The organism is Streptomyces sp. NPDC019531, from assembly GCF_044903305.1.
In the GTDB taxonomy this organism is placed as follows: Bacteria; Actinomycetota; Actinomycetes; order Streptomycetales; family Streptomycetaceae; genus Streptomyces.
This window is the reverse complement of record NZ_JBJDQL010000010.1, coordinates 169,796-219,918: the sequence shown is the minus strand read 5'-3', so window position 1 is coordinate 219,918 and position 50,123 is coordinate 169,796. Positions and strand designations below refer to the sequence as shown.

The 50,123-nt window shown below is 71.8% G+C and carries 41 protein-coding genes (1 of these 41 cut by a window edge); 16 read left to right on the top strand and 25 right to left on the bottom strand.

Annotated elements, in window-relative coordinates:
- The first annotated feature begins 160 nt into the window (after positions 1 to 160).
- The 7 genes from ACI2L1_RS15660 to ACI2L1_RS15630 all read left to right on the top strand — a co-directional run bounded on the left by ACI2L1_RS15660 (position 161) and on the right by ACI2L1_RS15630 (position 9,145).
- On the top strand, positions 161 to 1,015 hold the full coding sequence (locus ACI2L1_RS15660) for a hypothetical protein (RefSeq protein ID WP_404739870.1): 855 nt from the start codon (positions 161 to 163) through the stop codon (positions 1,013 to 1,015).
- A gap of 141 nt (positions 1,016 to 1,156) precedes the next feature.
- Positions 1,157 to 1,735 carry a hypothetical protein gene (locus tag ACI2L1_RS15655; protein WP_404739864.1) on the top strand — a complete coding sequence of 193 codons (579 nt, stop codon included), beginning with the start codon at positions 1,157 to 1,159 and terminating at the stop codon, positions 1,733 to 1,735.
- 29 nt (positions 1,736 to 1,764) lie between these two features.
- The gene (gene pabB / locus ACI2L1_RS15650; RefSeq protein WP_404739863.1) at positions 1,765 to 3,978 is read left to right on the top strand and encodes an aminodeoxychorismate synthase component I; all 2,214 of its coding nucleotides are present in this window, start codon (positions 1,765 to 1,767) and stop codon (positions 3,976 to 3,978) included.
- Entirely contained in the window at positions 3,975 to 5,516 is a 1,542-nt protein-coding gene (locus ACI2L1_RS15645; RefSeq protein WP_404739862.1) for a benzoate-CoA ligase family protein, read from the top strand. Before pabB ends, ACI2L1_RS15645 begins: the two co-directional genes overlap by 4 nt.
- A gap of 89 nt (positions 5,517 to 5,605) precedes the next feature.
- On the top strand, positions 5,606 to 7,168 hold the full coding sequence (locus ACI2L1_RS15640; protein WP_404739861.1) for a class I adenylate-forming enzyme family protein: 1,563 nt from the start codon (positions 5,606 to 5,608) through the stop codon (positions 7,166 to 7,168).
- Positions 7,165 to 8,334: an FAD-dependent oxidoreductase gene (locus tag ACI2L1_RS15635; RefSeq protein WP_404739860.1), complete on the top strand. Its 1,170-nt coding sequence runs from the start codon at positions 7,165 to 7,167 to the stop codon at positions 8,332 to 8,334. The genes ACI2L1_RS15640 and ACI2L1_RS15635 overlap by 4 nt, the downstream gene beginning before the upstream one ends.
- A gap of 13 nt (positions 8,335 to 8,347) precedes the next feature.
- Positions 8,348 to 9,145: an aminotransferase class IV gene (locus tag ACI2L1_RS15630; RefSeq protein ID WP_404739859.1), complete on the top strand. Its 798-nt coding sequence runs from the start codon at positions 8,348 to 8,350 to the stop codon at positions 9,143 to 9,145.
- 51 nt (positions 9,146 to 9,196) lie between these two features.
- Here ACI2L1_RS15630 and ACI2L1_RS15625 read toward each other — a convergent pair whose 3' ends face one another.
- Both ACI2L1_RS15625 and ACI2L1_RS15620 read right to left on the bottom strand, forming a co-directional pair.
- Positions 9,197 to 9,682 (bottom strand): carboxymuconolactone decarboxylase family protein, encoded by a 486-nt coding sequence (locus ACI2L1_RS15625; RefSeq protein WP_404739858.1) that lies wholly within the window; start codon positions 9,680 to 9,682, stop codon positions 9,197 to 9,199.
- A gap of 59 nt (positions 9,683 to 9,741) precedes the next feature.
- Positions 9,742 to 11,193, bottom strand: a complete 1,452-nt coding sequence (locus ACI2L1_RS15620) for a PLP-dependent aminotransferase family protein (RefSeq protein WP_404739857.1) — start codon at positions 11,191 to 11,193, stop codon at positions 9,742 to 9,744.
- 46 nt (positions 11,194 to 11,239) lie between these two features.
- Here ACI2L1_RS15620 and ACI2L1_RS15615 point away from each other — a divergent pair, with 46 nt between their 5' ends.
- From ACI2L1_RS15615 to ACI2L1_RS15605, 3 genes are read left to right on the top strand one after another with little or no spacing between them, the layout of a single operon-like run.
- Entirely contained in the window at positions 11,240 to 11,737 is a 498-nt protein-coding gene (locus tag ACI2L1_RS15615; protein ID WP_404739856.1) for a carboxymuconolactone decarboxylase family protein, read from the top strand.
- The gene (locus ACI2L1_RS15610; RefSeq protein WP_404739855.1) at positions 11,734 to 12,177 is read left to right on the top strand and encodes a carboxymuconolactone decarboxylase family protein; all 444 of its coding nucleotides are present in this window, start codon (positions 11,734 to 11,736) and stop codon (positions 12,175 to 12,177) included. The genes ACI2L1_RS15615 and ACI2L1_RS15610 overlap by 4 nt, the downstream gene beginning before the upstream one ends.
- A complete protein-coding gene (locus tag ACI2L1_RS15605; protein WP_404739854.1) occupies positions 12,174 to 12,896 on the top strand; it encodes an isocitrate lyase/phosphoenolpyruvate mutase family protein in 723 nt (240 codons plus the stop codon). Before ACI2L1_RS15610 ends, ACI2L1_RS15605 begins: the two co-directional genes overlap by 4 nt.
- 6 nt (positions 12,897 to 12,902) lie before the next feature.
- Here the strand turns inward: ACI2L1_RS15605 and ACI2L1_RS15600 are convergent, their stop codons facing one another.
- The 8 genes from ACI2L1_RS15600 to ACI2L1_RS15565 all read right to left on the bottom strand — a co-directional run bounded on the left by ACI2L1_RS15600 (position 12,903) and on the right by ACI2L1_RS15565 (position 23,686).
- Positions 12,903 to 13,850, bottom strand: a complete 948-nt coding sequence (locus ACI2L1_RS15600) for an ABC transporter substrate-binding protein (RefSeq protein ID WP_404739853.1) — start codon at positions 13,848 to 13,850, stop codon at positions 12,903 to 12,905.
- Position 13,851: 1 nt separating this feature from the next.
- On the bottom strand, positions 13,852 to 15,789 hold the full coding sequence (locus tag ACI2L1_RS15595; protein ID WP_404739852.1) for an ABC transporter permease: 1,938 nt from the start codon (positions 15,787 to 15,789) through the stop codon (positions 13,852 to 13,854).
- Entirely contained in the window at positions 15,789 to 16,883 is a 1,095-nt protein-coding gene (locus ACI2L1_RS15590) for a glycine betaine/L-proline ABC transporter ATP-binding protein (protein WP_404739851.1), read from the bottom strand. The genes ACI2L1_RS15595 and ACI2L1_RS15590 overlap by 1 nt, the downstream gene beginning before the upstream one ends.
- Entirely contained in the window at positions 16,883 to 18,412 is a 1,530-nt protein-coding gene (locus ACI2L1_RS15585) for a GMC family oxidoreductase (RefSeq protein WP_404739850.1), read from the bottom strand. The genes ACI2L1_RS15590 and ACI2L1_RS15585 overlap by 1 nt, the downstream gene beginning before the upstream one ends.
- 105 nt (positions 18,413 to 18,517) lie before the next feature.
- Positions 18,518 to 20,044 carry an aldehyde dehydrogenase family protein gene (locus ACI2L1_RS15580; protein ID WP_404739849.1) on the bottom strand — a complete coding sequence of 509 codons (1,527 nt, stop codon included), beginning with the start codon at positions 20,042 to 20,044 and terminating at the stop codon, positions 18,518 to 18,520.
- Between the two features lie 208 nt (positions 20,045 to 20,252).
- Entirely contained in the window at positions 20,253 to 21,542 is a 1,290-nt protein-coding gene (locus tag ACI2L1_RS15575; protein ID WP_404739848.1) for a hypothetical protein, read from the bottom strand.
- Between the two features lie 10 nt (positions 21,543 to 21,552).
- A complete protein-coding gene (locus ACI2L1_RS15570) occupies positions 21,553 to 21,909 on the bottom strand; it encodes a hypothetical protein (protein WP_404739847.1) in 357 nt (118 codons plus the stop codon).
- Complete coding sequence (locus ACI2L1_RS15565) at positions 21,896 to 23,686, bottom strand: hypothetical protein (RefSeq protein WP_404739846.1); 1,791 nt, start codon at positions 23,684 to 23,686, stop codon at positions 21,896 to 21,898. The genes ACI2L1_RS15570 and ACI2L1_RS15565 overlap by 14 nt, the downstream gene beginning before the upstream one ends.
- Positions 23,687 to 23,825: 139 nt before the next feature.
- Here ACI2L1_RS15565 and ACI2L1_RS15560 point away from each other — a divergent pair, with 139 nt between their 5' ends.
- Together ACI2L1_RS15560 and ACI2L1_RS15555 are read left to right on the top strand one after the other, a co-directional pair.
- Entirely contained in the window at positions 23,826 to 24,722 is an 897-nt protein-coding gene (locus tag ACI2L1_RS15560; protein ID WP_404739845.1) for a GNAT family N-acetyltransferase, read from the top strand.
- A gap of 326 nt (positions 24,723 to 25,048) precedes the next feature.
- The gene (locus ACI2L1_RS15555; RefSeq protein WP_404739844.1) at positions 25,049 to 25,738 is read left to right on the top strand and encodes a siderophore-interacting protein; all 690 of its coding nucleotides are present in this window, start codon (positions 25,049 to 25,051) and stop codon (positions 25,736 to 25,738) included.
- Between the two features lie 10 nt (positions 25,739 to 25,748).
- Here ACI2L1_RS15555 and ACI2L1_RS15550 read toward each other — a convergent pair whose 3' ends face one another.
- From ACI2L1_RS15550 to ACI2L1_RS15525, 6 genes are all read right to left on the bottom strand, one after another.
- Positions 25,749 to 26,603: a hypothetical protein gene (locus ACI2L1_RS15550; protein ID WP_404739843.1), complete on the bottom strand. Its 855-nt coding sequence runs from the start codon at positions 26,601 to 26,603 to the stop codon at positions 25,749 to 25,751.
- Between the two features lie 144 nt (positions 26,604 to 26,747).
- Positions 26,748 to 27,737, bottom strand: a complete 990-nt coding sequence (locus ACI2L1_RS15545; protein WP_404739842.1) for a malate dehydrogenase — start codon at positions 27,735 to 27,737, stop codon at positions 26,748 to 26,750.
- A gap of 390 nt (positions 27,738 to 28,127) precedes the next feature.
- Positions 28,128 to 29,288, bottom strand: coding sequence for a DUF2690 domain-containing protein (locus tag ACI2L1_RS15540; protein WP_404739841.1), 1,161 nt, complete (start codon positions 29,286 to 29,288; stop codon positions 28,128 to 28,130).
- 234 nt (positions 29,289 to 29,522) lie between these two features.
- Positions 29,523 to 29,987, bottom strand: coding sequence for a helix-turn-helix domain-containing protein (locus ACI2L1_RS15535; protein WP_404739840.1), 465 nt, complete (start codon positions 29,985 to 29,987; stop codon positions 29,523 to 29,525).
- A 239-nt stretch (positions 29,988 to 30,226) separates the two neighbouring features.
- Positions 30,227 to 30,823 carry a DUF3017 domain-containing protein gene (locus tag ACI2L1_RS15530; RefSeq protein ID WP_404739839.1) on the bottom strand — a complete coding sequence of 199 codons (597 nt, stop codon included), beginning with the start codon at positions 30,821 to 30,823 and terminating at the stop codon, positions 30,227 to 30,229.
- 550 nt (positions 30,824 to 31,373) lie between these two features.
- Complete coding sequence (locus tag ACI2L1_RS15525; RefSeq protein ID WP_404739838.1) at positions 31,374 to 32,228, bottom strand: bifunctional methylenetetrahydrofolate dehydrogenase/methenyltetrahydrofolate cyclohydrolase; 855 nt, start codon at positions 32,226 to 32,228, stop codon at positions 31,374 to 31,376.
- A gap of 240 nt (positions 32,229 to 32,468) precedes the next feature.
- Between ACI2L1_RS15525 and ACI2L1_RS15520 the strand changes: the two genes are divergently transcribed.
- Positions 32,469 to 33,116 (top strand): RDD family protein, encoded by a 648-nt coding sequence (locus tag ACI2L1_RS15520; protein ID WP_404739837.1) that lies wholly within the window; start codon positions 32,469 to 32,471, stop codon positions 33,114 to 33,116.
- A gap of 383 nt (positions 33,117 to 33,499) precedes the next feature.
- Positions 33,500 to 35,164, top strand: a complete 1,665-nt coding sequence (locus tag ACI2L1_RS15515; RefSeq protein ID WP_404739836.1) for a protein kinase — start codon at positions 33,500 to 33,502, stop codon at positions 35,162 to 35,164.
- Between the two features lie 21 nt (positions 35,165 to 35,185).
- On the opposite strand, the gene purH is transcribed toward ACI2L1_RS15515, so the two are convergent.
- Together purH and purN are read right to left on the bottom strand one after the other, a co-directional pair.
- A complete protein-coding gene (gene purH, locus ACI2L1_RS15510; protein WP_404739835.1) occupies positions 35,186 to 36,751 on the bottom strand; it encodes a bifunctional phosphoribosylaminoimidazolecarboxamide formyltransferase/IMP cyclohydrolase in 1,566 nt (521 codons plus the stop codon).
- Complete coding sequence (purN, locus tag ACI2L1_RS15505; protein ID WP_404739834.1) at positions 36,748 to 37,395, bottom strand: phosphoribosylglycinamide formyltransferase; 648 nt, start codon at positions 37,393 to 37,395, stop codon at positions 36,748 to 36,750. Before purN ends, purH begins: the two co-directional genes overlap by 4 nt.
- 284 nt (positions 37,396 to 37,679) lie before the next feature.
- Here purN and ACI2L1_RS15500 point away from each other — a divergent pair, with 284 nt between their 5' ends.
- Positions 37,680 to 38,474, top strand: coding sequence for a hypothetical protein (locus tag ACI2L1_RS15500; protein WP_404739833.1), 795 nt, complete (start codon positions 37,680 to 37,682; stop codon positions 38,472 to 38,474).
- 2 nt (positions 38,475 to 38,476) lie between these two features.
- Here the strand turns inward: ACI2L1_RS15500 and ACI2L1_RS15495 are convergent, their stop codons facing one another.
- The gene (locus ACI2L1_RS15495; RefSeq protein ID WP_404739832.1) at positions 38,477 to 40,081 is read right to left on the bottom strand and encodes a DUF6350 family protein; all 1,605 of its coding nucleotides are present in this window, start codon (positions 40,079 to 40,081) and stop codon (positions 38,477 to 38,479) included.
- Between the two features lie 96 nt (positions 40,082 to 40,177).
- Here ACI2L1_RS15495 and ACI2L1_RS15490 point away from each other — a divergent pair, with 96 nt between their 5' ends.
- Positions 40,178 to 41,197, top strand: a complete 1,020-nt coding sequence (locus ACI2L1_RS15490) for a helix-turn-helix domain-containing protein (protein WP_404739831.1) — start codon at positions 40,178 to 40,180, stop codon at positions 41,195 to 41,197.
- 166 nt (positions 41,198 to 41,363) lie between these two features.
- Here ACI2L1_RS15490 and sucD read toward each other — a convergent pair whose 3' ends face one another.
- From sucD to ACI2L1_RS15460, 6 genes are all read right to left on the bottom strand, one after another.
- Positions 41,364 to 42,248, bottom strand: a complete 885-nt coding sequence (gene sucD / locus ACI2L1_RS15485; RefSeq protein WP_404739830.1) for a succinate--CoA ligase subunit alpha — start codon at positions 42,246 to 42,248, stop codon at positions 41,364 to 41,366.
- Positions 42,249 to 42,269: 21 nt separating this feature from the next.
- A complete protein-coding gene (gene sucC, locus ACI2L1_RS15480) occupies positions 42,270 to 43,448 on the bottom strand; it encodes an ADP-forming succinate--CoA ligase subunit beta (RefSeq protein ID WP_404739829.1) in 1,179 nt (392 codons plus the stop codon).
- Positions 43,449 to 44,067: 619 nt separating this feature from the next.
- Complete coding sequence (locus tag ACI2L1_RS15475; protein ID WP_404739828.1) at positions 44,068 to 45,051, bottom strand: hypothetical protein; 984 nt, start codon at positions 45,049 to 45,051, stop codon at positions 44,068 to 44,070.
- A 213-nt stretch (positions 45,052 to 45,264) separates the two neighbouring features.
- A complete protein-coding gene (locus ACI2L1_RS15470; protein WP_404739869.1) occupies positions 45,265 to 46,395 on the bottom strand; it encodes a VWA domain-containing protein in 1,131 nt (376 codons plus the stop codon).
- Between the two features lie 466 nt (positions 46,396 to 46,861).
- Positions 46,862 to 49,336, bottom strand: coding sequence for a DUF5682 family protein (locus ACI2L1_RS15465; protein WP_404739868.1), 2,475 nt, complete (start codon positions 49,334 to 49,336; stop codon positions 46,862 to 46,864).
- Positions 49,337 to 49,872: 536 nt separating this feature from the next.
- On the bottom strand, positions 49,873 to 50,123 hold the end of the coding sequence (locus tag ACI2L1_RS15460; protein WP_404739827.1) for an AAA family ATPase. 880 nt of this gene lie beyond the right edge of the window; the window shows 251 of its 1,131 coding nt (coding positions 881–1,131); its start codon lies beyond the right edge, outside the window — the gene reads right to left on this strand; it ends in the stop codon at positions 49,873 to 49,875.

The following is a 50,123-nucleotide window of genomic DNA, read 5'->3' as shown; positions in this document are numbered from 1 at the left end:
ACCAGAAAGAACAACCTCCACCGACTCATCAGCCCCAAACCGAGAGGCGCGACAATACGACTCAAAGTGCCATACCTCAGATGAAAACGACCTCTAAGAGCTCGTCCGAAACCAGCCCGCCCCGCATCCTCTCCCCTAAGGTCACTTCGTGCTCTTTGGAATGGTGTGTGCCCTCGGTGCCTCGGTCTGTTTCGGAACGGCCACCGTGCTGCAGGCGATGGCGGCGCGGGCGGCGGACACGGGTGGGGGCGACGGCGAGGGGTCGGCGTTCGCGGTGACGCTGTTCCTGCGGGCGGTGCGGCAATGGCGGTATCTGGCGGGGCTGGCGCTGGACGGGCTGGGGTTTCTGCTGCAGATCGCCGCGTTGCGGTCGGTCCCGATCTACGCGGTCGGCGCGGCGCTCGCGTCGAGTCTCGCGGTGACCGCGGTGGTCTCGGCGCGGCTGCTGCGGGTTCGGCTGAGCGGGAGCGAATGGGGGGCGGTCGGGGTGGTGTGTGCGGGCATGGCGCTGCTGGGGATCGCGTCCGGGACGGAGGGCGACCGCGACGGGCCGGCGGGCCTGGCGTACGCGATGCTCGGGACGGCGCTGGCCGTGCTGGCGCTGGCGCTGCTGGGCGGGCGACTGCCGGAGCGGGGGCGGGCGTTGGCGCTCGGGCTGGGGGCCGGGTTCGGGTTCGGGGTGGTCGAGGTGGCGGTGCGGCTGATCGACTCGTTGGCTCCGTCGGACCTGTTGGCCAATCCGGCGGCCTACGCGCTCGTGCTCGGCGGAGGCGCGGCCTTTCTGTCGCTGACGTCGGCACTGCAGCGGGGGTCGGTGACCACGGCGACCGCCGGGATGGTGATCGGGGAGACGATCGGGCCCGCGCTGGTGGGGGTGGTGTGGCTCGGGGACCGCACCCGGGAGGGGTTGGCGTGGGTGGCGGTGCTGGGTTTCGTCGTGGCCGTCGCGGGGGCGTTGGCGCTGGCCCGCTTCGGCGAGGCGCCGGCAAATACCGCTTCACGATCAGTTCACTGAATTTCGTAAAGTTACCGCCGGTGCAGCTCGACAGAATGAGTCATGCTCGCCGAAAGCCCGATAAAGAGTCACGATCCGGACAGTCCAAAAAACATCGTTGAATATTTGAACGTGATGTGAAGGCATTGCGTACTGGGTGGCGTGAGCAGCAATCCCGTCACCGTCACCGTGGCCTATCACGTGGTGCCGGGCCGTGAGGCCGACTTCCACTCGTGGGGGTGGGCCATGCTGGCCGCGAGTTCGCGGCAGCCGGGCTTTCTGGGGGGTGGCGTCCTTGCCGACCAAGAGGCGGAGTGGCATGTGGTCTATCGCTTCGCCAGCGAGGGAACGGCCCGGGCCTGGGAGGATTCGTCCGCCCGGACACAGTGGGACGTCCAGGCGGTGGGCTTCGCCCGGCAGACGGACCGCAGGAGCGTGCGGGGCTCCAAGGTGTGGTTCGACTCCCAGACCTCGACACCCAAGGCGCCCGCCCCACCGGCGAAATGGAAACTGTGGTTCGTGAACATGAGCGCGGTATTTCCGCCGGTGCTCCTGTTCAATCTGATCGTTCTTCCTTATCTCGGCGGACTCAATCCGCTCATCCGCACGCTGCTGTTGTGCCTGTGTGTGACGGCTCTCGTCACCTGGATTCTCATGCCCCGGCTTCAGCGTTTCTTCAAGAAATGGCTGTATCCGCCGCTCCAGGCCCTCCGCGGACGGCACAAAAGACGGACCGCATAGGTCCGGAACGAACCGAGGGAGGTGGGCGGGTGAAGACCCTGCTCATCGACAATTACGACTCGTACACGTACAACCTGTTCCAGTTGATCGCCGAGGTCAACGGCGAGGAACCGGTCGTGGTCCTCAATGACGCGGTCGACGCGATTCCCGATCTCGGGGAATACCTTGCGGAGTTCGACAATGTCGTGGTGTCGCCCGGGCCCGGGCACCCGGCCGAACAGCGCGACTTCGGACTGAGTGCCGCCGTGCTCACCGAGTCACCGGTCCCCGTGCTCGGTGTCTGCCTGGGGCACCAGGGCATGGCGCTCGGCGAGGGAGGCCTGGTGGGGCCCGCCCCGGAACCGCGGCACGGGCATCTGTCGACGGTCCGGCACGACGGACGGGACCTGTTCCGGGGTCTGCCGCAGGACTTCACCGCGGTCCGCTACCACTCGCTGGCCGTGTCCGAGCCGCTTCCGGAGACGCTGGAGGCGACGGCCTGGGCCGAGGACGGCGTGCTGATGGGGCTCAGACACCGCGGTCGGCCGCTGTGGGGCGTGCAGTTCCATCCGGAGTCCGTACTCACCGACTACGGCCACCGCATGCTCGTCAACTTCCGCAATCTCACGGCGGAACGGGCCCGCAAGCAGCGTACGAAGAACACCGCCGTGCCCCCGCACGAGGCGCCGGCCCCCCGGTCCGCACCGGTCGTTCCGCGTCCCCGGCGGGCCGGTCCCGCCTACCGTCTGCACACCCGGCGTATCGCCGGCGCGGTCGACACGGAGGCCGCGTTCACCCGGATGTACGCGGCGTCGCGGCGGGCCTTCTGGCTGGACAGCGCACTGGTCGAGGAGGGGCGGTCGCGGTTCTCGTTCTTCGGCGACGACAGTGGGCCGCTGGCGGAGTTCGTCCGGTACGACGTCAAGAGCGGCAGGTGCGAGATCGAGCGGGCCGGGCGGCCGCCGCGGAAGGTCGCGGCGAGCGTCTTCGACTACCTGGGAAGGCAGTTGACGAGCCGCCGGGTGGACGGCGGGGGGCTGCCCTTCGACTTCACCGGGGGCTATGTCGGCTACTTCGGCTACGAAGCGAAGGCCGACTGCGGCTCACCGAACCGGCACACCTCCGAAGTCCCGGACGCCTGCTGGCTGTTCGCCGACCGCCTGATCGCCGTGGACCACCTCAAGAGGTTCACCTACGCGGTCTGTCTGGCCGAGGACACCCCGCAGGCCGCGCGGGAGGCCGAGGACTGGCTGGAGGGCGCGATGGCCCAGCTGACCTTCGTCGCCACCGAGCCCGATCCGACAACGGCCCCTGAACCGGCGGCGCGGGCCGAGCCCGGCCTGGGCGCGGCCGAGCCGTGGCTGGTGCGGGACCGGGAGGCGTATCTCGCCGACATCGAGTCCTGCGCGCGGGAGCTGCGGGCGGGTACGAGCTACGAGGTCTGTCTGACGAACGCGGCCCGGTTACCCGCGCCGCCGGACGCCTACGAGTTCTACCGGGTGCTGCGGCGGGTCAACCCGGCGCCCTACGCGGCGTTTCTGAGGTTCGGGGACGTCGACGTGGCCGGGTCCTCGCCCGAGAGGTTCCTGCGGATCACCCGGGACGGGGTCGCCGAGGCCCGTCCCATCAAGGGCACGGCGCCGCGCGGAGCCGGTCCGGAGGAGGACGCCCGGCTGCGGGACGCACTGGCCGCGGACGCGAAGACGCGCGCTGAGAACCTGATGATCGTCGACCTGCTCCGCAACGACCTGGGGCGGGTGTGCCGGACCGGGTCGGTACGGGTGACCCAGCTGATGGCGACGGAGACGTACGCGACCGTGCACCAGCTCGTGTCCACCGTGGAGGGGCGGCTGCGGGAGGGCACCCGGGCTGTGGACTGTGTGCGGGCCTGCTTTCCCGGCGGCTCGATGACCGGGGCGCCGAAGCTGCGCACGATGGAGATCATCGACTCCCTGGAGACCGAGGCCCGCGGTGTGTACTCCGGCGCCCTCGGATATCTGGGGTGCAGTGGGGGCGCGGATCTCAACATCGTGATCCGGACCGCCGTGTTCGCCGACGGGCTGATTCATCTCGGCGCCGGGGGCGCGATCGTCCTCGACTCCGACCCGGTCGCCGAGTACGACGAGATGCTGCTGAAGACGGCGGCCCAGATGAAGGCCCTGCATCTGCACACCGCGGAGCGAATAGCGGAGCAGCGGCGGCACACGGCGGTACGCGCCGACGCCCGCGGGGGACACACGGCCACCGAGGAGCCGGTCCGATGACGACTGCGCAGAGCATGCGGGCCCCGGTCGACGTCGACACCCCCGGGAACCTCGCCGCCCAGCTCGCCGATCTCGCCGAGCGGCGCGGTTGGGCCGGTCGGCCCGCCTTCCATCAGGGACACCGGTCCTGGACTCACGGTGAGGTGCACGCGCTCGCCGCCCGGGCGGCCACCGTGCTCGCCGGGCACGGGACGAAGGCGGGGGACCGGGTGGTGCTGGCCTTGCCGGACGGGATCGCCTGGGTGACGGCGTTCCTCGCCGTCGCGCGGCTCGGGGCGGTCGCCGTCCTCGTCAACCCCGAACTCCCCGCGGCGGACCACGCGTTCATGGCTGCGGACACCCGGGCCGTGCTGTGTGTGACGGGGCCGGGTCTGGAGGACCGGTTCGCCGACCGGGCCCGGCTCGGTGCGGACCAACTGCTCGCGCTCACCGCCTCCGCCGGGCCGGCGCCCGCTCATCCGGTCGACGCGCATGCGCCGTTGTACATCCAGTACACGTCGGGCACCACGGGCCGCCCCAAGGGGGTCGTGCACACGCACGGCGATCCGAAGGCGTACCACGACCTGATCGGCCGGCGGCTGCTGCGGATCACCGGGGACGACGTGACCCTGTCGGTGTCGAAGCTGTACTTCGCCTACGGCTTCGGGAACGCGTTCGTCTTCCCGCTGTTCTCGGGCTCCTCCGCGGTCCTGGTGGACCGGCGTCCGACCCCGGCGGCCGTGGACGAGCTGGTGGTCCGGCACCGGGTGACGCTGCTCTACTCGGTGCCGTCGGCGTACGCGGCGTTGGTGGCCGACCGGGGCAGCGGGCACGAGGGGTGTTTCGCCTCGGTGCGGGCCGCGGTGTCGGCTGGTGAGGGGCTGCCGGAGGCGGTGGGGCGGCGGGTCACGGAGTTGCTCGGCGCGCCGGTGCTGGAGCAGATCGGCTCCACAGAGGCCGGTCACGCCTTCTGCGCCAACGGTTTCGACCACAACACCCCGGGCACCGTCGGCCGCCCCGTGCCCGGCTTCGAGGTGGAGCTGCGCGACCGTGCGGGCCGGCCGGTCCAGGACGGTGCGGAGGGTGAACTGTGGGTGCGTGGGCCGACGGTGACCCCCGGCTATCTGAACCGGCCCGAGGAGACCGAGCGCACCCTGGTCCGCGGCTGGCTGGCCACCCACGACCGGGCGGTCCGTGAACCCGACGGCTCCTACCGGCATCTGGGCCGCGCCGACGACATGGAAATGGTCGGCGGCATCACCGTCTCCCCGCTGGAGGTGGAGGCCGTACTGCGGACTCATCCGGCGGTGAGGGAGGTCGCAGTCGTCGCCGTCACCGACGGGACCGGCGTCGGCCGACTGCGCGCCTTCGTCGTACCCACCGCCCCGGAGGGCACCGGCAGCGCCGGTCGCCAGGGGCTCCAGGAAGACCTCCTCCGGCTGGCCCGCGAACATCTGGCCCCCTTCAAGGTGCCCAGAAGCGTGAGCCTCGTCCCGTCCCTCCCTCGCACCCCGACCGGCAAGCTCCGCCGCCACCTGGTCCGCCAGGGCGCCTGGTGACACCACCGAAGCACCACCGATGCAGCGCAGAAGAAGCGCCAGAACAAGCGCAGAAGCACCCCAGAGGCACCGCAGAGAGGAACGGCCACATGCGAGAGCAGCAACCCCCGTTCACCGACCGGGGGTTCTACCTGGGCCCGGTGTTCCGCCGGGCTGCCGAGCGGCACGGCGCCGTCTTCGTCACCCTGGACCGGCGCCTGGACACCCACCCCGCCCTGGGTGTCGACCTCACCTACGCGGTGCTGGCGGATGTCGTCGAGGAGTTGTCGGGGCGGCTGTGGGAGGCGGGGGTACGGCCCTCGGAGCAGGTGGTCGTGCACAAGACGGACAACGTCGACATCGTGCTGCTGACCTGCGCGGTCTCCCATATCGGCGCCGTGCCGGTGCTGCTCTCCCCCGGCCTGGCCGGTGAGGTGGTCGGGGAGCTGATCGAGCGGCTCAGGCAGCCGTGGCTGGTGACCGACCGGGCCAAGATGGAGGGGCCGCTCAAGGGGGTCGGGCTTCGGGTGCGGCAGGTCCTCTCCGTGGACGACGCTCCAGGGGCCGAGCCCCTGGGGAAGTACGCGGGCGCCGAGCCCCCGGCCGCCGTCCGCCTCCACCCTCGCGAACCGGCGCTGATCACTCACAGTTCGGGCACCACCGGCCTCCCCAAGCTGGCCGTGCACTGCGCGAACACCATGTGGAACCGGCTCGTCCCGCAGAAGGCGATGGGCTGGCCCACGCGTGGGGAGACGGCTGCGCTGCACATGTCGTTCGTGCACTCGCGCTTCTACCATCTGCTCGGTGTCCTGCTGCACTTCGGCAGCCCGCTGGTGCTGATCACCGACCCGGACCCGGCCGCCGTGGGACCGCTTCTCACCAGGCACCGGCCCGGCATCGTGGAGACGCACCCCAACACCTTCGTGCTGTGGGAGGAGTTGGCCGACGCGCCCGGTGCTCCGCTGTCGCGCGTGCGGTCGTACGGCTCGACGTTCGACGCGATCCATCCGCGCACGGTAAGGCGGCTGCTCGATGCCTCGAAGCGCCGTGCGCCCTGGCTGATCCAGCTGTACGGGCAGAGCGAGACGGGACCGGTCGCCTTCCAGTGGTTCACGCGGCGCAGCGCGGCCCGCGCGGACGGGCGGCGGGTCGGGATCGGGATACCGGGCTTCACACGGGTGCGGGTCACCGGTCCGGACGGGCGGCCCGTCGCGCCGGGGCGGTCCGGGCGGATAGAGGCCCGGACCCGGGGCCGCATCCTCACCTATCTCGGCATGCAGGACCGCTACGACCGTCAACTCAACGACGGCTGGTGGGAGATGGGCGACATGGGCTACCGCGGCCGACTGGGCGGCCTGCACCTGATCGACCGGGAGATCGACCAGATCGACTCCGTGCACAGCAATCTGGAGGTCGAGGACACCCTGATGGAGCGTCTGGAGGAGCTGCGTGAGGTGGTCATCGTGCCCGGGGCGGACCGGGAGCCGGTGCCGGTGGTGTGCGTGCGCGGGGAGCAGCCCCTGGATCCCGAGCGCTGGCGGGAGGCGACGGCCGATCTGCCGGCCATGGCCGAGCCGCGGCAGTGGCGGTTCGAGGAGCTGCCGATGACCGCGACCTGGAAGGTGAAGCGGGTCGAGATCACCCGGATGCTCGCGGCGGGTGCGCGCGCGTGACACCCGTCGTGGTGGTCGGTGCCGGGCCCGTGGGCCTGTCGGCGGCGCTCGCGCTGCGGGCGCGCGGACTGCCGGTCGTGCTCCTGGAGGCGGACCCGAAGGACCGTGAACACCCCGGCAGCCGGGCCCTGTTCGTGCATCGCGAGACCCTCGCGCTGCTCGACGGGATGCAACCGGGACTGGCCAGGGAGATCACCTCGTACGGGCGGACCTGGCATACCCGGCGGACCCTGTACCGGGGCCGCGAGGTCTACTCCCGCACCTATCCGCCGCGACCGGGCCCGCCGCCCTTCACCAGTCTGCGCCAGATGGACACCGAGGGTTTTCTGCGGGCCGCGTGCGAGCGGGCGGGCGTGGAGTTCGTGTGGGACGCGCGGGTGCTGGACGTCCGCACGACGGCGACCGGCGTCTGGCTGAGCTGCGGGGACGGCCGGGAGTGGAGCTGCGAGTACGCCGTGGCCGCCGACGGCGCCCGGTCCGCGGTCCGGGGCGCCCTGGGCATCGCGATGGACGGCGAGCGGGGCGAGGGCTTCCATGTGGTCGTCGACGTGGCCGACCTCCCCGGTGCCGAGCTGCCGCTGGAGCGGGTCTTCCACTACGAGCATCCGGGTGTCGACGGCCGCAGTGTGATGCGGGTGCCGTTCACCGGGGGCTTCCAGGTGGACCTGCAGTGCCGGGACGACGACCCGGAGGAGGAGTTCGGGACCGAGGAGGCGGTACGGCGATGGCTGCCGGCGGTCGTGGGCGAGGGGTACGGCGAGCGGGTCCTGTGGGTGTCGACGTACCGTTTCCTGCGCAAGGTGGCCGCCTCGTTCACCGACCCGCACGGGCGGGTGCTGCTCGTCGGGGAGGCGGCGCATCTCTTCCCGCCGTTCGGGGCGCGGGGCATGAACAGCGGGATCGCGGACGCGGCGGCCGCGGCGGAGGCGATCGCGGGCGGGACAGTCGAGGCGTTCGCAGCGGCACGACGGTCCGCGGGGCTGTTCAACAGTGCCGCCGCCGGTGCCGCGCTGGACCATCTGCGGCCCCGGCGCCTGATCGTGCGGGTCAGGCAGCGGGCTGCGGCAGCGCTGGCGCCGGTGCTGCCGTGGTGCGGGTCGTGGCTGGAGCACGCGCCGTACGGGCCGCGGCACGGAGCGCCGGTGAACGTCGGCGGCAAGTACTGAGGAAGGAGCGGCTGTGACGCAACCGGTCATCGCAGAGGGGCTGTTGGCCTGGTCACCGGCTCGTGGGCTGACCCCGGCGACGGAACCGACGGCGGCGCCCCTTCTCGTCGCGGACTCCTGGCTGGTGCGGGACGGCGGGGTGCGTGGGCTCGAACGGCACCGGGAGCGGTTCCTGCGGGCCTGCGGCGAGGTCGGCGGGCCGCCGCTGCGCAGGCTGCTGGAGTTCTGGCGGGACATGACCGACGTGCTGCCCCGCACGGGTGAGTGGTTCCCCCGGGTCGAACTGGCCCCCGGGTCCCTGGAGTTGCGGCTGTTGCTGCGGCACGCGCCCCCGCTCGGGACCGGCGTACGGGTGTGGGCGGCCGGTCAGTCCGATCCGCGGACCGTGCCCCGCCGCAAGGGTCCCGACCTGGACACTCTGGCCCGGCTCCGCGCGCGGGCGTCAGGTGAGGGCGCGCAGGAGGCGGTGCTGGTGGCTCCTTCCGGCAGTGTGCTGGAGGCGGCCACGGCCAGCGTGCTGTGGTGGGAGGGCGACACCCTGTGCCTGCCCCCGCCCCGGCTGCCGGTGCTGCCCGGGGTGACCGTGACGCTGCTTCAGGAGCGGGCCCGGCACGAGGGCATCCAAGTCGCCCACCGCGAGCGGACCGTGGCCGAACTGGACGGCCATGAGGTGTGGCTGGTGAACGCACTGCATGGAATCCGGCCGGTGACGCAGTGGACGGGCGGGTCGCTGAAAGCGGCGCCGGCGGACCGCGCACCGGAATGGCGGGCATGGCTGGACGGCATTATGGAGCCACTGCCGGAGAAATAGAACGAAGAAAGGTCGGGTATCGGCGCGGATTTCCGATACCCGTATTCGACGTTATTTCTTGGCCGGTTGATAGCCCCCCGGGACCATCCGCGTGGCGATGGCGATCCGGTTGTACGCGTTGATGACGGTGGCCGCCCAGATCAGCGCCGCGATCTGCTGCTCGTCGAAGACCTCCGCGGCCTCGGCGTAGACCGCGTCCGGCACATGTCCGTCGTGGACCAGGGTCACGGCCTCGGCCAACGCCAGTGCGGCGCGCTCGCGTCCGGTGAAGAAGGGGGTCTCCCGCCAGGCGTTCAGGGCGTAGACACGCTGCTCGGTCTCGCCGGTCGCGCGGGCGTCCTTGGTGTGCATGTCGATGCAGAACGCACAGCCGTTGATCTGCGAGGCGCGGATCCGGATCAGTTCCAAGAGTTCCGGTTCGACCTTGGCGTCCTGGGCCGCGGAAACGGCGGCGGCGTGCAGGGAGCCCATGGCCGCGGACACGTCGGGGGTGATTTTCTTCAGGGCCACACGGGATATGGATTCACTGTTGCTCATGGGGCGACTCTATCCGCGGGACCGTATTCGGGAATGGTGAACAGCCCAAACAGGCCGCGTTATTCGGGCAACACCGCGCAGAGCGCCTCCAGCGCTCCCGACCAGGCGTGGTCCGGCGGGGTCCCGTAGCCCACGACGAGCGCGTCGCGCCGTTCGACCGTCGCTTCCGGGTGCTGGTAGCGGTTCAGTGCGTGCACCGCGAGACTCTGCCAGGCCGCCGCCCGCAGTGCCGGCCGCTCGGTGCCGGGCGGGAGCCGCAGCACCACATGCAGGCCCGCCGCGATCCCGGTGGCGTGGACCTGCGGGGCCCGCCGGGCGAGTTCAACCATCAGGGCGTCGCGGCGGCGCCGGTAGCGCAGTCGGGCGGCGCGCACATGACGGTCGTAGGCGCCGGAGGTGAGGAACTCGGCGAGGGTCAGCTGGTCCAGGGCCCCGCAGCTGTCGATGCCGCCCTTGGCGCCGAGCACCTCCCGCATCAGGTCCGGTGGCAGCACCAGCCAGGCCAGCCGGAGGCCGGGGGCGAGGGACTTGCTGGCCGTGCCCGCGTAGACGACGTGGTCGGGGTCCAGTCCCTGGAGGGCGCCGACGGGCTGGCGGTCGTAGCGGAACTCGCCGTCGTAGTCGTCCTCGACGACCAGTCCGCCGGTGCGGCGGGCCCACTCGACTACGGCCGCGCGCCGGTCGCGGTGCAGGGTGCCGCCCATCGGGAACTGGTGGGCGGGGGTGAGCAGGACCGCGTCCTGGTCGGTCAACTCCCCCGGATCCGTGCCGCGTTCGTCGAACGGCAACGGCACGGTGCGCAGGCCGGCGTCCGCGAGCAGGTTCCAGTGCACGTCGAGGCCGTACGACTCCACGGCGACCGTGCGCGCACCGCGTGCCCGCAGCACCGCGCCGAGGATGCGCAGTCCCTGCGAGAACCCGGCGCAGACCAGGACGCGTTCGGGGTCGGCGCGCACGCCGCGGGCGCGGGAGAGATAGCCGGCGAGGGCGGTGCGCAGTTCGACGCGGCCGCGGGGGTCGCCGTAGTCGAAGGCCTGGTTGGGGGCGGTGGAGAGGGCTCGGCGGGCCGCCTTGAGCCACTGGGTGCGAGGGAAGGAGGCGAGGTCCGGGGTGCCGGGGATCAGGTTGTACGCGGGGCGGGGCGCGGGCGGGGGCGGAAGACCGAGGGCGCGGCGAGAGGCGGGGGTGGGGGCGGGTGGGAGACCGGACGTGTCGGGGCGGGCGGTGGAGCCCGGCGGTGATGTGACCGTCCGTTCGGCCACCCGTGTGCCCGAGCCCTGGCGGGCCATGAGCCAGCCCTCCGCGACCAGGTCGGCGTAGGCGTCGGCGACCGTGTTGCGGGCCACGCCCAGGTCGGCGGCGAGGGAGCGGGAGGAGGGCAGCCGGGTGCCGGGGGCCAGGCGGCCGGTGCGGGCGGCCTCGCGGAGGGCGTCGGTGAGGCCCCGGCGGATGCCGGGACCGGTGGGTTCCAGGTGCAGGTCGACGCCGAAAGTGGCCCAGGGTTTCGCCATGGAAGTGGACCATACTCTTGGGCTGCCTGGCTCCTAGGGTCGAGGCATGACCACGGAGGAGACCGTCCCGCACGCCCCTGAACACACGCCCCGCCTGGCCTGGGCCCAGCACGCCCCTGAGGTCTACAAGGCGATGCTCCGCCTCGACACGGCCGCCCGGCAGGGCCTCGACCCCCGGCTGCTGGAGCTCGTGAAGATCCGGGCTTCGCAGCTCAACCACTGCGCGTTCTGTCTGGACATGCACTCCAAGGACGCCCTCGCGGCCGGAGAGAGCGTCGAGCGGATCATCCAGCTCGGCGCGTGGGAGGAGTCGAGGCACTTCTACACGGAGCAGGAGATCGCGGCCCTCGAACTGACCGACGCGGTCACCGTCCTCACCGACGGCTTCGTGCCGGACGAGGTGTACGCGCACGCGGCCAAGCACTTCGAGGAGGCCGAGCTGGCCCGGCTGATCGCCGCGATCACGGTGATCAACGCCTGGAACCGGTTCGGTGTGACCTGCCGTATGGTCCCGGGTCACTACGAGGCGGGGAACCACCGGTGAGCCGTACGGACCAGCTCGACCGCGAGGTCGGCCAAGCCCTGTCCGCGCTCAGCGCCACCGCGAAACGGGGACTCGGCGACCCCGCTCTCGCCGAACTCGTCGTCATCCGGGCCTCGCAGCTCAACCACTGCGCGTTCTGCCTGGACATGCATCTCCGGATCGCCCGCGCGCACGGCGTGAGCGAGCGGCAACTGGATCTGCTCGCCGCCTGGGAGGAGGCCGAGGGCGTCTACGACGAGCGGGAGCGGGCCGCGCTCGCGCTGACGGAGGCGGTGACCGTCCTCACGGAGGGATTCGTGCCGGACGACGTGTACGCCACCGCCGCCAAGCACTTCGACGACAGTCGACTCGCCCATCTCATCGCCCTGATCGTCGCCATCAACAACTGGAACCGGGTGATGGTCAGCCGCCGGATCCCGCCGGGAGGTCACACGCCGTGAGAAAGGTGGACGTCTTCCGCGCCCTGCACCGCAACCGCCTCCCGGGCGACCCGCTCGTCCTGCCCGGTCCCTGGGACGCGATCAGTGCCCGGGTGTGCGAGGAGGCCGGCTTTCCCGCGCTCGCCACGCCGAGCGCGGGGATCGCCGCCTCGCTCGGCCACCGGGACGGAGCCACCCCGGCCGACGAGATGTTCGCCGCGGTGGCGCGCGTCTGCGGGGCCGTGGACGTGCCCGTGTCCGCCGACATCGAGGGCGGGTACGGGCTGACGCCGAAGGAGCTGGTGGAGCGGCTGCTGGCGGCGGGGGCCGTGGGCTGCAACCTGGAGGACTCCGAGGACGGGACCCTCAAGGACGCGCACCGGCACGCCGACTGGCTGGCCGAGGTGCGGTACGAGGCCGGTGACGAGCTCTTCGTCAACGCCCGGGTGGACACCTTCGCCTATGGCGACGGAGATCCCGAACGGGCCATCGAGCGGGCCGCGTTGTATGTCGCCGCGGGTGCCGAGTGCGTCTATCCGATCGGCGCCCCGGCGGACGTACTGCCCCTTCTGCGGTCCGGGATCCAGGGACCGATCAACCTGGGGGGCCGACTGGACGGCAAGGGCCCCTCGCCCACCACACTCGGTGAACTCGGGGCCACTCGCGTCACGTTCGGGCCGGGTCTGCAGCGCTGGGCGGCACTGGCGCTGCAGGGGATGGTCGGCGAACTGAAGCGCTGAACGTGATCAGGACAGCCACGCCTTCCAGGTGGACGCGTGGCTGCCGACCCACTTCTTCGCCGCCTCGTCCGGTGTCAGCTTCTGGTCGGCGATCATCAGGGAGACCTCGTTCTGGTCCTCGGTCGTCCACTTGAACTTCTTCAGGAAGGCCGCCGCCTTGCCGCCGGACTTGGCGAAGTCCGTGTTGAGGTACTTCTGGAGCGGGGTGTGCGGATAGGCGCAGGCGACCTTCGCCGGGTCCGCGTCACAGCCCTCCTTGTACGCGGGGAGCTTCACCTCGGTCATGGGGACCTTCTTGAAGAGCCACTGCGGGGCGTACCAGTACGTCAGGAAGGGCTTCTTCTCCTTGGCGAACTGCCTCAACTGGGTGATCTGGGCGGCCTCCGAACCGGCGAACACCACCTGGTAGTCCAGGCCGAGGTTCTGCACCAGCGCCTTGTCGTTGGTGACGTAGGACGGGGAGCCGTCCATCAGCTGGCCCTTGCCGCCGCTCTCCGCGGTGCGCAGCTGCGAGGCGTACTTGTTGAGGTTCTTCCAGTTGGTGACGTCCGGGTGCTGCTTGGCGAAGTACGTCGGGACGTACCAGCCGATGTGCCCGGTCACCCCGAGCCCGCCGCCCGGCGTGATCGTCTTCTTGTCCTTGACGTAGCGCTGTTCCTGATCGGGGTGGCCCCAGTCCTCCAGGATCGCGTCGACCCGGCCCTGGCTGAGCGCGTCCCAGGCGGGGACCTCGTCGACCTGCACGGTGTCGACGCGGTAGCCGAGCTTGTGCTCCAGGAGGTACTGGGCGACGGCCACGTTGGCCTGTGCGCCGACCCAGGACTGGACGGACAGGGTCACGCTCTTGGCACCCTGGGCGTTGGCGAAGGGCGAGGCCTGCTTGGTCATGTCGGCGGCACCGCAGCCGGTGAGCAGCAGCAGGGCGCCGACCCCGGCGATCATACGTACGCGCATGTCAGGCCCCCTTCCTCGTACGGCGTTCCGTGGGCTGGGTGACCCGGTCGAGCATCAGGCCGAGGCAGACGATGGCCGCGCCGGCGACCAGGCCGGTCGCCAGGTCGCCCTGGGCCAGGCCGAAGACGGTGTCGTAGCCGAGCGCGCCACCGCCGACCAGACCGCCGATGACGACGACGGCGAGGACGAGGACCACGCCCTGGTTGACGGCGAGCAGCAACGCGGGGCGGGCGAGCGGGAGTTGGACCTGCCGCAGCTGCTGCCAGCTGGTCGCGCCGAGCGACCTCGACGACTCCATGGCAGCCGGGTCGACCTGGCGCAGGCCCTGTGTGGTGATGCGGACGACCGCGGGCAGCGCGTAGACGACGGCCGCCGCTGCGGCGGGCGCGCGGCCCACGCCGAACAGCGCGACGACCGGGATCAGGTACACGAACTGCGGCATGGTCTGGAAGACGTCCAGGACGGGCCGGAGGAGCCGTTCCACGCGGTCGCTGCGGGCCGCCGCGACGGCGGTCGCAAAGCCCAGGACGAGCGTGACGGCGACGGCGGCGAGGACCTGCGACAGGGTGTCCAGCGCGGGTGTCCACACGCCGAGCACGCCGATCGCGGCCATGGCGAGGACCGCGGTGAGCGCGGTGCGCCAGGTGCCGATCAGCCAGGCCAGGGTGGCGACGACGAGCAGCACGGACCACCAGGGCAGCCCCTGGAGGCCGTCGCGGACCGGGTCGAGGACCCAGGTGGTGAAGTGGCCCGCCCAGTCGGCGGTGCCGCCGACGACGGGGACACCGGAGTAGAGGTGGTCCGTCATCCAGTCGACGGCCCGGTTGACGGGCTCGGCGATGTTCACGACCCAGGCGTCGGGCCAGTCGAGTCGGCCGACGAGGCGCCCGGCGACCGCCACGAGGACGGCCCCGGCAAGGGCGTACGCCCATCCCGCGCGCCCTTGTCCCTCGGTGCCGTCGCCCGCCGCACCCGTCACCCGGTCGAGGACCACGGCCAGCAGCACGATCGGGATGCCGGCCGCGAGGGCCGCGCCCACGTCGACCGAGGCCAGCGCCTGGTAGACGCGGTCACCGAGACCGGCGGCGCCGATCACGGACGCGATGACGGCCATCGACAGCGCCATCATGATCGTCTGGTTGAGACCGAGGAGGAGTTCCTTGCGGGCCAGCGGGATACGGGCGGTCAGCAGCCGTTGGCGGGCGGTGGTGCCGAGCGACTCGACCGCCTCCAGGACCTCCTTGTCCGCGCCCTGGAGACCGAGCGCGGTGAGGCGGGCCATGGGCGGTGCGGCGTAGACGACGGTCGCGAGGACCGCGGCGGGCACGCCCATGCCGAAGACCAGGACGACCGGCAGGAGGTAGGCGTAGGCGGGCATGACCTGCATGGTGTCCAGGACCGGGCGCAGGACCTTGTCCATACGGCGGGACAGCCCGGCGGCGAGACCCAGCAGGACACCGACGACGACCGAGGCGAGGACGGCGACGACCATCAGGGCGAGGGTCTGCATGGTGGGGACCCACATGCCGAGCAGTCCGCAGGCGAGGAACGCCACCGCCGTACCCACGGCGAGCCTGACGCCGGCGACCCGCCAGGCCACGAGGGCGCCGAGCGCGGTGACTCCGGCCCAGCCCGCGGCGAGCAGGACGAGGTACACGGCGCGTACGGAGATCACGACCGCGTTGCTGACGTAGCCGAAGCCGTAGAGGAACAGGGGGTGGCTGTCCCGGTTGTCGATGATCCAGTCGCTCGCGCTGGTGAGCGGGTTGGTGAGGTCGACGGTGAGGGCGTCAGGCCAACTGCCACTGGCCCAGCGGGCGTTGGCGAGCGGAACGAGGACCGCGGCGGCGAGGGCGATGAGCAGGAGTTTGTGGACCGCCCGGTGCCTGAGCAGTCCGGTGGGCAGTGTGCGTGGCGTGGACGCGGTGACGGTGGCCATCAGACGGTCTCCTCGCGGAGCTCCGTCCCGGCGGCTCCCTTGCCGAGCTCCGTCCCGGCGACGACGCCGAGCAGACGTTCGTGGTCGACGACGCCCAGGCACCGTCCGTTCTCCACGACGCAGGCCGGCCTGCCGCTGCCGGCGACGACCTTGATGGCCTCGGCGACCACGGCGTCGGGGGCCAGCGCGCCCGGGTGGCTCGAGCCCTCGCAGTCGCCCGGCTTCATGGCCCTGCGGACCGTCATGACCTGTTCGCGCGGCACGTCCCGGACGAACTCGCGGACGTAGCCGTCGGTCGGGGAGCCGACGATCTCCTCGGGGGTGCCCAGCTGGACCACCTTGCCGTCGCGCATCAGGGCGATGCGGTCGCCGAGCTTCAGCGCCTCGCTCAGGTCATGGGTGATGAAGACCATCGTGCGGCCCTCCTCGCGGTGCAGGCGGACGACCTCCTCCTGCATGTCCCGCCGGATCAGCGGGTCGAGGGCGCTGAACGGCTCGTCGAAGAGGAGGACCTGCGGGTCCACCGCCAACGCCCGTGCCAGGCCGACGCGTTGCTGCTGGCCGCCGGACAGCTGGGAGGGCTTGCGCTGTTCCATGCCCTCCAGGCCGACCTTGGCGACGACCTCGGCGGCCCGCGCCCGGCGCTCGGCCTTGCCGACGCCCTGGATCTCCAGGCCGTACGCCACGTTGTCGAGGACCGTGCGGTGCGGGAGCAGTCCGAAGTGCTGGAAGACCATCGCGGCGCGGTGGCGGCGCAGTTCGCGCAGCCGGGACTTGTCCATCGCGCGGACGTCCTCGCCGTCGATGCAGATCGTGCCCGCCGTCGGCTCGATGAGCCGGGTCAGACAGCGCACCAGCGTGGACTTTCCTGAGCCGGACAGGCCCATGACGACGAAGACCTCGCCCTTGCGGACGTCGAAGCCGACGTCCCGGACGGCCGCCGTGCAGCCCGTGCGGGCGCGCAGTTCGGCGGGGTCGAGGGCGGACAGTTCGGTGTCGGCGGGCACACGGTCCGCCTTGGGGCCGAAGACCTTCCACAGGCCGTCGACGGAGAAGACGGGGTTTTCCATGGTCGTACTCGTGACCGTACTCATCACGCACCACCTCCCAGCAGATCGACGGCTTTCTCACCGACCATGAGCACCCCGATCATGGGGTTCACGGCGGTCATGGTCGGGAACACGGAGGCGTCCGCGATGCGGATGCCGTCCAGGCCGCGGACCCGCAACTCGGGGTCGACGACGGCCAGTTCGTCCTCGGCGGCTCCCATACGGCAGGTGCCCGCCGGGTGGTACACGGTGTGCGCGACCTTACGGGCGTACTCACTGAGCTCCTCGTCGCCGATGACGTCGGGGCCCGGGCACACCTCCCGCTTCAGCCAGCCGGCGAGCGGTTCCGTCCGCGCGATCTCGCGGGCGATCCTGATCCCGTCGACGAGGGTGCGGCCGTCGTAGTCGTCCTCGTCGGTGAAGTACCGGAAGTCGAGGGCGGGCTTCACGGACGGGTCCGCGCTCGTGAGGTACAGGCGGCCGCGGCTCTTCGGCTTGGGGATGTTCGGGGTCATCGAGACGCCGTACGCCGGGCGTTCGTAACCGAGACGTTCCGGGTTGTCCGTGAAGGGCACCTGGTAGAAGTGGAACATCAGGTCCGGGCCCGCGTGTTCGGGGTCACGGCGCACGAACAGGCCCGCGTCGGAGTCCATCGCAGAGTTCTCGGGGATCGGCCCGTGCGTCTCCCAGACGATCACCGACTCGGGGTGGTCGAGGAGGTTCTCGCCGACGCCCGGGAGATCGTGCGCGACCGGGATGCCGAGCGCTTCGAGGTCCTCGCGGGGGCCGATGCCGGAGTGGAGCAGCAGGCGGGGCGAGTCGACGGCCCCGGCGCACAGGACGACCTCGCGGCGGGCCCTGATCAGGGTCTCCTCGCCGTCCTTCGACCGCACGTGCACGCCTTCCGCGCGCGTGCCGTTCAGCTCCAGTTTGTACGCCCACGTCTCCAGCAGGATGCGCAGGTTCGGCCGCTCGTCCATCACCGGGTGCAGATACGCCACCGACGCCGAGGAGCGCTTGTTGTTCTCCGGGTGGTAGGCCAGGTCGAAGAAGCCGACGCCGTCGTCGAACGGCTTCTCGTTGAAGCCCTCGACACGGGGGACCCGCAGCGCCTTCTGGGCGGCGTCGACGAAGTCGCGGGCGATCGCGTTCCGGTCCTTCTCGTCGACCGGGACGATGTTGTTCTTCAGCCGGGCGTAGTACGCCTCCATCGGCACCGCGCCCCAGCCCTTGGCGCCACCCCGCTCCCACTGGTCCCAGTCGGAGGGGAGCGGCTTGAAGGCGATCAGGGTGTTGTGGGAGGAGCAGCCGCCGAGGACGCGGGCGCGGCTGTGCCGGATGTGGGAGTTGCCGCGCGGCTGTTCGGTGGTGGGGTAGTCGTAGTCGAGCTCGCCGCCGAGCAGGCCCATCCAGCGGCGCAGGGTGAGGACGTCGTCTCTGCCGACGTCTGTGGGGCCGCCTTCGATGACGGCGACCGTGGTGTCGGGGTTCTCGGTGAGGCGGGAGGCTATGACGGAGCCGGCCGTTCCACCGCCGATGACGACGTAGTCGTATATGTGGGGGTTCTCGGACATGGGGGGACTCCAGGTGGTCTTTCGGGTGCGGGTCCGTGGGGCTGGTCGCGCCCGCGCGGCGGAGCCGCACATTGATGCAGTCCCGCGCCCCTGGGTGGGCTGCGGTCAGCCTTTGAACCAGCGGACCGGCGTCGGTGCCAGGTTCTGGTAGACGTGCTTCGTCTCTCGGTACTCGGCCAAGCCCGTCGGACCCAGCTCTCGGCCCACTCCGCTCTTTCCGAAGCCGCCCCACTCCGCCTGCGGGAGGTAGGGGTGGAAGTCGTTGATCCAGACGGTGCCGTGGCGCAGCCGTCCCGCGACTCGGCGGGCGCGGCCCGCGTCGGCGGTCCAGACGGCGCCGGCGAGGCCGTACTCGGTGTCGTTGGCGAGGGCGATCGCCTCGTCCTCGGTGCGGAAGGTCTCGACGGTGAGGACAGGGCCGAAGACCTCCTCCCGCACGACCCGCATCTCGCGGTGGCAGCGGTCGAGGACGGTCGGCTCGTAGAAGTAGCCCTCGGCGGGGCGCTCCGCCGACGGCTCCGGGCGCCGGCCGCCGGAGCGCAGCACCGCGCCCTCCGCGAGCGCGGAGGCGACGTACGACTCGACCTTGGTGCGCTGCTGCTCGGAGACCAGCGGCCCGCACTCGACGCCGTCCTCGGTGCCGCGGCCGAGGCGGATCTTGCCGGCCCGGCGAGCGAGTTCGGCGACGAAGCGGTCCCTGACGGACTCCTCGACGATGAGGCGGCCGCCCGCGGAGCAGACCTGGCCGCTGTGGATGAAGGCTGCGTTGAGGGCCTGGTCGACGGCGGTGTCGAAGCCCTCGGGGGTCGTGCAGGCGTCGGCGAAGACGACGTTGGGGTTCTTGCCGCCGAGTTCGAGGGCGACCTTCTTGACGGAGGGGGCGGCGGCCTGGGCCACCTTGGTGCCGCTGACCAGACCGCCGGTGAAGGAGACGAGGTCGACGTCGGGGTGCTCGGCGAGCCGGGCACCGACGGTGTGGCCGGGTCCGGTGACGATGTTGGCGACACCCTCGGGCAGACCGGCCTCGGCGAGCAGGTCGATGAGCGCGATCGTCGTCATCGGGGTGATCTCGCTCGGCTTGACCACGAAGGTGTTGCCCGCGGCGAGCGCCGGGGCGATCTTCCAACTGGCCTGCAGGAGCGGGTAGTTCCAGGGCGTGATCAGCGCGCAGACCCCGACGGGCTCGTGCACGACCACGCTGTGGATGTCGGGCGAGCCCGCGTCCACGACCCGGCCCGGGGCCTCGGCGGCGACCAGGTCGGCGAAGTAGCGGAAGGCGTCGGCGACACAGTCGATGTCGACCCGGCCCTCCTCGACGGTCTTGCCCGCGTCCCGGCTCTCCAGCAGACCGAGCTCCTCGCGGTCACGTACGAGGAGATCGGCCACGCGGCGCAGCAGTGCGGCACGTTCGGCGACGGGAGTGCGCGGCCAGACGCCCTGACCGCCGTCGAAGGCCTGGCGGGCGGCGGCGACCGCCAGGTCGGTGTCCTTCTCGTCGCCCTCCGCGACCGCGGTGAACGGCTTCCCGTCCGCGGGGTCGAGGATCTCTCGGGTGGCCCCGGAGACGGCTGCGCGCCATTCGCCGCCCGCGTGGATGGTCTGCGGCGCCTGCCGCGCCTGCTGTCCGGCCATGATCGGTGTTGCCTTCCGTTCCTGTTCAGTGCCCCTGCGTCACACGTGTGTCACTCACGGGGACCGGGACCGCCTGCCCCCGGGTCTCGATTGCATGCGCAATCGGTGGCCGAAAGTGGGCTGGGTCACTGAAGATGCGGGCAAACCGCGCAAAACGCACGCTGGATGTGCCCGCCATCACGGATGGCCATGGCCGACCACGGCTGGTTCAGTCGATCGACGCCGCGTCGCAGGCGTAGGGGGCGCAGAAGCCGGAGAGCGCGGTGGTCAGGAGTTCGAGTTCGTCCTCGCCGCCGCCCTTCTCCAGGCCGTACGCGGCTATCGCGTAGATGAAGCCGTCCTGGGCGACGAAACGCTCGTCGTAGACGTGCCAGGGACCGACGTCCGGCTCGCCGCTGAGGGTGTCGGCCACGTACTCCAGGCGTTCGCCGGTGAACCCGCCCTCCTCGACGGGCCGCAGGTCCAGCTTCTGGAAACCGTCCGGCTTGGCGGTGTCGTCGGACAGGTACAGCTCGAAGGACGCCTCCGGGGACTCCTCCGCGACCTGGTACACCTGGAGCCTGCGTTCGCCGTCCGCGCTGCGGTAGTTGACCACGTCGATGCCGTACTGCGAGCCCACGGTGCTGCGGGACCACCCCGCGGGGCGTGCGATACGGAAGCCCTCCTCGTCCTCGTACAGCTCGTACCCGGCGGGGAGTTCGGGCTCCGAGGCGAGCGGTGACGCGGTCTCCTCGGTTGGCGAAGGGGTCGTTGACGGGTACGGGTCGCTCTGCTGCGAGACGGTCCCCGTGGGCGTCGGGCTCGTGTCGACCGCCTTGTCGTCCTCGTCCCCGCCGCCGACGACCAGCGTCAGCACCAGAGTCGTGGCGACACCGACGGCGGCGGCACCGATGAGCACGGACCAGACGAGTCGGCGGTTCCTCCCCGCGGGAGGCGCGGGAACGGCGGTCTGCCCGGCGGACGACCAGGAGGTCCCCGACCACTCGGCCGACGGCACGGCAGCGCCACCGACCTGCTCGACCGAGGACCAGCCGTCACCGGGAGCATCGGCAGCGCCGGGCCCGTGCCAGGTACTGCCGGTACCGGCGCCGGGCCAGCCAGGGGGCGGAGGCGGCGAGGAGGTCGGTGCGTCCGGCCCCGGCCCGGACGGCGGCGCGCTCGGGCCCCGGTCAGCCGTGGACCAGGCCGACGTCGCACCGGCGTCCGCGGGGGCCGTGACAGAGCCGGGGTCCGCCCCGCCCGATCCGGCCGCCGGCGGCCACACCGGCGCGGGCGGATCCGCGGCAGGAGTCTTGCCCTCGGCCGTCGGCGCCTCGGTGTCCCCCACGCCCGACGACACACCGGCGGCCCCTGCGCCCGACACCCCCGGCGGCCATGTCGGTACGGCCCCCGGGCGGGCCGGCGGCGGCGGGGTGACCGGACCGGTGGCCGTCCGGCCCCCGTCCCCGTCCTCCCAGCGCTGGGTCTCCTCGTTCCAGTACCGCGCTCCCCCACTCATGCCGTCCCCCTCACAACCCCAGCAACCCGGCCACGGCCCCGGCCGAGGCGATCAGACCGACCAGTGCCTGCGAGTCGTCCAGCAACCCCCGCAGACGTTCCCGACGCGTCGGCCCCGCCTGACCGGTCGTGACGATCTCCTCCTCCGTCTCGGCCAACGCCGTGTCCAGCGCGGCCGTTTCGTCGGTGGCCCGGACTCGCGTGAGGTCGGCACGGAGTTCCCGTACCGCGGTCAGGAGCGCCTCCGCGGCCTCGTCGCGCCCCGGCGCCGTACCGTGGTGGCTCTCGGCGTGCGCGTGGCTGCCGATGGCGAAGGTGCTGCCGTGGACACCGCCGCTGATGTTGACGCCCGGCTCATCCGTTGCCATTGCTGCCGCTTCCCTTCTGCGACGCGGAACCCGCGCCCGCCGTACCCGTGGTGGAGGTGGCCGTGGCCTGCGAGCCCACGGCGAACGTGCTGCCGTGGATGCCGCCCTCGACGTTCACTCCGCCGCTGCTGATGTTGACGATCTTCTGGACGAACTCCCCGGTCTGGTAACCGGATTCGGCCAGCGCGGTCAGCACGCCGTGTGCGACCCGGTCCTGCACGCTCCTGAGATAGCGGTAGGCGTCCATCTCCTGGAAGAGGGACCCGTAGTCCATCGAGCCCAACTCCCGCACCGACAGCGCCGGACCGTCCGGCAGCGCGCCCGCGTAGCCGCCGGTGAGCAGCTTCCACGCGTACGCCACGCCCTTGCCGAGGGTGACGAGGGAGCGAGCCGCGGAGCCCGGCACCCTGGCCACCGCCCAGGCGGCCTTCCCGAGCACGTTGTTGTGCCGGTAGGTGTGCGCCGCGCGATCGGCGTCCTTGAAGTCCTCGCGCACCGGCATCAGCGCATGCGGGGCGATCTCCAGCATGAGCATGCGGCCCTGGGTGTGGACGCGCACGAAGACCGTGACGACCAGCTCCTCCTCCCAGCCGCCGACCCGGACGCGCAGGAAGTGCCGCCGCTTCTCGGCGCCCTCCTCCACGGCACGCGCCCGGTGGTCCTCGAAGGCCTGCGGGTGGTACGGCGCCTCCTCGCGCCGGCGCAGCCCCTCCGCGGGCAGGAACACGCACTCGTCGATCTCCAGCCACCGCAGCCGGTCGCGGACCGTGTGCCCGGCGAACTCGGAGGGCAGCCGCAGCTGTTCGAGCAGCGGGCGGATCTTCTCCAGGACCGCGCGGTTGTTCAGCGGCAGCTGTTCCTTCTTCGTCTCGTCGGGCCGCAGCTCGACGGCAAGCACCCAGGTCTCGTACGCGGCGCCGGCCCCGCAGAAGGGACGCTTCTCGTGGTACATGACCAGCGGCGCGTGCTGCTCGATCCGGATGCGTTCCTTCAGCCGCTGGAACCGCTGGCCCTCGGCCCGCTCGGCGGGGTCGCCGGCCGCGTCCGGGAAGCGCTCGGGGGACAGTTCGGCGCCCACCGCCCTGGCGAACTGTCCGCGCTGCGCCGCCACGCACCCCGCGATCAGCGCGAAGACGACGACCACCAGCCAGGCCTGCGCGGGCCCGACGAGCGCACCGACCCCGTCGAAGTCGGGGAAGAGCAGGTCGGACAGGTCGGTGGAGTCGCCGTAGGAGCCGTACGAATCGCCGTAGCCGTACGAGTCGCCGAAGGAGGACGAGCCACCGTAGGACGACGAGGAATCGTCGCCTCCGCCGAACGCGACGACGAGGGCGACGATCAGCAAGGTCGCGAAGGTGAGCCGTCCCCACCAGCGCAGGAGGAAGGCGGGCACCCGCCGGTACAGCGGCGGGTTCGGGCCCTTGCCGCGGATCCAGGAGGCGACCGCGAGCATCAGGCTGGGGCCGAGGAAGACGAACAGCAGCCCGCCGGTCAGCGGCACCCCGATCACCCACAGGCCCAGGATCAGCCCGGCCCACATCAGCTCCTGGCGGCGGGCCCGCAACGCGTGCGCGAGTACCCGGGCCGCGTCGAGGCCGAGTGAGGGCGCCACGATCCGCTGTTCGTTCAGGTGGAGCTGCTCGATGACCCGGTCACGGTATCCGGAATCCAGGTAGGTGCCCGCGCACAGCAGCCGGGTCGCCTCGCTGGCGTGCGGTGGTGTGATGGGCCCCGGTGGCGCGGACTGCGGTTGCCGAGGCACAGATGTAGTAGTCACGCGACTCCCCCGATGCGTGCAAAATCCTTGCTCAAGTCAGCTGTTGACAAACAATCAGCATAGAGGTGCGGGTGGGAACCGGAAACCGGAATCTCATTCCGATGGACGCCCCACATTCCTTTGACTACAGTCAAAGATTATGGATCCGGTGTCGGCAGAGCACGTGGCGGAGATCCGCCGGTTCAACCGCTACTTCACCCGCCGTATCGGCGCCCTGGACGACCACTACCTCGGCCAGGACCGCCCGCTCGGTGAGGCACGGCTGCTGTTCGAGATCGGCGAGGGTGTCTCGCTGCGCGAGCTCAGGACCCGGCTCGGCCTGGACGCCGGCTACCTCAGCCGGATGACGAAGACCCTCCAGTCACAGGGCCTGGTCCGGGTCAGCGTCCACCCGCACGACAGCCGGCTGCGCATGGTCGAGCCGACCCGCGCCGGACAAGTCGAGCTCAAGGAGCAGAACCGCCGGGCCGACGCCCTCGCGGCCGGACTCCTCGAAGGACTCACCGGGCCCCAGCGGGACCGGCTCACCGAGGCGATGGACACCGCCCGGCGCCTGCTGCGCCTGGCCGCCATCACCGTGGACCGGGTCGACGGCGCCGCCCCCGACGCCCGCGCCTGCCTCGACACCTACGCCGCCGACATCGACGCCCGCTTCCCGGAGGGCTTCGACAAGACCGACCTGGTGCGGCCCGAGGAGGTCTCCGGGGCGGCGGGCGCGTTCTTCGTGGCGTACGAGGAGGGCCGCCCGGTGGGCTGCGGGGCGCTGCGGCGGCTGGAGGCGGGCGTCGGCGAGATCCGCCATGTGTGGGTGCACCCGGACGCCCGCCGCCTCGGCCTCGCCCGGCGGCTCCTCGCAGCCCTGGAGACGGAGGCCGCCGCGCGCGGCTTCGCCGTCCTGCGTCTCGACACGCACGCGTCGCTCACCGAGGCGCAGACGATGTACCGGGCGTGCGGATACACGGAGATCCCGCCCTACGTCGATCACGTCTACGCCGACCACTGGTTCGAGAAACGACTGCCCGGCAGGACCGGCTGAGCGCTTCGACGACGGCAGCCGCCCGGCCCCCCGGCCGGCGACCACCGCGCCAACAGCTCCCGCATCGAGTGAGTAGGGAAAGGCCCCGACCGCCCCCACTACCCACCGCCTCAGGCCGAGTTCGGCGAGCGCGCCTCGCCGATCGACGCGTGCGGCTTGCCGCCCGCCCTCCCCCTGGGCGTCACCGTCCTGGCGATCGTGGGACACCGCCACCGATCCGGAGAATCGCGCACTATCGCGTCCATCCAGAAACGAGTACTATCGCGTCCGCCCCACCGCCTGCCCAACCACCCCTGCCCGCCCCCGAGTTGACCGAGGAGCCCGCCGTGCCCTCCCTCCTGAACCCGGTCATCGGCCTGCTGATGCTTCGCGGCATCGTCACCGAGACCGAACAACTGACGGCCCGCATGCGCCGCGTGCGCATCGAGGACGACTCCCTCGCCGGGCTCGACGTCCGCCCCGGACAACAGGTCCGCGTCCTGGTCGGCTCCGGCCTGGCCCGTCGTACGTACTCCCTGTGGCGCTACGACCCTTCCGGCGCCGTCGAGTTGTGCGTGCTGGACCACGCCGGGGCTGGGCCGGGAGCGGCCTGGGGCCGCGGTGTGGCGGTCGGTGAGCAGGTGCGTCTCGGCCGCCCCGAGGGCTCGTTCACCCTCCGCCCCGACGCCACCCACCATGTCTTCTTCGGCGAGGAGACCGCCTCCGTCGCCTTCGGCGCCATGCTCGCCGCACTGCCGGAAGAGGCACGGATCTCCGGCTGCGTGGAGACCGAGACACCCGCGGACCGGCTCCCCCTCCGCCACTCCGACCGCCTCGACTGGCTGACCAGGGGCGCGACTTCACTCCCGGACGCGGTCCGGCGACTGACCCCGGAGCCGGGCGGGGTGGCGTACGTCGCCGGAGAGGCCCGGACCGTGCAGACCGTACGACAGCTGCTGGTCCGGGAGTTGGGCTGGAACCGCCGGTCGGTCCTCACCAAACCGTTCTGGGCGCCGGGAAGACGGGGACTGGAGTAACGGCTCGGCCTCAGCCGCACTCCGTGTCCGCCGGACAGAAGGAGGCCAGTGCCCTGGTGAGCGGCTCGCGGACCAGGGCGGGCGACAGCGAGGCGGGGCCGGTGGCGCGGATCGCGTACAGCGTGCCGTCGGCGGCCTCGAAGCGGTGGTCGACGACCTGGCGGGCGCCGAGGTCCGGATCGTCGTAGCGGTAGGCGAGTTCGGCCCAGGTGGTTCCGGAGGCGCGGTCGAGGACCCGGTAGCCGGGCTGACGCGCGAAGCCGTAGCCGGGGTCGTTCTCGGCCAGGTCGAGGGAGTCGGCCGGGGTGTCCTCCGCGAGCCGGAAGAGCTGGAGCCGACGGCCGTCGGCGGGGGCGTCGTAGACGACGACCGGAGCGGACCGCCCCTGCTTCTCGGTGCGGGTCCAGCCCCGGGGGACGTCGACGGTGTAACCGACGGGGTCCTGGACGCGGCGGTACCCGGCGGCCGTGGAGGCCGAGGGGGACGCGGACGAGGGGGCCATGACACTCGGGGCCGGACCCGGTCCGGAGCGGGCCCCGAGGGAGGTGTCCCGAAGGAGGAACCAGACCCCCGCACCGACCGAGACCCCGACCAGGACGGCCACGGCGAGGGCGGCGAACACCCGCCGGACCCGGTGCGGGGCGTGCGGCGGGGCCACGGGAGCCGGCGCGGACGAAGTCCAGGGCGGGGTGGGCGAAGCCGTCGCCCAGGGCGGCGCGAGCGGTGACGCCTGCGTCTTTGCCGTGGACCACGGCGGCGCGACCCCCGCCCGCGTCTCCCCCGAGCTCCAGGCCGCCCGGCCTCTCTCCTCGCTCGGTTCGTGTTCCGCTCCGGAATCGGAGCTGTAGCCGTTCCAGCCGTTCATCGCGAACCCCCCGAATCACCCCACCGGGTACGACTTGGACCGTAGGGCGAAAAACGGCCACGGGCCCCGCTCCGGAAGAAACCGGAACAGGGCCCGTGCAGGCTCGTGACAGAGCTGTCGAGAGGACTCGGCGTTCGGGAGGACTCAGATGAGGCCGAGCGCGCGGACCGCCTCGCGCTCCTCCTCCAGCTCCTTCACCGACGCGTCGATGCGGGCGCGGGAGAACTCGTTGACGTCCAGACCCTGGACGATCTCGTAGACACCGTCCTTGGTGGTGACGGGGAAGGAGGAGATCAGGCCCTCCGGGACGCCGTAGGAACCGTCCGACGGGATGCCCATGGAGGTCCAGTCGCCGTCCGCGGTGCCGTTGACCCAGGTGTACACGTGGTCGATGGCCGCGTTGGCGGCGGAGGCGGCCGAGGAGGCGCCGCGGGCCTCGATGATGGCCGCGCCGCGCTTGGCGACGGTCGGAATGAACTCCTCGGCCAGCCACTTCTCGTCGTTGACGGTCTCGGCGGCGTTCTTGCCGGCGACCGTGGCGTGGAAGATGTCCGGGTACTGGGTGGCGGAGTGGTTGCCCCAGATGGTCAGCCGCTTGATGTCGGCGACCGTCGAACCCGTCTTCTTCGCCAGCTGCGTCAGCGCCCGGTTGTGGTCGAGGCGGGTCATCGCGGTGAAGCGCTCGGCCGGTACGTCCGGGGCGGCGGCCTGGGCGATCAGCGCGTTGGTGTTCGCCGGGTTGCCGACGACCAGGATCTTGACGTCGTCCGCGGCGTGGTCGTTGATGGCCTTGCCCTGCGGCTTGAAGATGCCGCCGTTGGCGGAGAGCAGGTCACCGCGCTCCATGCCCTTGGTGCGGGGACGGGCGCCGACGAGCAGACCGACGTTGGTGCCGTCGAAGGCGACGTTCGGGTCGTCCGTGATGTCGATGCCCTGAAGCAGCGGGAAGGCGCAGTCGTCGAGCTCCATGGCGGTGCCCTCGGCGGCCTTCAGCGCGGGGGTGATCTCCAGGAGGCGGAGCTTGACCGGCACGTCCGCGCCGAGCAGCTGGCCGGAGGCGATGCGGAAGAGCAGGGCGTAACCGATCTGGCCGGCCGCGCCGGTGACGGTGACGTTCACGGGAGTGCGGGTCATGGCGTTCTCCGTATGACAGCTGGCGGTGGGGCGGCGTCCCTGCCCCGGACGTTTGATCGATCTCTCGGCATCAAGAGATCCACTGGTCAGGCTATCGCGCATCCGGGATCCCGGACGTCCGGGTCCGTGTGGCCCACCCCACAGCCCACCACGAAAAGCGGCGGCCGCCCGTCCGGGAGAGGGTGGACGAAGGCGGCCGCCGTATGGGGGTACCGATTTCCGGACTCCCGTGGGGGTAGTTCTCGCGTGCCCGCGATCGGGGAGCCCATGCACACTCCTCGAAGATTTCCCCCTCAGGGGCGCGGGGCTGTGTCGACATACGGCTCCGCCGCGGGGCGCGACCAGCCGAAACGAGCCCGCAGCCGACGACGAAAACCCCCCGGCACCCCCTCAGTCGGTGCACCCCTGCTGCCCAGAAGCCAAGGTCACACACGCCTTCGCCTCACCCGCGTCCTTCACGGCGACCATCGGCGTATAGGCGATCGTGTCCCCCACCTCGGTGATACTCCCGCTCTGCTCCGACACCTTCCCGGCGGACACATCGACCTTGTCCCCCTGCCCGGCCTGAGTGACCCGCCCCCAGGCCGCCCCACAGGTCTCGCTGTACCGCACCTCGACCACGGTCGCCCCCACCGTCGCGGTCTTGGCGGTGGTCACCAGATCCCCGCTGCACCCCATGGCCTCGGCGTCCTTCCCGGTGCACCCCTCGCCGCTGCACTTCACCCCGGCAGGCAGCGAGACGGACGCGCTGGCGGACGGCGACGGCGACTTCTCCGCCTGGTCCTTCTTGCCCCCGCCCCTCTCGGTCAGGAAGAACACAGCGGCGACCACGACAAGGACCCCGACGACCCCCGCGAGGAACATCGTCAGCCGCCGCTTGCCCCCACCGGAACCACCGGAGCCACCGGAACCGCCGGAGCCACCGTCCCCAGGACGCGCGTCCTGCGGTTGGTCGTACGGCCCGGGCGCCCCCGGCGTCCACCCCGGCCCGTCGGCCGAGACAGGCGCCGCGGCGGCCGTACGCCCAGGAGCCTGTGACGGCCCCTGATACCCGGCCACACCCCAGGAGTTGCCGCCCGAGGAACCACTCGTGCCGTCCGCTTCCGCCGCGGTCGGCTGCGGCGGCACCGTGGGCGCGACTCCCGCCGGCCCCGCCACCCCCGGTGTGGCCGTCGCGCTACCGCTCTTACGGGCCGTCTTGCTGCCCTTGGGGCTCGCGGGCGGCGCTCCGAACTCGCCGAGCGCGGCCCGCGCCTGGGAGATCCGGATGGCCTCCATGGTCATGTCGTGGCGCATCTCCGAGCGGCTCCAGGCGCGTTCGGCGAGCTCCCACATCGTGGTCAGGTGAATGGGGCTGGCGCCCGTGACCTCGGCCAGGGCGACGATCGCACCCTTCGGCGCGAGCAGCCGCCCGTTGAGATATCGCTCCCAGGACGTCTTGCTGTAGCCCGTGCGGTCGGCGACGGCCGCGATGCTCAGGCCGCTGCGGTCCACGAGCCGCCGCAACTGGCTCGCGAACTCCCTGACCTGCGGGTCCATTTCATCCGGCAAGGCCCTCCAACGAGGCATTGCTCCCCCCTCTTTCCCCCGGTCGGTGCTGGCTGTTCCCCGCTCTTCCCCCTGCCACAAGGATCTCAGCTTCCCGGGCGGGGGCGCACCGGAGCATCAGCAAGTTCGACACGTTAGCCGTGCTGTCGAACAGCTCCATATCAAATACGCAAACTTGTCGATACATCGTCACAGGTGGAACACACCGGAAATAACGGCCGTCACGGGAGTCCCGGATCACCCAGACGCAACGGCACCGACCACCCCGAGCAGCAGGAGGAGCAGGAGCAGCAGCGCGGCGGACAGCAGCAGGCGGTTCATGCCGCGCGCACTCTCCTTGGGAGCCTCGTCCCACCACGGCAACGTGGGATCGTCCTCGTACTTCTCGCCCTCCTCGCCCCCGGCCGGCTGCGCGGGCGCCGCCGGCCGGGGCCAGGCCTGGACCGCCAGCTCCCAGCGCACGGCGAAGCGTTCGGCTTCGGTGCCGTCGAGGCCGGCGATCCGGCACAGGGCGGCGACGGCCTGGCGGGGCGGGGGCTGGGTGGCGTTGAGATAGCGGTGCCAGGAGGATTTGCTGTACGCGGTGCGGGCGCCGAGCGAGACGAGGCTGAGCCCCGTCCGGTCCTTTAGCTGCCTGAGCTGCTCCACGAAGAGCCGCACCTCCGGCGGCAGATCGTCGGGCAGCGCCTGCCAGCCACTCATCGCCCACCTCCACGGCGTTCTTCAGCTGCTTCCAGGCAATTGACGACGTCAGTGGCCTGATCGGTTCCTGGGAACGGGTCGGCTGTGGCGGGTCACGCACACCATGCCGGAACCGTCACCGCTGTGCCACAGCGCACTGACAGTGGTTGAACAGGCTGTTCAGGGCGCGGGAGGCTGGGGCGTGGCGGCGGGCCGTCCCTCATCGGGGGAGGGGACGGACCGCCGTCGTACGCGCGGGTTCAGCTGCTGCTGACCGTGAAGTGCAGGGTGTCCTTGAGGAAGGGGATCACCAGCCACGGGTTCGGCTGCACCATCATCGCCAGCAGGACGATCACGGTGCCGAGCACACCGTAGGTGGCGATGTCGGTGAAGCGGGAGCGCACGGCGAGCATGCCGACGTCCGGCAGCAGCCAGCGCAGCACCGCACCGGTGAGCAGGGCCAGTCCGATGAACAGCGTGCCGTAGCGGAACCGGTCGAGGGCGGTCACCAGCAGCCCGAGTCCGACCATGGCCAGCACGGCGAGCACCGGCCACTGCCGAGCGGGCGCGGGCGCGTCCCGCGGCGCGGCCCGGCCGCCACCCTCGGGCCGCGCGGTGTCCCTGGTGAACAGCGGAAACCGCCGCGTCGCCCGCCGCGGCCGCCCATCGATATCGGGCGCACTGATCGCATCCCGTACGACGACTTCGGCCTCCGCCTCGAGGCCCTGGGCGTCGGCCGAACCGCCGTCCGACTCCCGAGCCGCACGCCCAGCGGCAGCGGCCGCACCGGACTCGTGGGACTCCCTCACGCCGGTCGCCCGAGAGCCCGACTCCCCGACCTCACCCGACCCGCTCATCCGGCCACCCGACTCCCGGGACCCACCTGACCCGGCCGGGCTCGCACCCGACTCCCGGAACTCACCCGACCCGGCCGGGCTCGCACCCTGCGCGGACTCCCTCACGCCGGTCGCCCGAGAGCCCGACCCCGCGACCTCACCCGACCCGCTCATCCAGCCACCCGACTCCCGGGACTCACCCGACCCGGCCGACCCCGCACCCGACTCCCGGGACTCACCCGACCCGGCCGACCCCGCACCCGATTCCCGGGGCTCCTCCGCCCCGGTCACCCGGTCACCCGGCTCCCCGGACTCGCCCGACCCGGCCGACCCCGCATCCCGTCCCTGAGAACCCCGCACCGCGACCGCCCGTGAGCCCGACTCGCGAACCCGACCCGATCCCGCCGACCCCGCACCCCGCTCCGCGGCCTCCCCCACGCCGGTCGCCTGGGTACCGGACTCCCTGGACTCACCCGAACCGGCGGCCGGACTCGCACCCGGCTCCCGGGGCACCTCCGCCCCAGTCCCGGTCGGCCGGGCTGCCATGCCCTGTTCCTTCGGCCCGCGTGCCTCAGCCGACACTGCGTTCCGCCGCCTCGACCACGTTGACGAGCAGTTGGGCGCGGGTCATCGGGCCGACTCCGCCGGGGTTCGGGGAGATGAAGGCGGCGACCTCGGCGACGTCGGGGTGGACGTCGCCCACGATCCTGCCCTCGGCGTTGCGGGAGACACCGACGTCGAGGACGGCGGCGCCCGGCTTCACGTCCTCGGGACGGATCAGGTGGGCGGAACCGGCGGCGGCGACGATGATGTCGGCGCGCTTGAGGTGCGAGGAGAGGTCACGGGTGCCGGTGTGGCACTGGGTCACCGTCGCGTTCTCGCTGCGCCGCGTCAGCAGCAGCGGCATCGGGCGGCCGATGGTGACCCCACGACCGACGACCACGACCTCTGCGCCCTTGATCTCGACGCCGTAGCGACGCAGAAGGGTGAGGACGCCGTTGGGCGTGCAGGGCAGCGGCGCGGGCTCGTTCAGCACGAGCCGCCCCAGGTTCATCGGGTGCAGGCCGTCCGCGTCCTTGTCCGGGTCCATGAGCTCCAGGATCCGGTTCTCGTCGATGCCCTTGGGCAGCGGCAGCTGGACGATGTAACCGGTGCACACCGGGTCGTCGTTCAGTTCACGGACGACCGCCTCGATCTCCTCCTGAGTGGCGGTCTCGGGCAGTTCGCGCTGGATGGAGGCGATACCGACCTGCGCGCAGTCCCGGTGTTTCCCGGCCACGTACTTCTGGCTGCCGGGGTCGCTCCCGACGAGGATCGTGCCGAGGCCGGGCGTGACGCCCTTCTCCTTCAGCGCCGCCACGCGGGCGGTCAGATCGGACTTGATCGCGGCTGCGGTGGCCTTGCCATCGAGAATCTGGGCGGTCATGCCCCCATCCTCGCGGATGACCCGGCCCCGGTTCCAATCCGGGTTCCTCCGACAGCCCGTCCAAGATCGACGAGGTTGCACTTGCACAACACATAGGGAAGCGGGCTGGACAACATCTCACCTCCCTAGAACGATGTCTGGCGCAGTGTCGCGGTTGATGTTCGGGGGGCAAACCGCTCAGATCGTGACGTTCCTCCGCGCAGTCCGCATTGTCCCCAGCTTGGCCAACGGAGGATCACCATGAGTTTCGGCTCGCCCAACAACCCTTACGGACAGCCGCAGGACCCCAAGCAGCAGCCGCAGCAGCAGCCCGGTTACGGCTACCCCCAGCAGCCGCCGCAGCCCCAGCCCGGTTACGGCTACCCGCAGCAGGCCCCGCAGGGCGTGCCGCCGCAGCAGGGATACCCGCAGCAGCCGGGTTACGGCTACCCGCAGGCGCCGCAGGTCCCGGCCTCCGCCTACGGCTACCCGCAGCAGCCGGGCTACGGCATGCAGCCCTCGTACGCGAACTGGGGCCAGCGCTTCCTCGGCACCCTGGTCGACATGCTCGTGTTCGTGGTCCCGTACATCATCGTGGGCGTCGGTACGGCCAACAGGACGTCGGCTCTGGTGATCATCGGCTACCTCGGCGTCATCGGCGTCGCGATATGGCTGCTGATCATGGAGGGCCGTACCGGTCAGACGCTCGGCAAGAAGGCGCTCGGCATCCGGCTGGTGCGGGAGAGCGACGGGCAGCCCCTCGGCGTCGGCATGGCCTTCGTCCGCAGGCTCGCGCACTTCCTGGACAGCCTCGCCTGCTACCTCGGCTGGCTGTGGCCGGCCTGGGACGCCAAGCGTCAGACCTTCGCCGACAAGGTCTGCTCTTCGATCGTCATCCGTACGAACTGAGCGCCGCCGCACCACAGTCGACGGCGGATCGCCATGTCGCCTTCCCGCCGCGCTTTCCCCGGGGCCGTGTCACGTCGTGACACGGCCCCGGGGCGTCACCCACCCCGGCTCGTGGACAGGCGGGGACGGGGCGACGGACTCGGCTCGGTCCCCGCGCGAGTTCCCGCCGATCCAGCCGCAGGCACCGCAGCGCGGATGGGAGCGGGCATCACCCGAACTCCGGTCCCAGGCGTCCACCCCGACGGCACGCACGTGCCCCGACCGGCATCCGATCGCGTTCCCCCCGTATCCCCGGCACTCCCGGCCGCCGGACGATAGCCTCTCACCAGCCAACTGGCGTTACATGAGAGCACGTTGCGAAAGAAGAGGCAGGTCGGGGGGCCGTGACAGACATACCGGCGGTCGGTGACACCGCGCTGCGGCAGACGGGCGCGGCCCCGCTGCTGCCCGCCGATCCCCGGCGGATCGGACCGTACGTCCCGCTCGGACTGCTCGGCAGCGGTGGCATGGGCCGGGTCTACCTGGCCCGGCGTGCCGACGACGGCCCCGGGCTCGCCGCGGTGAAGGTGATCCGGCCTGAGTACGCCGAAGGTCCGGACTTCCGGCGGCGGTTCGAGCGGGAGGCCGCCGTGCACGGGCGGGTCCGTACACCGCGCGCGCCGCATCTGCTCGGCACCGGGTTCGACGACACGCTGCTGTGGATGGCCAGCGAGTACCTGCCAGGACTCAGCCTCACCGAGGCCGTCCGCGAGTGCGGGCTGATGGAGCCGGCCGGGGTGTGGCGGCTGGTGGCGGAACTCGGGGAGGCACTGTCGGCGCTGGCCGCCGCCGGGGTCGTGCACCGGGATCTCAAGCCGTCCAACGTGATCCTGTCCCCCAGGGGCACTCACGTCATCGACTTCGGCATCTCGCACGCCGTGGACAGCAGCGCGATCACCACGACCGGCAACCGGGTCGGCACGCCCGCGTACATGGCGCCCGAATACCTTCGCGAGGGCCGCTGCGACGCCGCCTCCGACGTCTTCTCCCTCGGCTGCACCCTCGTCTACGCCGCCACCGGGCACGCCCCCTTCGGCGACGGCACCGGCGTGGATGTCATGCACCGGGTCGCCTTCGAGGCACCCGACGCCGAGGTCATGGCCGAACTCACGGAGACGGACCCCGCGTTGGCCGGGCTGCTGGCCGCCTGTCTCGCCAAGGACCCCGCCGGACGCCCCGGCCCACGGCAGCTGACCGACGCCGCCACGGCCGCCGGGCACGGCCGTGCCTCCAACTGGCAGGAACCCCTGGCCGGCCGGCTCCGCGACCGGCAGCAGGGGTGCGCGGTGCTGGAGGGCCTGCCCGTCCGGCAGACCGGCCTGTTCCGCACACCCACCGAGCCGGTGCTCTCACCGGTCCCGGCCCCCGCCGCCGCGGAGCCGAAGCGCAGGAGGCCGTATCTGGTCGGCGTCGCGGGCATCGCTGTCGGGGCCGTTGCCGTGGGTGCCTTCCTGCTCACCCGCCCGGGCCCGGACTCCCAGACCGCCGCCCCCACGGGCTCCAGCAGCGTCACCGCCTCCGCCACACCGGCCCCTTCAGGGCCCAGCGCATCCGCTTCGCCCTCCCTCACACCTGAGGGCGAGAAGAAGAAGGACAAGAGCGAGGACCAGCAGCCCGCCGCCGAGGAAAGCAGCCGAGAACCTGACAGCACGCCCTCCCCGACCGCCACCCGTGACAGCGGCAGCACGGGCGGCGGCAGCGACACCGCTCCCACCCCCACCACCACGGTCACCAAGACCGCCCCGGCCCCGGCCACCCCCGCGTGGATCTCCGGCTGCACCTACTACTCCGGCACCGCACTCACCGACTACGGCGACACCGGCCAGCGGGTCGTGCAGGTGCAGTGCATGCTCACCAAGCGCGGCTACAGCGTGGGCGGTTCGGGTGTGGACGGCGAGTTCGGCAAGGACACCCAGTCGGCGGTCAAGCAGTTCCAGAGCGCCAAGGGACTGGAGGTGGACGGCCAGGTGGGGCCCAACACCTGGGCGGCGCTACGCAGTTCGACGTAGCGCCGCCAGGTTGGTGTCCGGTCAGTGGAAGAAGTGCCGCGTCCCCGTGAAGTACATCGTGATGCCGGCCTTCTTCGCGGCCTCGACGACGAGTTCGTCACGGATCGAGCCACCCGGCTGGACGATCGCCCTGACTCCTGCGGCGGCCAGGACCTCGATGTTGTCCGGGAACGGGAAGTACGCGTCCGACGCGACGTAAGAACCGCGCGCGCGCTCCTCGCCGGCCCGCTCGATGGCCAGCTTGCAGGAGTCGACCCGGTTGACCTGGCCCATGCCCACACCGACCGAGGCGCCGTCCTTGGCGAGCAGGATGGCGTTGGACTTGACGGCCCGGCAGGCCCGCCAGGCGAACGCGAGATCGCCGAGTTCGTCGGCGCTCAGGGCCTCTCCGGTGGCCAGGGTCCAGTTCGCCGGGTCGTCGCCCTCGGCCTGGAGGCGGTCGGTGATCTGGAGGAGCGCACCGCCGTCGATGGGCTTGACCTCGGCGGGGTGCGCGGGCGCGGCCGGGGCCTTCAGGACGCGGATGTTCTTCTTCTTGGCGAGGGCTTCGAGGGCGCCGTCCTCGTAGTCGGGCGCGACGATGACCTCGGTGAAGATCTCGGCGACCTGCTCGGCCATCTCCTTGCTGACGGGCCGGTTGACGGCGATGACCCCGCCGAAGGCCGACAGCGGGTCACACGCGTGTGCCTTGCGGTGCGCCTCGGCGACGTCCGAACCGACCGCGATACCGCAGGGGTTGGCGTGCTTGATGATCGCGACGGCGGGCTCGGCGTGGTCGTACGCGGCACGGCGGGCGGCGTCCGTGTCCGTGTAGTTGTTGTACGACATCTCCTTGCCGTGCAGCTGCTCGGCCTCGGCGAGACCGACACCCGTGCCGTCGACGTACAGGGCGGCGGGCTGGTGCGGGTTCTCGCCGTAGCGCAGGGTGCTGCGGCGCTCCAGGGTGGCGCCGAGGAAGTCGGGGAAGAACGACTCGTCCACGGGGGCGTAGGCGCTGGCGAACCAGCTCGCGACCGCGATGTCGTACTCGGCGGTGTGCCGGAAGGCCTCGGCGGCGAGCCGCTTGCGGGTGGTGAGGTCGAAGCCGCCGTCCTTGACCGCGGCGAGGACGTCGCCGTACCGCGCGGGGCTCGTGACGATCGCGACGGACGGGTGGTTCTTGGCGGCCGCGCGCACCATCGACGGGCCGCCGATGTCGATCTGCTCGACGCACTCGTCGGGGGTGGCACCGGAGGCGACGGTCTCGCGGAACGGGTAGAGGTTGCTGACGACCAGGTCGAACGGCTCGATGCCCAGCTCGGCCAGCTGCTGCCGGTGGTCCTCGAGCCGCAGGTCGGCGAGGATGCCGGCGTGCACGCGCGGGTGCAGGGTCTTGACGCGGCCGTCCAGGCACTCGGGGAAGCCGGTGAGCTCCTCGACCTTGGTGACGGGGACGCCGGCGGCGGCGATACGGCCCGCGGTGGACCCGGTGGAGACGAGCTCCACGCCCGCCTCGTGCAGCCCGCGCGCGAGATCTTCCAGGCCGGTCTTGTCGTAGACGCTGACGAGCGCCCGGCGAATGGGCCGCTTGTTGCTCTCGGCGGTCACTGGATAACTACCTTTCGTCCCTCAATGCGATAGCCGTTGCGGGCGAGCCGCCCCACGACCTCGACGAGCAGCCTTCGCTCGACTTCCTTGATGCGCTCGTGCAGAGCGCTCTCGTCGTCCTCGTCCCGGATCTCCACCACGCCCTGGGCGATGATCGGTCCGGTGTCGACGCCGTCGTCGACGAAGTGGACGGTGCAGCCGGTGACCCTGGCGCCGTACGCGAGCGCGTCGCGCACACCGTGGGCCCCCGGGAAACTGGGCAGCAGGGCGGGATGGGTGTTCACGAACCGCCCCCCGAAGCGGGCGAGGAACTCCTTGCCCACGATCTTCATGAACCCGGCGGAGACGACGAGGTCGGGTTCGTGGGCGGAGACGGCCTCGGCGAGGGCGGCGTCCCACTCCTCGCGGGTCGCGTGGTCCTTGACCTTGCACACGAAGGTCGGCAGCCCGGCCCGCTCGGCACGCGCGAGCCCCTCGATGTTCTCCCGGTCGGCCCCGACGGCCACGATCTCGGCGCCGTACGCCTCGGGCCCGGTCGTCACGATGGCGTCCAGCAGCGCCTGGAGGTTCGTGCCGGATCCGGAGACCAGTACGACCAGGCGCTTGACCGGCTTGGCCTGCTTGGCCACGGGCTTGGCGGCCACGGCGGGGCCCTTTCTCGGGGGTGCGTCTTCTCGCGGCCGGCGCTTTGTACATTCATACGAATGCTTCGGGCCCGGGGATACGGGGAAGCCTACGAAGCGGCCGACCGTCAGCAACGATACCGGCACACCGGGCGGCCCCCGTGGGACGGGGGCGTGGCCGGAAGGTAGCGTCTGGGGAGGGGCCGGTCCGGGAACGCGGGTGGTGCGCGGTGCGTTCACGGGGTGACGGCTCACGCCGGACGCTTCACGTACTCGACGGACTCCAAGGGGAAGACGCTCACTTGATGCCGGACCGCAGCCTGCGACTCCTCACGCTCCCCCAGCACTCGGTGCAGGGAGGGGAGCGCAGCGGCGTGCTGCTGCGGGAGCAGCCCGCCTCGCCGCCGGACGCGCCTTCCTCGGACGATTCCTCAGGCAAGAAGAACGGCCAGGGCGATGCGACCGGGGAGGACAACCCCTTCGCCCCGCCGCCGGAGGGCACCCCGGACCGCCCGTGGCAGCCGCGCCGCCCCGAGGGCTCGGACGACGGCCAAGGCGACGGAAGCGGCGGCCACACCCCGTGGGGCAGCCACTGGAGCGACCGCCAGCCCGGCCGGTCCGAAAGCGGTTTCGGCGACCGCCCCGGCAGCGGTTCCGGCGGTGGCCCGGAGAAGCAGGGGAACACGGGCCCGGGTCTGCGCTGGGACCCGACGGACCCCGGCCAGCGCCGCGCCCGCTACGCCCTGCTCTCCGGCATGTGGGCCTTCTTCTTCGTCCTCTTCGGCTGGCCGTCCGTGGGCCTGCTGCTGGGCGCCCTGGCCCTGTACTGGGGCATCAGCTCCCTCCGCGCCAAGCCCCGAACTCCGGACCCCGACACCCCGGCCCCGCCCCAGTCGGCCCGCCCGCAGACCACGGCAGCGGTGAGCGGCCTGGTCACGGCCTCGCTGGCGATCATTTTCGTGGCGGCGAGCTTCACCGCGAGGCTCGTCTACGACGACTACTACACCTGCACGAACGACGCCCTCACCAACCAGGCCCAGCAGTCCTGCACGGACCTGCTCCCGAAGGAACTCCGGGGCCTGCTGGGCACGAACAGCTGAGGTCAGTCGGCGGGACCGGGCTTGTCGGGCTCCTCCAAGGGCGCGGACGCCTCCTTCAGCGCCGCCCAGCGGGACTCGCGTGCCGCGTCCTCGTGCCAGGGGGCCGACGCGGAGAGCGGGCTCACCGAGGGCTCGACGGGCAGGACTCCGTACGGCTCGTAGGTGTCATCCTCGACGTGGGGGACGTAGGGGACGCCCTGGTCGTAGGGGGTGTCCTGCGTGCTGCTCGGCTCCACCGGACCGGCCCCAGGCGTGGCCCCGGTGCCCTCCGTCGCCTTCCGCCGCGAGTACCAGCCCCGCATCGACAGCACCCGCTTTCGCGGTCCGCCGCGCGAGCGCCCCCGCCAGGCCCACACCCCCAGCGCCACCGGCACTCCCGTCCCCGTGATCCACACCAGCACCGCCCCGCCCACCTGCCACCACACCGGCCCGAAGCTGGCCAGCGCGCCCACCCCCAGCGCCCCTCCGGCCAGCGCGGCCAGTACGGCGACCGCTCCCGCGCACAGGACCACCGCCCAGCACGCGGCACCCACCGCCCTCCCCCCGGACCAGTCCGAGCCGGCGGCCCGCCCCACGAACCACCCCACGACGACACCGGCCACCACCGGTACGGCGGCCGCCGCCCAGTGCACCGGCCCGCCGGTCCCCTCCCCCGGCACCGCCGCCAGCAACGGAAACGGTGGCAGCAGCGGCGCGGGGTCCGACGACAGCGGCCCCACCACATGCCCGGCGCCGAGCACGAACCCGGGTCCGACGGCGTAACCCACCGCCCACACGGCCGCGTTGGGCGCCAGCGTCAGACACAGCAGCAGGACCGCGAACCGTCCCGACCACCCCTCCGTCAGCTGCAGCAACGACCCGCGCGTGGCCCCGCCGTGCATCACCAGCGACACCCCGAGGAGCACTGACCCGCCCCCGAGGAGCGCGGAGACCCCGGCCGCCGCCGCCCGCGCCGCGACCCCGAGGCCGGCCCGCGCGTCCACCCCGAGGACAAGCCGTCGCAGCGCCGCGGGCAGCAGCACCAGTACGCCGTCCAACGCCTCGGAGGGACGGCCGTACGCCGTCCACACCCCCGCGCCTGCCGCGCCCATCACGACGACCGGCAGACCCGCGCAGGTCCATCCCCACGAGGGTCGCAGCATCCCGCCGGACGCATACAGCGCGGCGGCCGCACCCACAGCGAGGTACCCGAGCACGACCCCGGCCCACGCCGTCCGCGCGGACGCGGGCGGCGGCCCCTCCTCCCCGGAGGCCACGTCCCGCGCCGCCCGGTGCACCAGCCACAACGGCAGCGCGAGCAGCAGCAAGGGGGTCACTCCGACGGGTGCCGGGACACCGGAGAGGGTGTCCGTCCGGACCAGCTCCGCCCCGTGCGCGAGCAGCCACAGCGCCGCGGCCACGTGCAGCGCGCCCCCCGGACCGCTGTCGGGATACGGCGAGCTGATCCACAGCACCATCACGAGCACGGCGAACGAACCCAGCCCGAGGCCGGCGGCCACCGCGCCACCCAGGAGGCTGGCGGCCAGGCCTGGCGTTCGGTCGCGCAGCCGGGTGAGCAGGGGCGACAACGACGTTCGGCGAGCGGTCATCTGGATCACGACCGCCATGCTCCCAACGACACGCGCTTTCTCGTCGTAACAGGCGAACCCCCGATGTGTCGCTCAATATATGACTATGTACTTTTTTGTACGAAGGGGCGCCCTGTGACACAGAGTCCTGCGACCCCCCTTCCCTCCCCCGAGGAACGCCGACGCCTGCGCGAGGCAGGTGCGTTGACGCGGGATCAAGTGGCGGCGCGGGTGGGTGTGACCCCCGGCACGATCCGCGCGTGGGAGTCCGGCCGTACGACTCCGCGCGGCCGCAAGCGGGAGACGTACGCGAAACTGCTGGCCGAACTCCCGTCCGAACCGGAGGTCCCGGTCACCCCCCTGACACCCGCTCAGGCGTTCGACGCGCTGTACGCGTTCTGCTCCCCCGCCCTGGTCCGGCAGGCCTTTCTGCTCACCGGACGTCGTGAGCTCGCCCGCGAGTCGGTCGAACGGGCCTTCCAACTCGCCTGGCAGCGCTGGCCCGAGGTGGCGGTCGACCGGGACCCCGCGGGCTGGGTACGGGCCATGGCGTACGAGTACGCCCTCTCCCCCTGGCACCGCTTCCGCCCCCGCCACCGGAGCCCCGAGGCGCCCGTCACCGAACCGTCCCACCGCGCGCTGATGGCCGTACTCCTGGAACTCCCGCCGTCACAGCGGCGCACGCTGGTGCTGTACGACGGTGTCGGCCTCGGTCTTCCGGAGACGGCGGCGGAGACGGAGGCGAGCACGCCGACGACGGTCGGCCGACTGCTGCGGGCCCGCGAGGCGGTCGCCGTGCGTCTGCCGGAGCTGGCCGACTCCGCCGACCTGCACCGACGGCTGGCCGAGCTGGCATCCACGGAGGGGTTGCGCGCCGCGAAGCCACGCACGGTGCGGACGGAGGGTGAGCGCCGGGCCCGCTTCTGGACGCGGGCCGCCATCGCGTTCACGGTGGCGCTGATCGGCACGACGGCGCTGACCCTGCGGACGGCACCGACGCATTACGAGCCGCCGATCGCGCCGGGGGCGGAGGTGCAGGGGGTGCCGGCGCGGGTGGGGCAGGGTGCTTTGTCGGACGCGGAGGTGAAGCTGAGGGAGAAGTTGCGGGAGTCGATAGTGAGCGGTCCGGAGAGGCTCGTACCGGTTGGCCGTTGAGTGCGGGCCGGTGAGGGCTGGTCTTTCAAGGGCGCGGGGCTGTGTCGATCTGCGGCTCCGCCGCGGGGCGCGACCAGCCACGACGAACCCGCACCCGACCACGAACGCACCGATGGGCCCGCCCCAACCCAGGGAACGGGCCCATCAACGTTCAGCTAGATATTGCTCAACCGGCCAGGATCTCGCGCGCCAGCTTCGCCGTCTCGGTCGGCGTCTTGCCGACCTTGACGCCGGCGGCCTCAAGGGCCTCCTTCTTCGCGGCAGCCGTACCGGAGGAACCGGAGACGATGGCGCCGGCGTGGCCCATGGTCTTGCCCTCGGGCGCGGTGAAGCCCGCGACGTAACCGACGACCGGCTTCGTCACGTTCTTCTGGATGAAGGCCGCGGCCCGCTCCTCGGCGTCGCCACCGATCTCACCGATCATCACGATCAGGTCGGTGTCGGGGTCGGCCTCGAACGCGGCGAGCGCGTCGATGTGCGTGGTGCCGATGACCGGGTCGCCACCGATGCCGACGGCGGACGAGAAGCCGATGTCACGCAGCTCGTACATCATCTGGTACGTCAGCGTGCCGGACTTCGAGACCAGACCGATACGGCCCGGCTTGGTGATGTCGCCCGGGATGATGCCGGCGTTCGACTGGCCCGGCGTGATGAGGCCGGGACAGTTCGGGCCGATGATCCGGGTCTTGTTGCCCTGCGACACGGCGTACGCGTAGAACGCGGCCGAGTCGTGGACCGCGATGCCCTCGGTGATGACGACCGCGAGCGGGATCTCGGCGTCGATCGCCTCGACCACGGCGGCCTTGGCGAAGGCCGGCGGTACGAAGAGGACGGATACGTTCGCGCCCGTCTTCTCGATCGCCTCGGCGACCGTGCCGAAGACCGGGATCTCGTTGCCGTCGATGTCGACGGACGTGCCCGCCTTGCGGGGGTTCACTCCACCGACGATGTTGGTGCCGTCCGCCAGCATGAGCTTGGTGTGCTTCATGCCCGTGGCACCGGTCATGCCCTGGACGATGACCTTGCTGTCCTTGTTGAGGAAGATAGCCATGGCTGTGTCTGTCCCTCTTCCTTACTTCGCAGCCGCGAGCTCGGCGGCCTTGTCGGCCGCGCCGTCCATGGTGTCCACGCGCTGGACCAGCGGGTGGTTGGCGTCGGAGAGGATCTTGCGACCCAGCTCGGCGTTGTTGCCGTCGAGGCGGACGACGAGGGGCTTGGTGACTTCCTCGCCCTTGTCCGCGAGCAGCTGCAGCGCCTGGACGATGCCGTTGGCGACCTCGTCGCACGCGGTGATGCCGCCGAAGACGTTGACGAACACGGACTTGACGTCCGGGTCGCCGAGGATGATCTCCAGGCCGTTCGCCATGACGGCCGCGGAGGCGCCGCCGCCGATGTCGAGGAAGTTGGCGGGCTTGACGCCACCGTGCGCCTCACCGGCGTACGCGACGACGTCCAGGGTGCTCATGACGAGACCCGCGCCGTTGCCGATGATGCCGACCTCGCCGTCGAGCTTGACGTAGTTGAGGTTCTTCTCCTTGGCGGCGGCCTCCAGCGGGTTCGCGGAGTCCTTGTCCTGGAGGGCCTCGTGCTCCGGCTGACGGAACTCGGCGTTCTCGTCGAGGGAGACCTTGCCGTCGAGGGCGATGACGTCACCGGAGGCGACCTTGGCCAGCGGGTTGACCTCGACCAGGAGGGCGTCCTCCTCGATGAAGGTCTTCCACAGGGTGACCAGGACGTTCGCGACCTTGTCGGCGACCTCGGCCGGGAACTTCGCGGCCTCGACGATCTGGCGCGCGACCTCGGGGGTCACACCCACGTTGGCGTCGATCGGCGTCTTGGCGACGGCCTCGGGGCGGGTCTCCGCCACCTCCTCGATCTCCATGCCGCCCTCGACGGACGCGATGGAGAGGAAGGTGCGGTTGGCACGGTCCAGGAGGAAGGAGACGTAGTACTCCTCGACGATCTCCGGGGCCGTCTCGGCGATCATCACCTTGTGGACCGTGTGGCCCTTGATGTCCATGCCGAGGATGTTGGTCGCGTGCTCGACCGCCTCGTCGGCGGTGGCTGCGAGCTTCACGCCGCCGGCCTTGCCGCGACCGCCGACCTTCACCTGGGCCTTGACTACGGACTTGCCACCGAGACGCTCGGTGGCTGCGCGGGCCGCCTCAGGCGTGTCGATGACTTCACCGGCCAGCACCGGTACATCGTGCTTGGCGAAGAGGTCCCTCGCCTGGTACTCGAACAGGTCCACGCGCTTCCGTCCCTATCAGTGATCTCGCGGTTCGTTGTCTGCGTGGGCGTGCCGCGAGGGCAACGTGACGTCCGACCGTGTCTGTCACAAGGGAGGCGCACACGGTGACCGAGCGCGCGGCATGTCCGTCTCGCAGGTTATCGCTGCTTGCGGGAGGCCCCTAAATCGAGAGTCACACCTGAGCGGTGATACCTGTCACATGATGCCGCGCTCACTGGCACCCCGTGCCGGAGGTGAAGGGCCTCACCGGGATGGGGTTGTCCCGGTGAGGCCCCTTGAGCAGCCCCTGGGAGGGGCCCAGGGCGGTCGATCCCCACCCCAATGGGGACCTCTTCGCCCCGCCCGTGAGCTTCCGGCAGGACGGGCCGACGGCTTTCGGCCGTCCGGGGCCGTCGCCTCACGGAGTCGGTTGAGGGGGGCGGTCAGGCGCGGTAAGGGATGCCCTTGCGCGTGACCCGGGGTGACTGGAGCGGCGTCGCCGCCGACGCCGGACGTGATGCCGGACGTGATGGAGTGACGTCACTCGTGACACCGCACGCCAGGGTCGTGGCGCTGCCGACGACCGGCCGGACCGTGCGGGTCACGGTGTCGACGACGGGCTCGACGGCCCCCAGGCGCGCTAGCCGGGGAAGACGGGGATGTCCCGGTACCTGTCCCGGGTCCCGGCCGCGTGGATGCTCGCGGCGGCGCCGGGCACGAGCCGCAGCGGCGCCCGGTGGTGGGGGGTGATGGCGTGTGCGTCGCTGTGTCGCGACGAGCCGTTGTCCACGGCCGACCTGCCGCCCAGGGCGCCGCCCTGGTCGTCGGCGGGCGCCTGGTGCGCGGGCGCGTGGGCGGTGGAGGTGCCGCGCGGAGCGGAGGTGCCGCGCGGAGCGGAGGTGCGCGCGGCGGCCTCGGTCGCGGTGCCGTGACCGGCGAACCGCGGCCCGTACGGGGCACTGGCGCCCAGGGAGCCGTCGCCGTCGGCCGGATTCGTCGCCGCGTCACCGCCCGACTGGGGTTGCGGCGCCGGGGTGACCGGGGCGGGCAGTGTCTGGACCGGCGCGGGCAGTGTATGGACCGGGGCCGCGGGCAGGCCCGGCACCGTGGGAAGACCAGGCACCGTGGGCAACTCCGCCGACGGGGGTATCCCGATCGTCTCGGTCAGCCCCGTGGTCACCGTCTCGGCCAGATCACCGACCGGCTGCACGACACGGTCGCCCACGGTCCGTACGACGCCCTCGACCACCGGAAGCAGGACCTCGTCGCCGGCCGGGCGAGCGACTACGCCGGTGAGCGGGCCGCTGCTCCGGCCGTGCTCTACGGGAGCGCCGGAGCCGGGATGGGGGGCAACGGACTCGGCGGCAACGGGCTCAAGGACAGCAGGCAGCTCAGGGGCGACAGGTTCAGGGGCAACAAGCTTGCGGGCGCTGTCCTTTGCCGTGGCGGTGGTGGCCTTGCCCGGTAACGCCCCGAGACCGTCCGCCGCGTGCGCCTGCTCCCCGCAGAGGAACCCGAGCACGAACAACCCGCCCACCAACAGCCCCACCTGCAGCGCACGCCGCCCGACCGCCGTACGCAGCACACGCACAACGGCACCGGGAAAGGCTGCTGACCAGGTCAAGAGGGGACGGGTCCTTCCGCACGACGGAACCAAGCGAAACGGGATGGAGAAGGGGGGAAACGGAACGGAAGCGTGAAGACTGTGGAGACGTCGATCCTTGCACGGCGCGCCCGAGGTTGCGCAAGTCCCCTGTTACCGATGCGTAGTCATGTCCGTTTTGCTGATGGAGCCGCAGGTCGCCGGATCGACAAATCACCAAGGGGCGGCCCGGGTTCACGCCGTTTCCGGTATCGGAAGCGGCCGTTTCTCGATGGCCGCCGCCATCACCTCCGGGAACAGGTCGGGTGTGCAGGCGAAGGCCGGGGCGCCCAACGCGGCGAGCGCGGCGGCGTGTTCCCTGTCGTAGGCGGGCGCCCCCTCGTCCGACAGCGCGAGCAGCGTCACGAACTGCACTCCGGATGCCTTCATCGCCGCGACCCGCTTGAGCATCTCGTCGCGTATCCCGCCCTCGTAGAGGTCGCTGATCAGCACCACCACCGTCTCCCCGGGCCGGGTGATCTGCGACTGGCAGTACGCCAGCGCCCGGTTGATGTCCGTGCCGCCGCCGAGCTGGGTACCGAACAGCACGTCCACCGGGTCGTCGAGCTGGTCGGTGAGGTCGACGACCGCCGTGTCGAAGACGACGAGCCGTGTGTCGATCGACCTCATGGACGCCAGCACCGCCCCGAACACGGACGCGTAGACGACGGACGCAGCCATCGACCCCGACTGGTCGATGCAGAGAACGACCTCCTTCTTCACCGACCGGGAGGCCCGGCCGTATCCGATCAGCCGCTCCGGCACGATCGTCCGGTACTCGGGGAGGTAGTGCTTGAGGTTGGCCGAGATCGTACGGTTCCAGTCGATGTCGTGATGGCGCGGTCGGTTGACCCGGGCACTGCGGTCGAGGGCACCGGTGAGCGTGGCCCGTGTGCGGGTGGCGAGTCGCTTCTCCAGGTCCTCGACGACCTTGCGCACGACGGCCCGTGCCGTCTCCTTCGTCGTCTCCGGCATCGCCTTGTTGAGCGACAGCAGCGTGCCGACCAGGTGCACGTCGGCCTCGACCGCCTCCAGCATCTCCGGCTCAAGCAGCAGGGTGGACAGTCCGAGCCGGTCGATGGCGTCCCGCTGCATCACCTGGACGACGGAGGAGGGGAAGTACGTCCGGATGTCCCCCAACCACCGGGCAACGGACGGCGCAGACGCCCCGAGACCCGCCGAACGCTCCTTGCCCGCCTGCCCCTTCCCGTCCCCCCTGCCGTACAGCGCGGCCAACGCCCCGTCCATCCCCGCGTCCTGCCCGCTCAACGCACAGCCGGTCCCATCGGCCGACCCCCCACCGAGCACAAGCCGCCACCGCCGCATCCGCTCATCGGCCGGGGCGGGAGCGTCGGCGTCGGCGTCGGCGTCGGCGTCGGCGTCAGCGTCAGCCAAGGTGGGGATCGCGGGAGCGGTCGGGTCAGAGGTGAAGGCGTCGGCCTGGTCGGCAGCGAACGGGGGGATCGGCACCCGTGCCGGGGGCGTGGCCCCCCTTTCCACACCACCCTCCCTCAACTGTCCGTCGGCCGAATCGGCGGCCGGAGCAGCGACCGGAACCTGAGCCGGCCTCGTGGCCGGACCTGTCGTCTCCGGTGTCGTCAGTCCGTTCGGCTCGGTCGTCATCGCCAGGCCCCCGTCCGGAACCGGTCCCAGAGCGGGACCACGGCCACGGTCGTCAGCGAGCCGTGCTTCGCCCGAGCCCCGGCCCGGTGCCCGGGTGCGCCTCCATGCCCGCCACCGACGGAGCCCGCCGTACCGGACCCGTCTCCCGGTGTCCGCGGTGCCTCGGTCATCATCCCGCCACCCCCGCAAGGTCGTTGTCGTCGGCGTTCGCCAAGTCGTCGTCGTGGTCGTCGTCCAGGCCGAGCAGCAGTCGCACCACCGGCAGCACGGCGTCCGCCCGGTCGCCGTCGAGGTCGGCGCCGAAGCCCGGTGCCGCGGAACCGGCCCCCGCACCGTTCCCCCGCTGCCCCGAGCCGCGCCGGACCAGTTCGCCCAGGGTCCGGCGAACCCCCGGTTCGTACGCCGAGAATGTGCGCCGCAGCAGAGGCAGCACATCGGTGAACGCCTGCGCCGGCACCCCGGTCAGCCAGGCGTCGACCAGGCCGAGCAGCCGGTCATCGTGGACGAGGAGCATCCCGCCGCCGGATCCACCTCCGACGAACCCCTCGATCCACGCGGCCGCGTCCCCCGGCTCGGTCCCCGGCGACAGTACGAGCCCCATGAGCCGCGCCGCCTCGTCGTGAGCCAACTCCCCGTCGTCCAGCAGCAGCCGAACAGCCCGCCCCCTGATGACACCGGGCACGGTGTCCCGCCCGGAGAGCACCCTGAGCACCGTGAGCCAACGGCCCCGCAGGCCCCGGTGCGCCGGAGCCGGGCCGTCACCTCCACCGTCCGGTGCGGGTACGGCGGCGACAGCCGGAACGGCGCCCACCGGTACGGAAACGACCCCGTCCCCCGAGGTGTGTTGCTCCGGTGCCGTCACCTCACTCAGCAGCCCCACCGCTCCGTGCACCGCGTCCACATGGCGCCGCATCTCCTCCGCCGCCTCGGCGTCGAGGGCGGCGCAGGCCGGGGGCAGGCCGACGAAGACCCGTTCGGCGAGACCCGAGGCGACCTCCGCCAGGGCGCCGGTGCCGGTGCCGCGCACATCGCCGTAGCGCAGCGAGCGGACGAGGGCCGGGAGGGCCTGGGCGAGGTGCCCGACGTCCGCGTCGAGTGCCGCACGGTCGGCGAGGATCTGCATCACCGTGGGCAGGGCGTCCGGGAGTTCGGCGAGCAGACAGCGCTCGGCGAGGGCGGTGACGTCGGCGAGGCCCGACGCGGAGACGGCGTCCGCCTCCGCCCTGGCCGTCGCGGCGGCGAGCACGGTCGTGCCCCACACTCCCGCCTCGGCGACCCGCACCGACAACTCCGGCTCCCACCGCAGCCGCCACGTCTCCCGGAAGGTGCCCGTACTCCCCCGCGAAGCCGCCGGCTCCCCCCACGCCACGCCCAGCAGCCGCAGCCGGTGCAGCAGCCTGCTGCGCTCCGCGTCGTTCTCCTTGCGCAGGTCGAGCTCCAACTCCCGCTCCAGCGCCTCCGGCTTGAGCCGCAGCCGCCGCTGGAGCCGGTCGAGGTCACGCTGCAACGGCACCGCGGGCGCCGCCTGCGGCACCTCTCCCAGCATGTCCCCCACGACCAGCCGGTCCTGCACGAGCGCCAACGGCACGTCGGAGCCCTCGCACATCACGGCCCGCACGGCGTCGGTCGTCTCGCTCAAACCGGGCAGCGGTCGGCCGCGCATCGCCGCGAGTGTCTCGGCCAGCCGAACGGCCTCGATGACGTGGGCCGAGGACACTGTCCGGTCCTCCTCCCGCAACAGGCCCGCCACCTTGGTCAGCCACCGCTCGACCGGCCGGTCCTGCGTGCGGAACAGGTGCCCGTACCAGCCGGGCGAGTCGATACCGGCGCCGTAGCCGCTGTGCCGCGACAGCCTGCGATGCGTCCACGGCACCCACGTCATGTCGGCCTTGACCTTGGGCAACCCCTTCAGCAGGGCCTTGTCGGCGGCCACAGTGGTCCTGTGCCGCAGTGCGGGGACGTGCCAGGCCCCGCACACCACGGCCACGTCGTCCCCGAACTCGCGCTGCGCCGCCCGCACCTGGAGCCGCATGTACGCCTCCCGCACCAGGTCCCGGTCGTGTCCCCCGCTCCCGTAGGTCTCCCGCAGCACCTCCATCGCCTCCTCCAGCACGGTGAACGGCTCGAACACGTCCCCCGCCCCCGCTCCCCGGTGCTCTACGACGTCCTCCCACCACCGCTCGGGATCGTCGTAACCGGCGGCCTCGGCGAGCACCCCGAGCGGATCGACACGGACGGCCGCGCGGGTGACGTGGATGTTGTCCGAGTCGTCGGTGTCGTTCGCGTTCGGCGCTTCGGCGGTCGGCTCCTCCTCCGTGTCCCGACCCCAGGCAAGCGTGTGCGTGGCCGGCAGGTCGATGAAGCGGGCCGGGATGTGGTGCTCCAGCGCCCAGCGGATCGCCACCCACTCCGGAGAGAACTCGGCGAGCGGCCAGAACGCCGATCGTCCGGGCTCGTCCACGGCATGGGCGAGCAGCGCGACCGGCGGTCGCATGTCCTCGTCGGCGGCCAGTGGAATCAGCGCGTCGGCCTCGGGCGGTCCCTCGATCAGCACGACCCCGGGCCGGGCCACGTCCAGCGCCGCCCGCACGGACCGCGCCGACCCGGGCCCGTGATGCCGCACACCGAGCAACAGCGGTCCCAACCCACGCTCCCGACTGCCCCGGCTGCCGACACCGGCCGAACCGCCACTCCCGGAGTCACCGACGCCGACGACACCGCTGCCCCCAGGCGCGCCGACACCGGCCACACCCCCGCTCCCGGTCACAACGCCTCCCTCCGTTCCCCTACCGACTGACACCTGGGCGCGCCTCGCCCTGTCGCTCCCGGACGCGCCGCCCCGGGCCACGCCCCCGCTCGCCGGCCCGCCCGCGCCGGCCACTCCGTCGTTTCCGGACTCGCCGGAGTCGTTCACCTCTCCGCTCCCGACCTCACCGACGCCCGTCACGCCGTCGCCCTCCCCTCCGAGGCCACTTGGAGTCGTCCTCGCCGACCGTCCCGATCCCGTCCCGCTCAAGACCTGTCACGCCCGTCCCCCTTGATTCCGCTTGCTTCCCCGCCCCTCGGCGGCCCGCCCCGAGACCCCCGCGACCGCCCCGAAACCCCACGCACCCGCGAACGACGAACCACCGCCCGCCCCTTGACTCCCGCCACTCCGACGCCCCCACCCCAGGTCTTCGTTCACGCACTCACCTCACGGCAGGCCCGGTAGAAGTCCTTCCAGCCGTCCCGCTCGCGGACGACCGCCTCCAGGTACTCCTGCCAGATCACTCGGTCGGCCGCCGGATCACGGACGACCGCGCCGAGGATGCCCGCGGCGACATCACCGGCCCGCAAAACGCCGTCGCCGAAGTGGGAGGCGAGGGCGAGCCCGCCCGTGACGACGGAGATCGCCTCGGCCGTCGACAAGGTGCCGCTGGGCGACTTCAGCT

What these genes read in the sequence shown, in the direction of transcription:
- ACI2L1_RS15660 (WP_404739870.1), top strand. Translation starts at nt 161, where the DNA reads ATGGTGTGTGCCCTCGGTGCCTCGGTCTGTTTCGGAACGGCCACCGTG.
- ACI2L1_RS15645 (WP_404739862.1), top strand. Translation starts at nt 3,975, where the DNA reads ATGACGACTGCGCAGAGCATGCGGGCCCCGGTCGACGTCGACACCCCC.
- ACI2L1_RS15640 (WP_404739861.1), top strand. Translation starts at nt 5,606, where the DNA reads ATGCGAGAGCAGCAACCCCCGTTCACCGACCGGGGGTTCTACCTGGGC.
- ACI2L1_RS15625 (WP_404739858.1), bottom strand. Translation starts at nt 9,682, where the DNA reads ATGAGCAACAGTGAATCCATATCCCGTGTGGCCCTGAAGAAAATCACC.
- ACI2L1_RS15620 (WP_404739857.1), bottom strand. Translation starts at nt 11,193, where the DNA reads ATGGCGAAACCCTGGGCCACTTTCGGCGTCGACCTGCACCTGGAACCC.
- ACI2L1_RS15615 (WP_404739856.1), top strand. Translation starts at nt 11,240, where the DNA reads ATGACCACGGAGGAGACCGTCCCGCACGCCCCTGAACACACGCCCCGC.
- ACI2L1_RS15600 (WP_404739853.1), bottom strand. Translation starts at nt 13,850, where the DNA reads ATGCGCGTACGTATGATCGCCGGGGTCGGCGCCCTGCTGCTGCTCACC.
- ACI2L1_RS15595 (WP_404739852.1), bottom strand. Translation starts at nt 15,789, where the DNA reads ATGGCCACCGTCACCGCGTCCACGCCACGCACACTGCCCACCGGACTG.
- ACI2L1_RS15590 (WP_404739851.1), bottom strand. Translation starts at nt 16,883, where the DNA reads ATGAGTACGGTCACGAGTACGACCATGGAAAACCCCGTCTTCTCCGTC.
- ACI2L1_RS15585 (WP_404739850.1), bottom strand. Translation starts at nt 18,412, where the DNA reads ATGTCCGAGAACCCCCACATATACGACTACGTCGTCATCGGCGGTGGA.
- ACI2L1_RS15580 (WP_404739849.1), bottom strand. Translation starts at nt 20,044, where the DNA reads ATGGCCGGACAGCAGGCGCGGCAGGCGCCGCAGACCATCCACGCGGGC.
- ACI2L1_RS15575 (WP_404739848.1), bottom strand. Translation starts at nt 21,542, where the DNA reads ATGAGTGGGGGAGCGCGGTACTGGAACGAGGAGACCCAGCGCTGGGAG.
- ACI2L1_RS15570 (WP_404739847.1), bottom strand. Translation starts at nt 21,909, where the DNA reads ATGGCAACGGATGAGCCGGGCGTCAACATCAGCGGCGGTGTCCACGGC.
- ACI2L1_RS15560 (WP_404739845.1), top strand. Translation starts at nt 23,826, where the DNA reads ATGGATCCGGTGTCGGCAGAGCACGTGGCGGAGATCCGCCGGTTCAAC.
- ACI2L1_RS15550 (WP_404739843.1), bottom strand. Translation starts at nt 26,603, where the DNA reads ATGAACGGCTGGAACGGCTACAGCTCCGATTCCGGAGCGGAACACGAA.
- ACI2L1_RS15545 (WP_404739842.1), bottom strand. Translation starts at nt 27,737, where the DNA reads ATGACCCGCACTCCCGTGAACGTCACCGTCACCGGCGCGGCCGGCCAG.
- ACI2L1_RS15535 (WP_404739840.1), bottom strand. Translation starts at nt 29,987, where the DNA reads ATGAGTGGCTGGCAGGCGCTGCCCGACGATCTGCCGCCGGAGGTGCGG.
- ACI2L1_RS15530 (WP_404739839.1), bottom strand. Translation starts at nt 30,823, where the DNA reads ATGAGCGGGTCGGGTGAGGTCGGGGAGTCGGGCTCTCGGGCGACCGGC.
- ACI2L1_RS15525 (WP_404739838.1), bottom strand. Translation starts at nt 32,228, where the DNA reads ATGACCGCCCAGATTCTCGATGGCAAGGCCACCGCAGCCGCGATCAAG.
- ACI2L1_RS15520 (WP_404739837.1), top strand. Translation starts at nt 32,469, where the DNA reads ATGAGTTTCGGCTCGCCCAACAACCCTTACGGACAGCCGCAGGACCCC.
- ACI2L1_RS15500 (WP_404739833.1), top strand. Translation starts at nt 37,680, where the DNA reads ATGCCGGACCGCAGCCTGCGACTCCTCACGCTCCCCCAGCACTCGGTG.
- ACI2L1_RS15495 (WP_404739832.1), bottom strand. Translation starts at nt 40,081, where the DNA reads ATGGCGGTCGTGATCCAGATGACCGCTCGCCGAACGTCGTTGTCGCCC.
- sucD (WP_404739830.1), bottom strand. Translation starts at nt 42,248, where the DNA reads ATGGCTATCTTCCTCAACAAGGACAGCAAGGTCATCGTCCAGGGCATG.
- ACI2L1_RS15470 (WP_404739869.1), bottom strand. Translation starts at nt 46,395, where the DNA reads ATGCGGCGGTGGCGGCTTGTGCTCGGTGGGGGGTCGGCCGATGGGACC.